At 26.8% G+C, this 48023-nt stretch carries 45 protein-coding genes and 1 pseudogene (1 of these 46 cut by a window edge); 20 read left to right on the forward strand and 26 right to left on the reverse strand.

Annotated elements, in window-relative coordinates; genetic code table 11:
• Together ACNSOS_RS11450 and ACNSOS_RS11455 are read right to left on the reverse strand one after the other, a co-directional pair.
• A protein-coding gene (locus ACNSOS_RS11450; protein WP_418185402.1) for a tetratricopeptide repeat protein crosses the window boundary here: on the reverse strand, positions 1 to 501 show its 5' end (the start). The gene continues 813 nt to the left of window position 1, outside the view; only the first 501 of its 1314 coding nucleotides appear in the window; its start codon is at positions 499 to 501; its stop codon lies off the left edge, out of view.
• Between the two features lie 8 nt (positions 502 to 509).
• Complete coding sequence (locus ACNSOS_RS11455; protein ID WP_418185403.1) at positions 510 to 1745, reverse strand: FecR domain-containing protein; 1236 nt, start codon at positions 1743 to 1745, stop codon at positions 510 to 512.
• Positions 1746 to 1896: 151 nt separating this feature from the next.
• Between ACNSOS_RS11455 and ACNSOS_RS11460 the strand changes: the two genes are divergently transcribed.
• Positions 1897 to 3066 carry an acyltransferase family protein gene (locus ACNSOS_RS11460; RefSeq protein ID WP_418185404.1) on the forward strand — a complete coding sequence of 390 codons (1170 nt, stop codon included), beginning with the start codon at positions 1897 to 1899 and terminating at the stop codon, positions 3064 to 3066.
• A 20-nt stretch (positions 3067 to 3086) separates the two neighbouring features.
• Here ACNSOS_RS11460 and ACNSOS_RS11465 read toward each other — a convergent pair whose 3' ends face one another.
• Complete coding sequence (locus tag ACNSOS_RS11465; RefSeq protein ID WP_418185405.1) at positions 3087 to 4073, reverse strand: hypothetical protein; 987 nt, start codon at positions 4071 to 4073, stop codon at positions 3087 to 3089.
• 8 nt (positions 4074 to 4081) lie between these two features.
• A complete protein-coding gene (locus ACNSOS_RS11470; RefSeq protein ID WP_418185406.1) occupies positions 4082 to 5464 on the reverse strand; it encodes an MBOAT family O-acyltransferase in 1383 nt (460 codons plus the stop codon).
• Between the two features lie 90 nt (positions 5465 to 5554).
• Here ACNSOS_RS11470 and ACNSOS_RS11475 point away from each other — a divergent pair, with 90 nt between their 5' ends.
• Positions 5555 to 6463, forward strand: a complete 909-nt coding sequence (locus ACNSOS_RS11475) for a class I SAM-dependent methyltransferase (RefSeq protein ID WP_113894067.1) — start codon at positions 5555 to 5557, stop codon at positions 6461 to 6463.
• Positions 6464 to 6495: 32 nt separating this feature from the next.
• Positions 6496 to 8121, forward strand: a complete 1626-nt coding sequence (locus tag ACNSOS_RS11480; RefSeq protein ID WP_113894065.1) for a cation:proton antiporter — start codon at positions 6496 to 6498, stop codon at positions 8119 to 8121.
• Between the two features lie 44 nt (positions 8122 to 8165).
• Here the strand turns inward: ACNSOS_RS11480 and ACNSOS_RS11485 are convergent, their stop codons facing one another.
• Complete coding sequence (locus ACNSOS_RS11485; protein ID WP_113909835.1) at positions 8166 to 9608, reverse strand: sensor domain-containing diguanylate cyclase; 1443 nt, start codon at positions 9606 to 9608, stop codon at positions 8166 to 8168.
• Positions 9609 to 9825: 217 nt separating this feature from the next.
• Here ACNSOS_RS11485 and ACNSOS_RS11490 point away from each other — a divergent pair, with 217 nt between their 5' ends.
• Positions 9826 to 11811, forward strand: coding sequence for a BCCT family transporter (locus ACNSOS_RS11490; RefSeq protein ID WP_418185407.1), 1986 nt, complete (start codon positions 9826 to 9828; stop codon positions 11809 to 11811).
• A gap of 31 nt (positions 11812 to 11842) precedes the next feature.
• Here ACNSOS_RS11490 and ACNSOS_RS11495 read toward each other — a convergent pair whose 3' ends face one another.
• The 14 genes from ACNSOS_RS11495 to ACNSOS_RS11560 form a co-directional block, all read right to left on the reverse strand.
• Positions 11843 to 12724 (reverse strand): VIT1/CCC1 transporter family protein, encoded by an 882-nt coding sequence (locus tag ACNSOS_RS11495; RefSeq protein WP_418185408.1) that lies wholly within the window; start codon positions 12722 to 12724, stop codon positions 11843 to 11845.
• A gap of 51 nt (positions 12725 to 12775) precedes the next feature.
• Positions 12776 to 14134 (reverse strand): efflux transporter outer membrane subunit, encoded by a 1359-nt coding sequence (locus tag ACNSOS_RS11500; RefSeq protein WP_418185409.1) that lies wholly within the window; start codon positions 14132 to 14134, stop codon positions 12776 to 12778.
• 4 nt (positions 14135 to 14138) lie between these two features.
• The gene (locus ACNSOS_RS11505) at positions 14139 to 16109 is read right to left on the reverse strand and encodes an ABC transporter permease (protein WP_418185410.1); all 1971 of its coding nucleotides are present in this window, start codon (positions 16107 to 16109) and stop codon (positions 14139 to 14141) included.
• A complete protein-coding gene (locus ACNSOS_RS11510; protein ID WP_418185411.1) occupies positions 16103 to 17266 on the reverse strand; it encodes an efflux RND transporter periplasmic adaptor subunit in 1164 nt (387 codons plus the stop codon). Before ACNSOS_RS11510 ends, ACNSOS_RS11505 begins: the two co-directional genes overlap by 7 nt.
• A gap of 160 nt (positions 17267 to 17426) precedes the next feature.
• Positions 17427 to 18308: an ORF6N domain-containing protein gene (locus ACNSOS_RS11515; protein WP_418185412.1), complete on the reverse strand. Its 882-nt coding sequence runs from the start codon at positions 18306 to 18308 to the stop codon at positions 17427 to 17429.
• Positions 18309 to 18531: 223 nt separating this feature from the next.
• A complete protein-coding gene (locus tag ACNSOS_RS11520; protein WP_418185413.1) occupies positions 18532 to 20157 on the reverse strand; it encodes a PepSY domain-containing protein in 1626 nt (541 codons plus the stop codon).
• A 72-nt stretch (positions 20158 to 20229) separates the two neighbouring features.
• On the reverse strand, positions 20230 to 20595 hold the full coding sequence (locus ACNSOS_RS11525) for a type II toxin-antitoxin system PemK/MazF family toxin (RefSeq protein WP_113910258.1): 366 nt from the start codon (positions 20593 to 20595) through the stop codon (positions 20230 to 20232).
• A complete protein-coding gene (locus ACNSOS_RS11530) occupies positions 20585 to 20830 on the reverse strand; it encodes a hypothetical protein (RefSeq protein WP_113910259.1) in 246 nt (81 codons plus the stop codon). Before ACNSOS_RS11530 ends, ACNSOS_RS11525 begins: the two co-directional genes overlap by 11 nt.
• Positions 20831 to 20882: 52 nt before the next feature.
• Positions 20883 to 23282 (reverse strand): TonB-dependent siderophore receptor, encoded by a 2400-nt coding sequence (locus ACNSOS_RS11535; protein ID WP_418185414.1) that lies wholly within the window; start codon positions 23280 to 23282, stop codon positions 20883 to 20885.
• A 103-nt stretch (positions 23283 to 23385) separates the two neighbouring features.
• Positions 23386 to 23667, reverse strand: coding sequence for a type II toxin-antitoxin system RelE/ParE family toxin (locus tag ACNSOS_RS11540; RefSeq protein ID WP_418185415.1), 282 nt, complete (start codon positions 23665 to 23667; stop codon positions 23386 to 23388).
• Positions 23664 to 23915 carry a hypothetical protein gene (locus tag ACNSOS_RS11545; RefSeq protein WP_418185416.1) on the reverse strand — a complete coding sequence of 84 codons (252 nt, stop codon included), beginning with the start codon at positions 23913 to 23915 and terminating at the stop codon, positions 23664 to 23666. The genes ACNSOS_RS11540 and ACNSOS_RS11545 overlap by 4 nt, the downstream gene beginning before the upstream one ends.
• Positions 23916 to 24021: 106 nt before the next feature.
• Entirely contained in the window at positions 24022 to 24858 is an 837-nt protein-coding gene (locus tag ACNSOS_RS11550; RefSeq protein ID WP_418185417.1) for a FecR family protein, read from the reverse strand.
• Positions 24858 to 25331, reverse strand: a complete 474-nt coding sequence (locus tag ACNSOS_RS11555; RefSeq protein WP_113894020.1) for an RNA polymerase sigma factor — start codon at positions 25329 to 25331, stop codon at positions 24858 to 24860. The genes ACNSOS_RS11550 and ACNSOS_RS11555 overlap by 1 nt, the downstream gene beginning before the upstream one ends.
• A gap of 89 nt (positions 25332 to 25420) precedes the next feature.
• Positions 25421 to 27946 carry a glycosyltransferase family 2 protein gene (locus ACNSOS_RS11560; RefSeq protein ID WP_113894018.1) on the reverse strand — a complete coding sequence of 842 codons (2526 nt, stop codon included), beginning with the start codon at positions 27944 to 27946 and terminating at the stop codon, positions 25421 to 25423.
• Between the two features lie 85 nt (positions 27947 to 28031).
• Here ACNSOS_RS11560 and ACNSOS_RS11565 point away from each other — a divergent pair, with 85 nt between their 5' ends.
• From ACNSOS_RS11565 to ACNSOS_RS11585, 5 genes are all read left to right on the forward strand, one after another.
• A complete protein-coding gene (locus ACNSOS_RS11565; protein WP_113894016.1) occupies positions 28032 to 28433 on the forward strand; it encodes a disulfide oxidoreductase in 402 nt (133 codons plus the stop codon).
• 56 nt (positions 28434 to 28489) lie between these two features.
• Positions 28490 to 29143 carry a DsbA family protein gene (locus ACNSOS_RS11570; RefSeq protein ID WP_113894014.1) on the forward strand — a complete coding sequence of 218 codons (654 nt, stop codon included), beginning with the start codon at positions 28490 to 28492 and terminating at the stop codon, positions 29141 to 29143.
• The gene (locus ACNSOS_RS11575; protein ID WP_113894013.1) at positions 29143 to 29433 is read left to right on the forward strand and encodes a hypothetical protein; all 291 of its coding nucleotides are present in this window, start codon (positions 29143 to 29145) and stop codon (positions 29431 to 29433) included. The genes ACNSOS_RS11570 and ACNSOS_RS11575 overlap by 1 nt, the downstream gene beginning before the upstream one ends.
• Positions 29430 to 29999 (forward strand): TlpA family protein disulfide reductase, encoded by a 570-nt coding sequence (locus ACNSOS_RS11580; protein ID WP_418185418.1) that lies wholly within the window; start codon positions 29430 to 29432, stop codon positions 29997 to 29999. The genes ACNSOS_RS11575 and ACNSOS_RS11580 overlap by 4 nt, the downstream gene beginning before the upstream one ends.
• A 143-nt stretch (positions 30000 to 30142) precedes the next feature.
• Positions 30143 to 30718, forward strand: coding sequence for an NUDIX domain-containing protein (locus ACNSOS_RS11585; RefSeq protein WP_418185419.1), 576 nt, complete (start codon positions 30143 to 30145; stop codon positions 30716 to 30718).
• Positions 30719 to 30722: 4 nt separating this feature from the next.
• On the opposite strand, the gene ACNSOS_RS11590 is transcribed toward ACNSOS_RS11585, so the two are convergent.
• From ACNSOS_RS11590 to ACNSOS_RS11610, 5 genes are all read right to left on the reverse strand, one after another.
• Entirely contained in the window at positions 30723 to 31352 is a 630-nt protein-coding gene (locus tag ACNSOS_RS11590; RefSeq protein WP_418185420.1) for an HAD family hydrolase, read from the reverse strand.
• 175 nt (positions 31353 to 31527) lie between these two features.
• Positions 31528 to 32091, reverse strand: coding sequence for a TIGR00730 family Rossman fold protein (locus ACNSOS_RS11595; protein WP_418185421.1), 564 nt, complete (start codon positions 32089 to 32091; stop codon positions 31528 to 31530).
• Positions 32091 to 34571 carry an efflux RND transporter permease subunit gene (locus ACNSOS_RS11600; protein WP_418185422.1) on the reverse strand — a complete coding sequence of 827 codons (2481 nt, stop codon included), beginning with the start codon at positions 34569 to 34571 and terminating at the stop codon, positions 32091 to 32093. Before ACNSOS_RS11600 ends, ACNSOS_RS11595 begins: the two co-directional genes overlap by 1 nt.
• Positions 34572 to 34576: 5 nt before the next feature.
• On the reverse strand, positions 34577 to 35155 hold the full coding sequence (locus tag ACNSOS_RS11605) for an ABC transporter substrate-binding protein (protein WP_418185423.1): 579 nt from the start codon (positions 35153 to 35155) through the stop codon (positions 34577 to 34579).
• A gap of 4 nt (positions 35156 to 35159) precedes the next feature.
• Positions 35160 to 35903 (reverse strand): VacJ family lipoprotein, encoded by a 744-nt coding sequence (locus tag ACNSOS_RS11610; protein WP_418185424.1) that lies wholly within the window; start codon positions 35901 to 35903, stop codon positions 35160 to 35162.
• Between the two features lie 148 nt (positions 35904 to 36051).
• Between ACNSOS_RS11610 and ACNSOS_RS11615 the strand changes: the two genes are divergently transcribed.
• The 5 genes from ACNSOS_RS11615 to ACNSOS_RS11635 are packed head-to-tail and all read left to right on the forward strand — an operon-like array spanning position 36052 to position 40718.
• Positions 36052 to 36762: a YebC/PmpR family DNA-binding transcriptional regulator gene (locus tag ACNSOS_RS11615; protein WP_113893997.1), complete on the forward strand. Its 711-nt coding sequence runs from the start codon at positions 36052 to 36054 to the stop codon at positions 36760 to 36762.
• Positions 36763 to 36781: 19 nt separating this feature from the next.
• Complete coding sequence (locus ACNSOS_RS11620; RefSeq protein WP_113893995.1) at positions 36782 to 37357, forward strand: hypothetical protein; 576 nt, start codon at positions 36782 to 36784, stop codon at positions 37355 to 37357.
• Between the two features lie 8 nt (positions 37358 to 37365).
• Positions 37366 to 38991: an OmpA family protein gene (locus ACNSOS_RS11625; protein WP_418185425.1), complete on the forward strand. Its 1626-nt coding sequence runs from the start codon at positions 37366 to 37368 to the stop codon at positions 38989 to 38991.
• Between the two features lie 9 nt (positions 38992 to 39000).
• Complete coding sequence (locus ACNSOS_RS11630; RefSeq protein WP_113910272.1) at positions 39001 to 39516, forward strand: Rab family GTPase; 516 nt, start codon at positions 39001 to 39003, stop codon at positions 39514 to 39516.
• Complete coding sequence (locus ACNSOS_RS11635; RefSeq protein WP_418185426.1) at positions 39513 to 40718, forward strand: diguanylate cyclase domain-containing protein; 1206 nt, start codon at positions 39513 to 39515, stop codon at positions 40716 to 40718. The genes ACNSOS_RS11630 and ACNSOS_RS11635 overlap by 4 nt, the downstream gene beginning before the upstream one ends.
• Before the next feature lie 37 nt (positions 40719 to 40755).
• On the opposite strand, the gene ACNSOS_RS11640 is transcribed toward ACNSOS_RS11635, so the two are convergent.
• On the reverse strand, positions 40756 to 41517 hold the full coding sequence (locus ACNSOS_RS11640; protein ID WP_418185427.1) for a M48 family metallopeptidase: 762 nt from the start codon (positions 41515 to 41517) through the stop codon (positions 40756 to 40758).
• Between the two features lie 306 nt (positions 41518 to 41823).
• Between ACNSOS_RS11640 and ACNSOS_RS11645 the strand changes: the two genes are divergently transcribed.
• From ACNSOS_RS11645 to ACNSOS_RS11670, 6 genes are all read left to right on the forward strand, one after another.
• A complete protein-coding gene (locus tag ACNSOS_RS11645; RefSeq protein ID WP_418185428.1) occupies positions 41824 to 44400 on the forward strand; it encodes a bifunctional aconitate hydratase 2/2-methylisocitrate dehydratase in 2577 nt (858 codons plus the stop codon).
• A gap of 102 nt (positions 44401 to 44502) precedes the next feature.
• Positions 44503 to 44949: a phosphoribosyltransferase gene (locus tag ACNSOS_RS11650; protein ID WP_418185429.1), complete on the forward strand. Its 447-nt coding sequence runs from the start codon at positions 44503 to 44505 to the stop codon at positions 44947 to 44949.
• 12 nt (positions 44950 to 44961) lie between these two features.
• Positions 44962 to 45351: a DUF423 domain-containing protein gene (locus tag ACNSOS_RS11655; protein WP_418185430.1), complete on the forward strand. Its 390-nt coding sequence runs from the start codon at positions 44962 to 44964 to the stop codon at positions 45349 to 45351.
• Between the two features lie 29 nt (positions 45352 to 45380).
• Complete coding sequence (locus ACNSOS_RS11660; RefSeq protein ID WP_113893979.1) at positions 45381 to 45881, forward strand: YajQ family cyclic di-GMP-binding protein; 501 nt, start codon at positions 45381 to 45383, stop codon at positions 45879 to 45881.
• Between the two features lie 7 nt (positions 45882 to 45888).
• Positions 45889 to 46470: an NUDIX domain-containing protein gene (locus ACNSOS_RS11665; RefSeq protein WP_418185431.1), complete on the forward strand. Its 582-nt coding sequence runs from the start codon at positions 45889 to 45891 to the stop codon at positions 46468 to 46470.
• A complete protein-coding gene (locus ACNSOS_RS11670; protein ID WP_113893975.1) occupies positions 46471 to 46896 on the forward strand; it encodes a c-type cytochrome in 426 nt (141 codons plus the stop codon).
• Positions 46897 to 46901: 5 nt separating this feature from the next.
• Here the strand turns inward: ACNSOS_RS11670 and ACNSOS_RS11675 are convergent.
• Positions 46902 to 47597, reverse strand: a pseudogene (locus tag ACNSOS_RS11675) (methyl-accepting chemotaxis protein); the annotation flags it as partial.
• Positions 47598 to 48023 lie beyond the last annotated feature (426 nt).

Genomic DNA, 48023 nt, shown 5'->3' on the forward strand with positions numbered 1-48023 from the left:
ATTATTATCTACATTTGAGTCAAATCCATATCCAAAACCTAAAGTTGTTTTTATAAAATTTTTTTGAGATTTTTTATCAAGTGAATTTAAAGTAAATTCGATATTTTTTCTAACATTTTCGGGTAAATCAGGCTCTTTTAAAACCTCTTCATATAAAGCTTTTGCTTCATCGTATTGTTTTAGTTGAAAATATGTTTGAGCAAGTTCTAGTTTTACTCTATTGTTATTTGGATTCTCTTTTAACATACTTTTGTATAAATTTAAAGCTTCCGAAAATTTACCTATTTCATAAGCGCTTCTTGCAAGTATAAAAGTAGTATCAGATGATAGTTTGTTCTCTTTTGTATATTGTTGAAGTAAGATATAACTATCTTGAAATAGCCTATTTTGATAACTTTCAATAGCTTTTTGAAAATGCTCATTTGAGTAGTTTTCATTTGCTAAAAGTGAAGTTAAATAAATAGTACTTAAAAATAAGGGTGATAATAATTTTTTATTCATAGTTTTATTTACCTTGTTGCTGAGAATGTAGTAGGAATTATCGTACCCATATCTTCTATGTTTATATCCCCTACCACTTTATTTAATTCAGCTCCATAAAAGCTTCCATTTATATTAGCACTAATATCACCATTTTGACCAATTCCCCAAGCCGATATATTGTTAAAACCATTTGTTGTTATTTCATCTTCAAACATAGCTTCATATCCTAAAAAATTAAAATTTCCATTCACAGAAGCACTTCCTCCACCAAAATATAAATTAAAATTTATATTTCCCGAATCATTTAACCCAATTATTGTTCCACTGAAAGATAATATAGGATCATTAATATCATCCATTAACCCTTGAACATAAGTTGAGTCAGTTAAAATAGAATTTGGATCAATTGGATTTGGATCAATTGGATTTGGATCAATTGGATTTGGATCAATTGGATTTGGATCAATTTCAGTATGATTAATTTTATTTTGTATTATTTCTTCCATTTTTGCATTACTTTTTTCATTGTTTAATGCTAATATATTTGTATTCCAATCCCCCCAAGAATTTTGATTATCTATATTCTCTTGATTATTTGATTGAGTTCCATCTAAAGCTAAAGGTGAGCTTGGATTGTTATTAAAACTATCTAGATTATTACCATTATTGCCTTGATTATTAGTATTTAATCTTTCTTCAATATCTTCTAAAGTGTTATTTTCAAGTGGTAAAACTTCTGATGGTCTTTGGTTTGAGAAAATATTTAGATAGTTTCCAGAAGGTACATCTACTGAAACTCCATTTGACAATACAATAATTCTTCCTTGTGTACAAACTATTCTATTATCATCACCATAAAATTCAGTTCCTCTAATACCAATAGTTGCATTTTTTGTTTTTAATTTAAACTTATCTGGATTTACTTTCCCTATTTGCCCTGTTATGGCATGAAAAGCACCTTTTGGGATACTAAGTTCTGTTTTTACATTATCTTTGTCATTTTGTGTATAATAGTAATCGTCTACCTTTAAAGTAGATTCTTTTCCAATAGTTACAATAGTATTATCTATAAAAGTAATTTTTACTTTTGAATTTACTTTTGTTTCGATAATATCTTTATTTTCTATTTCGTCACCTAAATTTAGTTTTACAGTATTACTATTTTTTATTACAACTGCCTCTCCTTCAAGTAAAGTTATAGTTCCTATATTTGCGAAAAGCATTGTTGAAAACATAAACAAAATAATAAATAATTTTTTCATTATATATTCCTAAGATAAAATTTCAAAAAAATAACATAAAAAATCTTTGTGTTAGATAAAATTATTAAATATTATTAACTTTTTATTAATTAATTTTTAGATAAAATCGCCCAAACTTAAAGAGTTTAATTTAAATTTTAGGGGTATTTGCTTGAGTATAGGTCCTATTACACTTACAAATGATATTGTTACTTTTACAAGTCTTCAACTATCTACTTTTGTTGTTATTGCTTTTGCGATATTAGTTTTATTTACAACTTTAAAAGATTCAAATCACACAGATGTTTTTCCAATACCTGTTACAAATGAGCTAAAAGGTTTAGGTATTTTAACTGTTGTTTTTGCTCACTTTGCATATATGAAAGTTACAAATAGTGAATTTTTATTTCCACTTTCTATAATTGCTGGAGTTGGGGTTGATCTGTTTTTATTTATGTCAGGATTTGGTTTAACTGTTGGAATGCTAAAAAAACCGATGAAAGTTGCTGATTTCTATAAAAAAAGAGTTATAAAAATATTTATTCCATTTTGGATAGCTTTGATTATAATGTTTATAGCCGATGCTGTATTTATGGATAAAACTTACTCTATTGGATATATGATAAAATCGATGTTAGGTTTTTTCCCAACAGCAGATGGATTTGGTGATGTAAACTCTCCATTTTGGTATATTACTTGGATGATAATGTTTTATCTGTTATTTCCTTTAGTATTTTTCAAAAATAAACCTTGGCTAACTGCAATTATATTAGCTGTTATTGCTACAATTATTGGAACATTTAATATTTTCGATTTAGGAAGTAACTGGCTTCATAGACTTCACACAGTAGCATTTTCTTTAGGGATTATTGCAGCTTGGTTGGTTCAAATAAAAGATGGTCAAGAAAACAAATTTGTTAGTTATGTAAAAAACTTTAGAGATAATTCAAAAGATATGAAATACATTATTATGGCTATTATGTTTGTTGTAGTTTTTTATGTATCTCAAAGAACTGGAGCAAACTCTTGGCCAACTTTAAAAGATATTTTAGGGCAAGGTTTCTTTGTAGAGCAAATTATGTCAATTGTTATAATGTTGGCATTTATTGTGATATTTGTACTTAAAAAAGTTGAAAGTAAATTTTTAACTATTTATGGAGTTTACTCTTACGAAGTTTACTTAATCCACTGGCCACTTATGGCAAAATATGATATTTTCTTTGTTTATTTACCTGCTTGGGCTGCTGTTATTGCATGGCTTGTAGCATTTATTTTAGTAAGTATGTTGTTACAAAGACTTGTAACTCCTGTTAGTAAATTTGTAGATAAACTTGCAAAATAATATTAGGGCTTTTGCCCTAATTATTCTATAAAAATTCCAAAATCTTCTGGAATATCTATATCAAAATCTTCAAATATTTTTGCAAAGTACAAATAACCAAACTCTTGTTTGATATGTGAAGAGTCTATAAAATTTTCTTCATCTTCAGTTATGCTATTTTCATTCATAAAATCCCAATAAGGAAATATTTGAGCTATTTCATTTTTCCATCTATCAAAAATATCTAGTTTATTTTCTTCTTCTATAAGTTTTAATTGAGAAGTGTGAATTGCTGTTGTAAATACTTTTAATTTAACATTATGTTGTTTACATAAATCTACCATCTTTTTGTAATAATCAAAGTTTTTTTCTCCTAAAATATGAAAATCTTTATATACTTTTTGATAGTAGTTTAGTGTTCCTTGCCACATATGTTCTTTATTGTTATTTTTTATAACTTTTTCTTGATGATATAGAGTTATTGCACCATTTTCATAAAAAAGATTTCTATCATTGTTTGGAATAACATATTTTAAATATTTAAATATAGGTACTTCCAAATAGTGTTTTACTTGGTAAAATAGATTAAATCCATAATCAAAAATATTTTTATTAAAATCACTGCTATTCTCTTTTAAATCGTCATTAAATGTATAGAAATTAAGCCCTATAATAACAGTATTTATTTTTAAATTTTCTAGTGAGTGTTTTAAAAAATAGTATTGCTCTTCCAAAGTTGCAAATTGAAGACCAAGATTATAAACCTTGTCATTTGTATATTTTTCTATGTCTTTTGGGTTTAAATAGTGAACTCTACTTCCACCTAAAAGAATTGTATTTGGTTGTAGTTCATTTAATTCTACATATTTTTGTGTTCTATATGCTAAAGCTGTATCTTTTCTAAGTCCTATATCAAATTTGTTATTTATTCCAACTGGGTCTATAATATATCTTATAAATACTCCAATAGAGAAAAAAATAAAAATAAAAAGTAGAGTTAAAAGTATAAATTTTTTTTGTTTTTTCATTTTTTACCTTAAAATTGGAAATATAAAAACTCTTTTGCACTTGAAAAAGTGAATAAAGAAGCTGATATTAAAATAGCCGTATATAAAGAATATTTTAAATTTGGTTTGAAATTAAGAGCTATTTCACCACTATTTTTAAATCCAAGAGCTAAAACAAGAGCTAAAACTATGTAAAAGCTTTGGAAAACTGCATCTATATGATATAACTCTTGAAATTTTAGATTTGTAATATCAAATAAAGTATAAGTTACATACCAAGCATCACTAAAATCGTTTGCTACAAATAGTGTTCTAGTGATGATTAATCCAATAAACATTAAAAACCAAGCTAGATAAAAATTCATTTCTAAATTTGCTTTTTTCATCATATGTGCAAAAACTACAAAAAGTCCATTTAAAAGTCCCCAAACTATAAAAGTCCATCCTGCACCATGCCAAAATCCAGATACAAAAAAAGTAATCATAATATTTAGATAAATAATCCAAACTACATTTTTATTTCCACCTAAACTTTTATATATATAATCACCTAAAAATCTACTCAAAGTTATATGCCATCTTCTCCAATAATCAGCGAAATTTCTAGCTTTATATGGACTATTAAAATTTTTTGGTAAATCGATATTAAACATTTTTGCTATTCCAATAGCCATATCAGCATATCCTGATAGGTCAAAATAGTATGATAAAACATAAGAAGTTGAAGCATACCAAGCTTCTATCATTGTGAGTTTTTGAGCATTATCAAAGCCATATTGGGCATAATCTGTGAGAGGGTCACCTATTAAACACTTCTTTGCAAGTCCTATTGCAAATATAAAAAGTCCTAAAGATATATTTTCCCATCTTATATAACTTCTCCATTTTAGAGCAAATTGTGGCATCATCTCTTTGTGATGAACAATTGGACCCATTAAAAGTTGTGGAAAAAATGTGATAAAAAGTGAGTAATTTAAAAAGCTAAACTCTTTTACTTCACCTTTATAATTATCAACTAAAAATGCAATTTGTTGAAAAGTAAAATAGCTGATTGCTAAAGGTAGAGCTAAATGAAGTAGGGGAGTTTGAGAGTTAAATGCCCAGTTAAAATTTTCAATGAAAAAATCAGCATATTTAAAATATCCTAAAAGTGCAACATTTCCTACAATTCCAAAAGTTAGCATAGATTTGTTTGCTTTTTTTCCTAAAGATTTCCCTATGTAAAAATTGAAAATCATACTTCCTAAAATCAAAGGAAGATATATGATATTCCACCAAGAGTAGAAAAATAAACTAGCAAATACAAGCATTGTTTTACTCAAAGTGATCAATTTTAATGAATTTAAATAAAAATATAAAATTAAAGTTAATGGTAAAAATATAAATAAAAATTCATATGAATTAAAAAGCACTGTGAAAACCTTTTTTAAATGTGAAAAAATCGTGGAAATTTATATAATAATCGTGTAATGATTGTAAAAAAATTGTGTATAATTCGCCTTATGAATGAAAATGATTTAAAAAATATAATATTAGACAATTTAAAAGATAAAAATGAAGAGATAAAAAGAGTTTTTCATGGTCGTGGGAATTTTTATGAAGATTTTTCTCATTTGACAGTTGATAGCATAAATGATACATTATTTGCTAGTTTTTATGAAAGTAACCAAAAAGAGAAAAATATTATTTTAATTTTAGAGGATACTGCAAAAAACAATAATTTTTCAAATTTTATAGTACAAAGAAAATATAAATCAGATGATTTTTATGAGGTAATATTTGGTGGAATTTTAGATGATTTTACAGCTATTGAAAATGGTTTAAAATATAAAATCAACTTTAAAAATAGAAATATTGGACTATTTTTTGATATGAAAAAAGGAAGAGAATATATAAAATCTATATCAAAAGATAAAAGTGTATTGAATCTATTTTCATATACTTGTGCTTTTAGTGTATCTGCAATAGCTGGAGGAGCTTCAACGGTTATAAATGTAGATATGTCAAAACCAAGTTTGAGTATGGGAAGAGAAAATCATAGAATAAATAATCTTGATACAAAAAAGGTAAAATTTCTACCATATAACATATTAAAATCTATCTCTACAATTAGAAAAGATTCACCATTTGATATAGTTATTATTGATCCACCTTCTTTTCAAAAAAACTCATTTGTAGCTTCAAAAGATTATGAGAAAATCATAAAAAAGTTAGACTTACTTACAAAAAAAGGCTCTATTGTACTTGCTTGTTTAAATGATCCATTTTTAAGTAGTGATTTTTTGATTGAGCTATTTAAAATCAATGCAAAAGATTTTCAGTTTGTAGAAAAGTTGGAAAATTCTTTTGAATTTATAACAAATAATGAAGAAAATTCTTTAAAAAGTTTAGTTTTTTTAAAAAAATATTGATATAATCCCGCATTTTACAAAAAAGAATTATCATGGAACACTTCTTAACAACGCTATTTTTAGCTATTTTTCTAGCAACAGTTTTAAATATAATTTTAAAAAAATTTGGTATATCTCAAATTATAGGTTATATTTTAACTGGTATTATCATATCTTATGGTTTTCATTTCAAGGGTGCAAATATGGACTCTCTTGATGCTATAGCTGAATTTGGTATTGTATTTTTAATGTTTACTATTGGACTTGAAATAAGTATTGAAAAAATAAAAAAGATGAAAGAAATTTTACTTTTAAATGGTTTTTTACAAGTTGCAATAAGTGCTATTTTAATATTTTTTGTGGCATATCTTATTTTTCATTTGAGTATTGAAATATCTTTAATAGTTGCATTAGCTTTTTCATTGTCTTCAACAGCTATTGTTCTACCATATTTAAAACAATCAAGAGATATTTATACACCTTATGGCGAAAGAAGTACAGCTATATTGATTTTTCAAGATTTAGCTGTAATTCCTATTTTACTTTTAATATCTTTTTTGACAAATGATACTTTGTCAATTTCAGAAGTTCTTATAAAAACTGCTATTAGTGCAGCTATAATTTTATTTTTTATGTTTATTTTTGGTAAAAAAATAATCACTTGGTTGCTTAGATTTTCAGCAGATACTAGAATGGAAGAACTTTTTATAGGTGCAGTTTTATCGATAGTTATAGGTGCATCTCTTTTAGCTGAATATTTGGGATTTACTTACTCTTTGGGGGCTTTTTTAGCTGGAATGATAATAGCTGATACAAAATTTAGAATTAAAGTTGAATCAGATATCGTAAATTTGAAAGATTTACTTTTAGGTACATTCTTTTTTACTGTTGGAGTAAAAATAGATATTGTATATTTTTTACAAAATATACATATTGTAATTGGTCTGTTTTTACTTGTAATGTTATTAAAAGCAATAGCTGTATATATGATAATTAGAAGAAAATCAGATAAAAATACAGCTATAAAAACAGCGATTGCTCTTTGTCAAGTAGGGGAGTTCTCTTTTGCTATATTTACTTTGGCTTCAAATCAAGGTGTAATACCACAAGAAACGGCTAATTTCTTAGTTTTAATATCTGTAATGTCTATGATTTTAACTCCATTTTTCTTGAACAATATATATAAAATATCAGGAGCTTTGGCAAAAGATTTATATGAAAGTGATAAAATTGAAACAATCAATGATAAAAACCATATTATTGTTTGTGGATTTTCAATTTTAGGTAGAGTTGTAGCAAAAGATTTGGAAGATAGAAAACTTACTTTTGTTATTGTTTCAAATGACTTAAGACAAGTTCAACTAGCTACAAAACTAGGATATAAAGCATTTTTTGGGAATTTAGAAAAAGAGTCAGTTTTAGAAGCTTTAAAAGTTGAAAAATCTTCAAGTATTATTATGACTATAAATGAAACTCAAGATAAAATACTTATTTGTGATGCAATAATGAAATATTGTCCAACTGCAAATATTATTTTAAAATATGAATCTTTGGACGAAAAACAACTTTTAAGTGATCTAAAAATAAAAAAATTTATACATGCTTATGCTCAAATAGGAAAATCACTTGTTGAAGAAGCAACAAATAGTTGTGATATTAAATCATATAAATATGATTAATTTATTATCTATTTCCAACTTTAGTTTGGAAATAGAATAGGTTTTTAAAGAATAGTTATTCTGTTTTTCCCACTATTTTTTGATAGATACATTGCTTCATCAACTCTTAATAAAGCACTTTCTTTAGTCTCTAATTCTTGTATCATAGTCAAACCAAAACTAGCTGTAACATTATATGAACAAATTTCTTCTAATTGTATATCTTGTTCAATACTCTTTCTTAAGTTTTCACAAATTATTTTAGAATTTTCCAAAGAAGAATCTATTAAAGCTATGATAAACTCTTCTCCTCCCCATCTTGCAATTAAATCAGTTTGCCTAATCCCAGATTCTAAGATACTAGCAACTCTTTTTAAAACTAAATCTCCTTTTTGATGACCTAATTTGTCATTTATACTTTTAAAGTCATCTACATCTAAGAATATAAGACTTAGTTGAATATCTTTTCTTCTTTTTAATAATATATGATTTTTTAATTTTTCTTCAAAATCTCTTCTATTTGGTATATCTGTTAAAGCATCAAAAACTAGAAGATATTCCAATTTTTTACTATAATTTTTTATTATTAGAAATACCAAAATTGAGATAATAAAAGTAACAAAAATTGAAACAATCAAGTTGAGATAAAATATATTATGTACATCTTTTGTAAAATCGTTTAAATTTGCTTCAATCGTTAAGTATAAGTCAAGTTCAGGAATATATTTTGTGTTTAATATATGTTTATCCCCATTCTTTGAATTATATTCGATTGTATTTGTTTTTTTTGATAAAATCAAATCCTTATAATTTTTCAAAATTTGATATTCATCTAAATTTGTTTTTGAGTTTATTTGCCTTTCTGATAGGACAACTTTCCCATCTTTATTGAAAAAAGTAACAATAAATTTGTGTTTTAATCTAAAAGATTGTAATAAATCACCAATATATGAAATTTTTATAGCAACTCCAGTAGCTCCTAAAAAATGGTAATCTTTGTCAAAAATTTTGTAGTTTATAAACATAATCATATTATTTGATAAATGTTCATTAAAATCTAAATTTATTTCATGTTTATTTTGGATATTCTTAAAATTAAAATACCACTTATTTTCTTCATTATTTTCATCTATTTTCTCTATAAATCCATTTTGTGTATAGTAATTCTTTGTTGTATCAGATACTAAAAAAGTGTTGAACATATCATATCTATTTTTAATTGCTTCAAGATATCTTATTATTTTTTTATCATTTATTTCTTCATTCACAAGCCAATCTTGTACAAAAGTATCATTTGCCATCATTGAAGATACTAAATAAGGTTCAATAATACCTTTTTGAATATCCGTATAAATATTATCCAAAGAGAGTGGTAACGCTTGTTCTTTTAACTGATTTTGTGCAGTATTTAAAGATACAACATAGTTGATAATAGAAAGAACGATAGAAAAAAATATTAGTAAAACAGTGATTAGTATTACAACATTATATTTTGATTTTAGTAGCATATATTTTCTTTATTAATTAGATTCATTAGAATATCCTTTTATTCTAAAAATGTAAATAGTAAATATATTTCATCTTATAATTAAATTCTTAAATTTGCAAAAGCATTATGAAGTAAGTGTTTTGAACGTATTAAAGACTATATTTGTACTCTTTCATAACTCATTATTAAGAAAAGCTTTGTTATTTTAGTACACATCTTATACAAAAAGGAGAACTATGAAATCAACAGTTCTAAAGCCTGTTTTTATACCTGCGGTCGTCTTTATTACCTTATTGGTGATATTTACTTTTATTAATCCTGCTCTATCCAAGGATATTTTCACTACCACCAAAAATTTTATAGCTGATAAATTTGGTTGGCTTTATATGTTAAGTGTTTCTATTTTTACTATCTTTGCTCTTTTTTTAGCTTTCTCTCCTTATGGTAAATTCAAATTAGGTCCAGATCAATCAAAACCTGACTATTCAAATTTTTCTTGGTTTTCTATGCTATTTTCTGCTGGAATGGGTATAGGAATAATGTTCTGGGGAGTTGCTGAACCTATTGTTCATTATGCAAATCCACCTATTGGAGAACAAAGTATTCAATCTGCAAAAGATGCTATGGGAATAGTCTTTTTTCACTGGGGATTAAATGCTTGGTCAATATATGCAATAGTTGGATTGGTTTTAGCATATTTTTCATTTAGACATGGCTTACCTTTGACTATTCGATCAGCACTTTATCCATTAATTGGAGATAAAATATATGGAAACATAGGTCATAGTGTTGATACTATTGCAGTTTTAGGAACAATTTTTGGTGTTGCTACAACTTTAGGATTTGGAGTTTTACAAATAAACTCTGGATTAAACTATGTTTTTGATGTAGAAGTTGGAATAAATACACAAATTATTTTAATTGTTCTTATTTGTGCAATAGCTTTAGCTTCAGTTATATCGGGGCTTGATAGTGGAATAAAAAAACTATCTATTTTAAATGTATATTTAGCTTCTTTTTTACTTTTATTTGTATTTGTTGCTGGTCCTACATTTTATCTTTTTGATGCTTTTATTCAAAATATTGGAACATACTTATCAAGTATTGTTGAAAAAACTTTCAATTTATATACTTATGAAGAAAAATCATCTTGGATGAGTTCTTGGACACTATTTTATTGGGCTTGGTGGATATCTTGGGCACCATTTGTAGGAATGTTTATAGCTAGAGTTTCAAGAGGAAGGACTATAAGGGAGTTTATCATTGGAGTTTTATTTTTACCTGCTGGATTTACTTTTTTATGGATGACTGTTTTTGGAAATAGTGCTTTATATTCTATTTTAAATGAAGGATATACTATTTTGGCAACAGCTGTTTCAAATGATGTTTCTATTGCACTTTTTAAGTTTTTAGAACTATATCCTTTTTCTACAATAACATCTATTTTTGCAATAGTTTTAGTTGCTGTATTTTTTATAACATCTTCAGATAGTGGTTCTTTAGTAGTTGATACAATTTCAAGTGGAGGAAAAATAAATAATCCAGTTTGGCAAAGAGTATTTTGGGCAATTTCACAAGGAGTTGTTGCAATTGCAATGCTTCTTGCTGGTGGATTGGAAGCTTTACAATCTGCTTCTATTATTATAGCTTTACCTTTTGCTCTTGTTATGCTTGTTTCTTGTTGGGGAGTTTTTAAAGCTTTGAATTTGGAACTTATTAGAAGTGAAAGCTTAAAGCACCATATGAATGCAGGAAGACATGGGAAAATAAGTGGAACTTGGAATTCAAGACTTAGTAGAATTATAGAGTTTCCAAAAGTTGCTGAAACAAAAAGGTTTATAAATGAAGACATAATAGAAGCTATGAATACAGTTGAAACAGAACTTGAAAAATATTCTTGGATAGTTGAAGTTTCAAATGATAAAGAAAAAGCTATATCAAAGCTAAGAGTTGAGCACTCAAATGACTTTGATTTTATATATGAAGTTCGTGCAAGAAATTATGACACACCACCTTATGCCTATCCAGATAGTGTAAATCCTACAAAAGAACAAAAAAAGTATGCTAGAGCTGAAGTGTTTTTACAAGATGGAAATAAAGCTTATGATATTTATGGATATGATGTAGATGCAATAATTACAGATATTATAGATCAATTTGAAAAACATAGACACTTTTTAAATAATACTTCTAGCTTAAATCCAGTTATACCTGTGGATTAAATATAAATCAGAGATCATTTAAGATTTCTGATTATATATCTATTCCAAAATAGTGTTTTACTAAATAGCCGATTAAAAAAGATATTATAGCAACTCCAAAAGTTATAGCTGACATTTGTAAAACTCTTTTTGTAAAACTTAAATCTTTTGCAACACTTATATAAAAATTATATGAAACAATAGCTATAAATGCACAAATAAACATCAAAATAATTGATTCTATAATAGAATCAAAAATAAAAAATGGTGATACTAAAATCGCAGTCGTAAGTATATAAGCAATACCAGTATAAGTAGAGTATGTCAAAGGTTTGATAAGTTCACTAGGATTTTCTTTAGCTTCAAGATATGCTGAACCAGCCATTGATAGTGATGCTGCAATACCCATAATAAGCCCAGTGATTCCAACAACTATACTTTTATCAAAAGCAAATGCAAGACCACTTAAAGTTCCAGTTAGTTCTACTAAAGCATCATTCATACCTAAAACTATTGCTCCTGCATAAATAAGTTTTTTATCGTGTAACATATCAATCAAAATAAATTCATGTTCTGTTTCTTGCTTATAAATATTTTTTGATTCTGGATAAATGTCAAAAAGTTCTTTATAAAACTCTTCTGCTCCAGCTTCTCTTTTTTCTAGGGTTTTTAAAGCAAAAGAAGTTCCAAATATTTTTACAAGAAATATATAAAAAAGCACAATAAACTTTTGTGCTTTTAATTGTCGATTTGTGATTTTTACCCAAAAATCATAATGATTTTTCTCTTCATTGGCAATCTTTTCAAATATTTTTTTGTTATTCTCATCTTTTTGATGAAATGCTAAAGATTTATAAATAGTATAATCATTTATCTCATTTTGTTGTTGCTTTAAAGCTTTCTTTAAATTTGATTTATTTGATAAAATATCCATAAAAATCCTTTTATACTTTTGATTTATGATTGTACTATAAATAATCTTCTATTATATTTTCCAACCTCCACCTAAAGCTTTATAAAGTTCAATACTCAAAAGTAATCTTGCATATTTGAATTGAATAGATATATCTTTTGCACTATATAAATCTCTTTGCGTATCAAGTAAATCAGATAGTGTCTTTGCACCAGCTTCATATTGAGATTTTGCTAGATTAAATGCTAGTTGAGATTGTTCTAATTCTTTATTTTGTAAGCTTATTTGTTTGTCAATATTTTCTATATTATTTAAAGCTATTTGTACTTCCCAAAAAGCATTTATGATTGTTTGATGATAGTTTATCAACATCTCTTCATATCTAGCTTTTGTCAAATCATAGTTTGCATCAAGTTTACCACCATAAAAAATAGGGATACTTAAAGCTGATAGCAAGGTATATATTGGTTTATCAAATATATTTGAAAATTTTTCTGTACTTGTACCTAAACTAGCTCCTAAATTAAAACTAGGTAAAAAATTAGCTCTTGCAACTTGTATATTTGCATTTGCACTTTTCATTAAAGCTTCAGCTTGTGCAATATCTGGACGCCTTAATAACAATTCAGATGGAATTACTAAAGATATTTTAGGAATCTCTATATCATTTAAAGATATTTGTTTAAAATCTAAATTGTCAGTTTTTGCTAAAAGGATACTTAGTGTTTTGTTTTCTTGTTTCAAATCTTTTTCTAACTCTATTAAAACTCTTTCTTGTTGTAAAAGTATTATCTCTTGCTGAGTTAATTCTAGTTTTGTTGTTGCTCCAAGATTGTATTTTGTATTTATAAGTTCAAATAACTCTTTTGCAATTTTTAAATTTTGTTTTGCTATTTCTATTTTATCATTTAGTGATAAGATATTTAAATATACTTTTGCAACATTTGAAACAATAGTTAATTCTACTGCATCTTTTTGAAATATTGTAGCTTTTAGATTTTCTTTAGCACTTTCATAAAAAGCTCTGTTTTTACCCCAAAAATCTATCTCATAGCTTATATTTAAAGCTGAACTATAACTATTTGTATTTCCATTGTGATTTAATATACCATCTCTTGAAGAATTTAATCCTGCACTTATTTGTGGATATAAATCTGCTCCAGATATTTTTGCATTTGCTTTTGCTTGAAGTACTTTATTTATTGCTACTTTTAAATCTAAACTATCATTTTTTGCCTGTGTTATTAAGCTATTTAATTCATGGCTTCCAAAACTTTCCCACCAATTTTGATTAATCTCTTCTTTATTGTGTTCAAAGTTATTATCCCAATTTTGTGGTAATTCAATATCTTTTTTTACTATTAAATCATCTTTAGAACTACAACCAAAAATTAAAAAAGGCAAAATTGTTATATAAAAATATTTTTTCATTTTATTACTCTCCATTTAGTGCTACAACAGGATCTAGTTTTGAAGCTTTACTTGCAGGAATATATCCAAAAATAAGCCCAGTAATAACAGCACTAGAAAATGCTATAAGAATAGCTTTGATTGAAAAAATCAACTCTATATTGAAATATATTAAAATAGAACCTATCAATATTGCAACTATTACTCCTGCAATCCCACCTATAAAAGAAACCAAGATAGCTTCTGTTAAAAACTGTCTTTTTATATCACTTTGTCTAGCTCCAGTTGCCATACGAATACCTATCTCTTTTGTTCTTTCTTTTACAGCCATAAGCATTATATTCATAATACCTATACCACCAACTACTAAAGAAATACCACCAATCAAAGCTATCATTATACTTTGGTCTTGATTTGCTTGTTTTTGTGCTTGAATCCTTGAAGGATTATTATATATACGAAAATCATCAGTATCTCTACTGTTTTTTAGAGTATTTGTCATATTTTCTACAGTTTCTTCTGCAATATTATAATCTTGTAGATATGTTTGAATAGCTTCAGAATCTAAAGTATTTAGTAGTTGTGTAGCTCCAACAGTAAAAGGTAAAACTACCATTTGATCATCATCTTTATCTCCACTATAAACTGACATATCAGACAACTCACCAATAACCCTAAATGGTATGTTTTCTATTAAAATATATTTACCTATTGAAGATTCATTTTCAAAAAGCTTATCTTTTATAACTTTTCCTAAAACAGCTACTCTTTCCAAATTTTCTTCATCTTCTTTAGTGAAAAATTCTCCATTTTCTATTTCCCAGTTAAAAATCTTTAAACCAAGTTCATTAGTCATTAAAATAAAAGCACCTATACTTTGATTGCCATATTTTACAGCTACATCAGTTCCTTGTGTAGGAGTTATAAGTTCGATATTATCCAATTGTTCTATTATTTCAATATCTTTAGAATTAAGGGTTCCCATATATTTAGTAATCTCATCATGCTTTGGCCAAATAGAAACACGATTGACCCCACCAAAAACTTCCATTTGTTTTAAAGCTTTTTCACTTGTAGCAAGTCCTACTCCCATAAGAACAATTACAGCAGAAACTCCTATAATAATTCCTAAAAGTGTAAGTAAAGTTCTAAATCTATTTACCCAAAGTGTTTTCCAAGCAGTAGAAAATGCCTCGCTTATATCTTCAATTATTGAACTATCTTGTTTTATTCCTATTTTCATTTGACCTATAAAGTCTATATTTTCAAAAGAGTTTCTAGAATTTATTTCCTTATAAGTGCTATTTGTGCTATCTTCTATTATAAGCCCATCACTAATACGAACTACTCTTTGTGCTTGAGAAGCTACTTGCAAATCATGAGTAATTAATATTATAGTGTGACCAATTGTTGCTAACTCTTTTAGTAGTTTCATAACTTCAATACCACTTTTACTATCTAAAGCCCCAGTTGGTTCATCAGCTAATATAATATATCCACCATTCATCAAAGCTCTTGCAATAGAAACTCTTTGTTGTTGTCCACCTGAAAGTTGGTTTGGATAATAATCTTTTTTTGTTTCTAAACCTAAACGATTTAATAACTCATTCGTTCTATTTTCTCTATCTTCAAAATCAGTTCCTTTATAAATAGAAGGAACTTGAATATTGTGATTCGTATCTAAAGTAGGGATGAGGTGATACCCTTGAAATACAAATCCAAAAGCTTCTCTTCTTAAATATGCTAACTCATCTGCATTAAAATTTGATATATCTTTCCCAGCAAAAAGGTATTCTCCACTACTTGATTTATCTAAACAACCCAAGATATTCATTAAAGTAGATTTTCCAGAACCAGAAGCTCCAACTATTGCTACAAATTCACCAGTATAAATAGATAAATCAATACCATGTAAAACTGTATGAATCGGTGCTCCATCTTTCCCACCATAAGATTTATAAATATTTTTAAGTTCAATTAGTGGAGTTTCTACCATTGTAATCTCTTAGAATCTTTATTGTTTTCAATCTTTGTTATGATTTGTTCACCTTGCTTTAACCCATCTATTACTTCACCAAAAATCCTATCTTTCATTCCTATTTTTACAACTCTATCTTCAATTTTATCATCAACTAAAACTTTTGCTAAATAAGTTCCATTTTCTTGCATATATAATGTATAAAGTGGTACAACAACTACATTTTTTGCAAAAGATTCTATAAAAAATACCTGTGCAGACATTTGACTCATTAAAACATTGTCGTTATTTTCTATATCAAAAAGTGCTGTATAAGCTACTGCTTTTGTACTAGATGCTTTTACTTCATCCTCTTGATTTACAGGAGCAGGCAAAATTTGTTGTAGTTTTGCTTCCCACTTACGAAGTTCTCCATTTGTATCTCTTAGTCCTAAAGTTGTAAAATATAAATCCATTCCAACTTTAAGTTTTCCAACATCAGCTTCAGAAACTTCAGTCCAAACAGTCATTTTTGATAGGTCAGCTATTCTTAAAAGTTTTGGCGTTTCATAAGTGGCATTTAAAGTTTGTCCCTCTTTTGCATTTAGTGATACAACAGTTCCATCCATAGAAGCATATATTTTTGTATATCCTAAAAGTGCTTCATTCCCTTGTAGATTTGATTTTGCACCTTTTATTTGTGCTTTTAAACTTTTTATCTTTGCTTTTGCCATTTTGAAATTTGCTTGAGCTATTTGTACATCTTCAAGTTTTGTAGCATTATTTTTAAAAAGTTGTTCTTGTCTTAAAGCTTGAAAATTAGATAGTTCTAAAGACGCTTCTTGTTCTATTAGCTGTGCATTTAAGTTTTCTAAAGTTGCTCGGTTTTCTTCTACTGTTGCACTTTGTAAGCTTGGGTCTATTTCAACCAACAAATCACCTTTTTTTACAATATCTCCAGCTTTTACATAAATCTTTTCGATTTGCCCTGAAACTTGTGCTCCAATATCAACATAATTATGTGGTTGTAAAACTCCCAAAGAAGATACAACATTTTGTATATCACCTTTTTTTATCTCTTCACTTTTAATTTCTTCAACTGCACGAAAAAAATTAAACCAAATTAAAAAAGATATAAAAATCAAGCCAATTAAAAACCCAAATTTCTTTTTATTTTTTAAATATTTTTTTGCCATATTACTCTTAATCCTTTGTTTTAAAAATTACCCTCTATATATAAGACGGAAAAATATAAAAAAACTGACAATAAATATCAAAAAATTTAGAAATTTTCAATTGAGAGTGTATATTTGTAACATATTTAGCTTATTTTTATTTTATTTTAAATTTTTAACACTATTCTAATTTTTCTAAAATCTCATTTATATTCAAGTTTATTTTAGAAAAAACAAACCATTTTTTACCCAAATCCTTCAAACTAGCTCCCAAATAATATATCTCTTTTTTATCAAGTATTAAAAATCTATCGTGTGAATTTTTAAAAGTTTTTAGTGTTATATTTTTATATTGAGCTTGATATTTTTCAAAATCTAAATTTAGTTGTTTTGAGATGTTATTTGTGTAAATAGTAAAGTTTATATTTTGATATTTTGAAAACAGAGTAAATACTGTATCATCTATATAGTTATCTATTAAAATAACTTCTTTTTGTGCTAGTTTTAATAAATCATTTATAAAACTGTATGAATCATATATTTGTCCATCATAAAATATACCTTCTGATGGTTTCGAGTTTTTATCTTCTAAAGCATTTAAGATAAAATCTACTTTTGAATCATTTTTTAGTTCATAAGAAATTTGTCTTTTTTCTATGGTTTCTATTCTTGAAAATATAGAAGCATTATTTTGCAAAAAATTTCTCATATCAATAAAACTTTTAATGATTTTTATACTAACTTCAACTGCAATTTGACTTCTTATAACAGCACTTAGCATAGAAACACCTTGTTCTGTAAAAACAAAAGGAAGTTTTCTTAATCCCATAAGCTCTTTATTGGAAGTCGCAAATTGCGACATCCAAATTTCTAATTCATCTTTGGTAAGTTGAAACATAAATTCTTTAGGAAATCTTTCTATATTTCTTTTGACTTGCTCATTTAATCTTTTTGTTTCAACGCCATAAAGTTCTGCTAAGTCCCTATCTAGCATAACTTGAAAACCTCTGATATTATAAATCTGATTTTTTATACTATTTTCAGTGATTATTAATTCTTCCATTTAATATCCTTATGATAACAATTCTAAAATTCTATCATAAAAAGAAAAATTCACTAAAAAATATTACAAATTGTAAGATTTTATTTATACCCTTAAGTATGAGTTCCAAAGTATACAAGGAAAGGAGAAAGTATATTTTTTATCGAAATTTTAATCTCAAAATTAAATAAATACTTTGAAACCCATACTTAAAGATATTAGGAAGTTTTAACTCTTCCTAATATCACAATCTCTTACTCCAAAACTCTTGTATCTTAGTTCTATCTACTGGAAGTTTATAAGCAACATAAAGTAAGATTAATCCAAAAACAAACAATCCTACATCAACAGCTAAAACTGTATATATTTCTTCTTCCCAAAGTCTTATTGGAGAAAATCCACTAAATATAAAGTGAACAAAAGGACTTAAAGCAAACAATACTCCACCAATATATAAAAACTCTTTAGCTGTTTTATAAGAGTTTAATCTATAAAACGAATAAGTTAAAGTTCCTATCCAAAAAGTTGCAAAAAGTCCATGTTGAATAGCTACTCTATCTTCCATATCAAAAGGTAATAACCATTGTAAAAAGAATAGTAAACCAGTTGCAGGAATAACTCCAACCATTCCAGCTAAGCAAAACTTTGAAACCCAGTTATATACAGGAGTTGTAGTTGGAAATTTTCTTGCTTGTTTTTCTAAATATAACAATACTCCAAATCCAACAGCTAAAGTACACAAAAGCATAGTTATAAATACAAACAATCTCAACCAAATTCCATGATTAACAAGTATATGTAAATAATGTACACTATCAGATATTATAAAACTATAATGTCTATTTTCAAATAACTTCTCTTCTATCAAACTTCCATCAACAGCACTTAGTGTTATACTTGGAAAAGTTTGTTCATCTTTTAAAAATGGTACATATTGATTATGTCCTCTAAATGTTATTTTTGCATCTTTATCTTCCCAATTTGCCAATCTTATCCATTTAAAATCTATATCTTTATTTATTTGTAAAGCTTTATTTGTAAGTTCATTTAAACTTAGCATTGAAGCTTCTATTCCACTTATTTCTACTTCTTCTTTTTTTGGGTTTTCTAACTCATTGAGATGCTCTTTATATTCCCAATAGTCACTAAATTCTCCTTTTGAAACTACATAAGTCATAAAGGAAGATTGTTTAACATAATGCATAGGAACATTTAAGTTTGCTCCACTCCAAACAATAAGTAAAAAAGGCAAAAATAACCAAATAAATATTTTTCTATGCCAATTTGAAAACTTACTTGATACACTTTTCCCACCATTTTGATATTTTATAATACTTACTTGTATCAATCCACCAATAATTAAAAATATTCCTGCAAGTGCAACAAAGCCAAAAACTTGTGTCATATATATTTTATATAAAGGTGCTCCATAGTGCATACCATTTAAGAACCAAGCTAGATTTGATTCTTCTTTTACTTTTTCTACTTCTTCATTTGTATTTGGATTAAAAACTTTTCTTTCCATAAATTGAGTAGATATAGTTAAATTTGGAGATTTATTTGGTAAGTTTACAAAAATAGTATTATATTTAGGATACTCCTTATCATCTAAAACTTTTTGTATAGTTTTATCAAAATCTATATTTTCTATTTTTACTATTTTTTTATGATTAGATGGTCTTTCCCAATTTGCTATATATGGTAAGAATATTGCAAATATTCCAAAAAACAAAGCTATATACATAAATACTGAAAACCATATTCCTATTACTACATGTACTCTTTGTAATCTTTGTTTTAAAAGTTTACTATTCTCTTTATTTTCTTCTTCTTTTAATTTCTCTTCATTACATGATGTTTTTATATTCATATTTATTTTATTCCTTTGACTTTGTTCTCAAGCTTTGAAGCTTGAGAACGATTTTTTAAAAAGTAAATAAAATTAGTTTAAAGAGAGTGAATATCGAGAATTTAAAGTTTTTGTTATAGTTTGATGTATTTTAAAAATCAAATCAGATGAAACAGTCCCAATTTGTTTTTTAAAACGAACAGTTGAGTAGTTTTTTACTTGAAAACAATCTATTGCAGATGTCTTTGTTAGATTATTTATCTCATCTGGATTTATTTCTATCATCCAAGGAAAATATCTATAATTATCTTTCCAATCTGTAATAGGAACTATTGTTCTAAGATTTAGTTTTCCTGCTTTATCATCATTTACAACTACAGCAGGTCTTGTTTTAGATATTTCTTGTCCAACATTTGGAAAAAACTCAACAAGCCAAATCTCGCCTTGATTAATACTCATAAAGCCCACCATCATCACTATTACCAAACTCTTCACAAAGCTTTTGGTACTGTGCATCTTTACTTGCTAACTCAAAACCTTTTATCCACTTTTTCTCTTCTTGTTTTTTTACATATTCACTTATAGCTTCTATATATATAGAAGATAAAGAAGTTTGTAAATCCTCTTTTAATTCATTTACTTTAGCTTTAAGCTCAATAGGTAAATTAAAAGTAACTTTTTCTGTATTTATCATACTGTATCCTTTACCATATAATTTCACCATATTGTAGCTAAATTTTTATATCTTAAAACTTATATTTTAAAGTAGCCATCCAATTTCTCTCTTCTCCATAAGAGTAAGTATTAAAACTAGTTTTATACTCTTTATTTAAAGCATTATTAAGATTTACAAGCAAGCTTAAGTTTTTATTAAATTCATAATTTGCCATCAAATCAACTACATAATAATCTTTTTGTGTAGCTTCACTAACCATTTCAGGATAACCAGCTTGTATATAATAACCTTTTACTGTATTATCAAAAATTTCACTTTGCCATCTTACACCACCACCTAAAGTTAATTTAGATATAGGTTTATAAGTAGTAAATAGGTTTGCTGTTCTAATAGGTATAGCATCACTTGTTAATCTTTTTCCATTTTTATCTTTAAGAATTGATGAAGAAAAACCAGCTTGTACTTGCCAATATGGAGTAATCTCTCCTGCAATTTCAAACTCCCAACCTTTGTTTTTTGTATCATCTTCTGCTTTCATTGCACAACCCCATTGTCCACCACCTGGATATTTGTAGCATTCTCCTGTTTGTTCATTCATATCAGTGACTGCAAGACCATCTTTACCTGATTGGAAAAGTGCAATACTAGAGTTTAATCTTCCATCAAACCATTCACCTTTTAGACCAACTTCATAGTTAAATCCAGTTTCAGGATCAAGATAGTCACCATTTCTATCTTTTGAACTTTGTGGATTAAAAATCTCTGTATAACTTACATAAGTTGTAAGATTATCTGTAATATCATAACTCAAAGCTAAATATGGTAAAAAATTATCTGCTTTTCTTTTAGTAGTAGTTCCAGTTTCCCATTCACTGTATCTTCCACCTAAAATTGCTGATAAATCATCTGTAAAATTAAGTTTAGTTGAAATAAATGTACCATATTGATTTGTTTCACTTTTTCCTTTATTCCTCGTATAATTACCCCAATTTGGTTCAACAACACTTAACTTATTATTAATAATACTAAAGCCTTGTCCTTGCCCCCATTCATCAATAGTTGAATTAGTGCCTTTTTCTCTCTTCCCATTTGCTCCAATTACTAAATCATGAGTTTGTCCAAATAAATCAAAAGTTCCATTTAGTTTTGCATCGAAAGTATGAATTTTTTGATCGTTTTCATGATTTAAAAATCTACTTTCTCGACAAGTATCATTATTGACCCAACCATCACATCCACCATCTTTTATTTTACGATTATCATTAATATAGTTATACGTAGCATCTATTTTCCAAGAATCATTAATATGATGATTTAAGGCTAAAGTATAATTATCTCTTATTTGCTCTCTTTTTTTCCAATCTGCTTGAAACCATGTATATTTATCAAAATTTGAGAATCCAACTCTTCTCCAAATATAAGTTCCATCACTTCCATCATTTACAAAAAATCTACTTGCACCTTCACTAGCATTATTTTGTGAATCTATTCTCTCCCAAGAGGCTGATATTGTAGTGGAATCACCTAAATCTGCTTCTACTACTCCATATAAAGTCATACTTGTTTTATCTAATAATGAATTGAAATAACCTCCTTGGTCATGAACAGCTATAAATCTTCCTCTTATACTTCCATCTTCATTAAATCCTCCACCAATATCGGCAACACCTCTATATTTATCCCATCTTCCAGTTTGTGCTTCAAGTGAAGCTTGAAAATCTTTTGTTGGTTTTTTTCGTACTAAATTTATACTTCCACTAGGATCTCCTTGACCAGTCAAAAATCCAGTTGCACCTCGAACTACAGAAACAGAATCATAAATAGCACTATCAATATTTTCGTTCCCAGTAAAGTAATATCCTGTATTAAAAGCACTAGGAGCTCCATCTACTTGATACTTCGTTATTTTATATCCACGAGAATAAAATGAAGCTTCAGCTGTATTTCCTGGTGTTGATTGTGTATAAACCCCGGTTGTATTTTTCATAACATCAACTAAGTTATTTAGTTGTTGATCTTCCATTCTTTTTTTAGTGATGATAGATACTGATTGTGGTGTTTCTTTAAGCGATAAGTTCATACCAGTTGCAGAATTGTCTTGAGTTCTTGTATAACTATTTTCTTTATTATCTTTTACTGAAATTTCGTCTAAGATATAAGTTCCATTTATAACTTTTACAGAAGATAACTTTTTTATGATAATAGTGTCGTGTTCAATAGTTGCTTCAATTCCTGTTCCTTCAAACATCTGTTTTAAAGCTTCATCTATATTTTCCACATCTTCTATTTTGTTTGTTTTGATATTGTTTAATATACTTGTATCCCCTATAAAAGGTATGTTTGAAAGCTTTGATATTTTTTCGATAGCTTTTATAGCATTTGTATCTTCAACTGTATATGAAGCAGCATAAAGATTTGTAGCCAAAAGTAGGGCTAAACTAGGTGCGATTATTGTTTTTTTGTAAAACATCTTTTTCTCCATTTTCTTAAGTTTAATTTTGAGAATTACATTCCCTATATAAGAAGACGAAAAAGTTTGACATTCCTGACATCAAATTTTGAAATTTGTTAAATTAGTGATTTCTTTGTCTAAAAATTGTTAAGATATAAATTGTTGAAGTGGTTATTTTAAAAACTATTGTATATCCTTTAAAAATCAAATCTCTTGTTTCTTCATCGTCATAATAAAAGCTTTTTCTATGTTTATAAGGCATAAATTCTAAGATTTTAATTTGTTTTTTGATTTTATTTAAGAAATTTGTAGCTTTTACTTGGGAGTCATTTTTTGTGATAAAGTTTTTTATTATTGTTAAATCTTCTATTGCTTGTGGTTCTAAAATAATTTTATATGTCATTTAGATAAAAAAACTTTCTCAAATGCATTATCTAAATCTAAGCCATTATTTTTTGATATATTATTTATAGCTGTTTCTACTTTTTGCTTGGCTTCTTCTTTTGTTAAAGTAAGTTGTTCTGGAAAGTTGTTTGGTTTTAAATCTTCAAGAACCAATTTATAAAGATACTCTTTTATATTTTCTGTTGATTTGAATTCTTTATATAAAAGGTTTTCTATTTGTTTATCTTCTATCTGAATTGAAATCATTTGAACTCCTATTTTTTGGATAAATTTTATAGATATTTGGAAATTATAACATATTATTCAAAATATGATAGAACTATTGATAGTATATAAATATCTAAGAATTATACTATTTTATAACAATCATATTATCTTGTTTTATAACTTTAACTCTATGGATTTTAGGTAAAACTTTTAAAAAATTATCAAAATGTTTTACATCAAAACTACCACTTATTGGATAATATTTTGCTTTTTGTGATTCAAATACTATATTTATATCCAGATGTTTTGAGAATTCATCAAAAACTTTATCTAATCTAGTTTGATTAAAGTTATATTTACCTTGTATCCATAGTAGTTTATCATTTATATTTTCATCTTTTAGGCTTATTTTATTTGCATTTTTGTCAAGATTTAAAGACTGATTTGTTGTAACAATAGATATTTCTTTACCATCTTTTGCTGATACTTTTACTCTACCTTCCAAAACATTTACTGCTATTTGTTCATCAAAATTTATAACTTCAAATTTTGTACCTAAAACTTCGATATTTATTTTATTTGCATTTATTATAAAGGGTTGTTCTTTATTTGAAGTTATATCAAATATTGCTTTTCCTGTCGATAATTCTACTACTCTCTTAGTTTTGTAATACTTTACATCTATTGAAGTATTTGCATCTAAAGATATTTTAGAGTTATCAGGAAGTAAAATGTTGTTTTGGATTTTATTTGATGCTTGATAAAATTTTGAATAATTTGCAAATTCAATAAAAAATGATACATAAAATATAGCCACGATACAGGCAGCAGCAAGTGGAGTAACTATTTTAAAAAATCTTTTTCTTTTATTTATTTGTTCTCTATTTTGTTTTACTTCATTTCTTAATTCATCTAAAAAATCTTTAGGTAGAGATTTTACTTGTCTTATTAGTTCTTTATCTTCAATACTTTCATTTGGCATTAGTATTCTTCTTTTCTTCTTAATTTTTCTTTTAATTCAAATTTTGCTCTTGATAAATGTTTTTCTACTGCTACAAAAGAGATATTCATAATTTCTGCAATTTCTTGTTTTGTATAATCTTCTAAAACATAAAGCACAAAAGCCTCTTTCATTTTTGGTGGAAGTTTTCTTAACTCTTTCATTAGAACTTCTTGATTGTTTTGTTCAATCAATATATCTTCTGGTGTTTCTTGTTCTAAGACAATAAACTCTTCATCAAACTCTATTTCTTGAAAATCTTTATTTTTTCTTACTGCATCAACAATAATATTTTTACATACTCTATATAATAAAGCTCTTGGATTATCTACTTTTTGGCTATTTTGTATAATGAGTGCTTTTTCAAAAGTCTCTTGGACTATATCTTGTGCTAGGTCTTTGTCTGAAACCTTATTTCTAACATATAACAAAAGTTCTTTATAATAATTTAACATTTGATTAATCTATCTTTATCTTAGTTTTAAAATCTATAATTGTAATCATAAAATGATTAGTAAAAACTTAAGGTTAAATCAGAAATCTATTAAGATTTCTGACTTTTTAGAGAGTAAAGTTCCAATATTCTCATAATAATAGCAGAGATATAAGGAATAGTTTGAATAAAAATAGTTGCTGCAAATACATAAATTTCTATAATTCCAGTATCATTTGTATATATTAAAGAGATAAATGCAGTTGTAAGTAAAATTGCTAAAATCATCTCATATTTGATAGGGCTTGAACCTTTTTTAGCTTTTCCACCTTTTTGAGTTCTTTTAAATGGTAAACCATCTTTTATAAATCCATCAAATACAGCTTTAAATATTATTAGTTGTAAACTCATAGAAGCAATAGAACTTAAGAAAATTTCTTTAAAAGTTGCTTTTACTTTTGTTCTATACAATATAAATGTATGTAAAATATTTACTATAAATGCTGTAATAATAGGAATAGTTAAAGGAATAGTCGGAATAGTAACTCCAACAAATATAATAACTGGTACCCAAATAATATTCATAATAGCCATTATTGGACCCATAGCATCACTTAACCAGAAAAACCAACCAGTAACAAATTTATTTTTTTGTCTTGGAGACAATTTTTTTGAACTAGGTTTAAATTCTCTCCAGTGTTTTTTAAGAATTTGTATAGCTCCATAAGCCCATCTATGTCTTTGAGTTTTGAATGCTTCAACTGTATCAGGAAGAAGTCCATATCCATATCTTCTGTTTGTATAGTGAGCTGTGTATCCAGCTTCAAATAGTCTAAGTCCTAATTCACTATCTTCAACAATTGTATCAGTTCCCCAACCACCAACTTCCATCATAGAACTAAGTCTTACCATAACCATTGTTCCATGAACAACTATTGCATTTTCTTCATTTCTATCAACCATTCCAATATCAAAGAAACCTGCATATTCAGCATTCATAGCAGCTTTAATTATACTTTCATTTCCATCTCTATGGTCTTGAGGTGCTTGAACAATAGCAACTTTTGGATCATCAAAAAGTGGTACTAAATCAACAAGCCAAGGAGATTCAACTTTATAATCTGCATCAATAACAGCTACTATTTCAGCATTTTTATCTGTATATTCTAAAGCAGTGTTTAGTGCTCCTGCTTTGAAACCAGTACAAGTAATATCAAGATATTTAAATTTTTCTCCTAGTTTTTCACACAATTCTTTGATAGGTGCTTTGTAATAATCTTCTGGAGTATTGTTGATGATAACTAAAACTTCATAATTTGGATATGTAAGTTTTGATAAACTTGTTAATGTTTCAGCTAAAACATGAGGTTCTTCTTTGTATGCTGGAACATGAATAGATACTAAAGGTGCATTTTGTGATTTTAGGTCAAGTGGAACTAATCTTGATGGTGGAACACCAATAGAACTTCTAAATAGCTCATTTGCTTTTGCTAGAGTTATAATTACAAGTGGAATCATCAAAAATGTTCCCATTCCCCACATGACCCACATACCAAAATTCATATAGTTGATAAATGGATAAATAGCAGCCATTACAATACCAAATGCCATACCTTGAGCAGCAATAGCATAGGCAAAAGCATGACTAATATTTACTCTTTGGTTTTTAAGTCCAAAGATAGTTAATAAAGCTCCGATTATAATAGCAGCAATCATCTGATATAACCAATATTGATTTAATTCAACTTCTCCAGATAATTGGAATTTTAAAGCACGGTTTGTAGTAAAAATTCCCCAATATTGTCCAACATTTCCTTCATCATACCCTTTCCAAGGTTGATCAAATGCTTCGATAATATTGTAGTGCCAACCTTTTTCGTGTGCTAAGTTTACAAATCCACGAATTGCTTGTGCTTGGTTTTTAATATTTGGAACAGCACTATTGTTGTTGTAACCATGGCTTGGCCAACCAGTTTCCCCGATAACTATTTTTCTATTTGGGAATAGTTGTTCAACTACACTATATTTTTCAATTATAAATTCATTGTATCTATCTATTGGCACTTTTTCCCAATAAGGTAAAATGTGAATAGTTAAAAAATCAACATGACTTGCAAGTTCAGGATGTTTTTCCCATTGATCCCAAGTTTCGGCTGTTGTTACTGGTTTATCTGTAACATCTCTTAAAAAATCTATATAGGCGTATAGTTCTAAAGGTTCTATATCTTTTCTTAAAAGTACCTCATTCCCTACTATAACAGAGTCAATTCTATGTGGATACTCTTGTATTATTTTTATGGCTCGTTGTATTTCAAGATTATTGTCTTCTAAATCGCCTCCTATCCAAAGTCCTAAATCAATAGGTAATTTTGAATCTTTACTAGATTCTAAAATTTTATAAGCTTCTAATGTTCCATAAGTTCTTAATTTATTTGTAAAATTTTCTAGCATATTAACATCATAAGAAATTTGTTCACTAGATAATATTTTTTTATCATAACCTTCAAAAGGTGAGTATGATAAAGATTCAATCTTATCAAAAGAGCTTTCATTTAATGTTACTAAATTGTCTCTTGACAACCAAAAAAAGACTTGAAAAAGTCCAGCCATTATAAGACCTAAGATGATGTATCTCAAAAAAAATCCTTCTACGAAATATGATGGGAATATTAACATTATTTTGTTACAATGAAACTTATTAGAATTTTGTGAAGGAATTGTTTTGAATTTTATTTTTTTAGCTTTTTTAACTTCTTTAGTTGCAACTTTAGGAAGTTTGTTTTTTTCGGAAATTATGTATTTTGTTCCTTGTAGTTTGTGTTGGTATCAAAGAATATTTATGTATCCATTGGTTTTAATATTTTTATTAAATCTTTTATATCCAGACAATAATATATTTAAGTATAGTTTTCCTTTGGTTATAGTTGGTATGGGAATAGCTATTTATCATAATTTACTCATTGTAGGAATAATTCCTGAAACATTGTCTCCTTGTGTTAGTGGAGTTCCTTGTAGTGTTGATTATTTAAACTATTTTGGATTTATAACTATTCCATTATTATCTTTTGTTGCATTTTTCATAATCTTTATTCTTTTAGTTGCCTATAAAAAAAGGGTTTCTTAATTGTTTGTTATCTTTTTTTCGTTAGAGTTTTGAAAAAATTAGAAAAGGAAAATTTGATGCAAAATAAAAAATTGGTTTTTGGTTCTTTACTAGCGATTTTAGTGCTTTTTATTGGGTTTACATTTTTTTATCAAAATGAACAAAAAAGTGAGCAAACAGCAAAAGTAGAAGATGTGAATTCATTACTTGTAAGAGATTATTCTTTTAGAATGGGTGATAATACAAAAAATATTAGTGTTGTTGAATTTTTAGATCCAGAGTGTGAGTCGTGTGCTATTTATAGTCAAGTTGTAAAAAAGCTTTATAGGGAGTATTACAAAGATATTCAGATTGTTGTAAAGTATTTAGATAATCATAAAAATTCAAGACTAACTATACAAATGCTTGAAGCTGCAAGAGTTCAAGGAAAATATGAAGATGTTTTAAATATGATGTTTGAAAAACACCCACTATGGGCTTCTCATTATTCAAGTGTTGATAAACCAGAACTTTTATGGCAATTTTTAAAAGAGATTCCTTCTTTAGATATTGAAAAATTAAAAGAGGATATGAAAAATCCAAAAATTGATGAAATTATTGCTCAAGATAGAAAAGATGCAGAAACTTTAGGTGTAAGAGGAACACCAACACTTTATGTAAATGGAGTTTTATTGGAAAGATTATCGGATAAAGCACTTTTTGATTTAGTTGAAAAAGAGATTTATAAATAATGGAAATTTTAGCTACTTTTATTTTAACTGCTATTTTAGTTGTTTTGTTTATATATTTTAATAGTAAAAATGTAGTAAAAAAAGCACAAACAAAGTTAAATATAATAAATCAATATAAAAATGCTCTTTTAGAGATTTTAAAAGAACATAATGAAGATAAAGATTTACAAACAAGAAATAAAATAGAGTTTTTAAAGAAAGTGAATCAAGAGTTGTCTATGAATATCTTTTTTGAAAAATATGAAGTGAAAATTATTTTAGAAGAGTTATCAAAAATGGAGCAAGAATGAAAAATGTATTAGTTAGTTTATTTGCTGTTTTAGCATTTTTATTTATTGGTTGTGATGGTGGTTCAACAATTGATTCAAAATCATTAGCAAAGAAAAAAATTGAAGAGGATAATAAAGAGTTTATTTCTCAATCTTTTCTTTTATTAACAACTGATGAAAAAATTATTGGATTTAAAAGTACAGCAAATGGACTTGATTTCGATGAGTTTAAAGGTAAAAAAGCTGTTATTATAGATGTTTTTGCAACTTGGTGTCCTCCTTGTATTGAAGCTATACCAAAACTTAGAGAAATTAAAGAGAAGTATAAAGACGATTTAGAAATAGTTTCTGTTTTATTTCAAGATGAAAAAACAGTTGAAGAGATACAAGATTTTATAAAAGAGTATCAAATAAATTATCCAATTACAATGGGTGAAGAAAATGATAAATTAGCTCAAGAGTTAAATGTTAGAAAAATTCCTGAGATGTTTTTATTTTCAAAAGATGGTAAATTTGTGCATAAATTTATAGGAAATGCACCAAAAGAAGAGTTAGAAAAATATATAAAAATTGCAATTGAGAACTAAATTATAGTTCTCAATTCATAAAAAACTTCAAATAAAAAATCAATTATTAAACTACTATTCTTAATTATTTTAGTAATTCAAATATATTATGGCATAATCTAAAAAAATTATTTTATTGTAAAACAATAAGAAATGAATATAAAATGAGATATGTTGTAGGTATAATAACTGATGGTAAAAAAATTTTATTGTTAAAAAAGAATAACCCAGATTGGCAAAAAGGTTTATACAATGCAGTTGGTGGAAAAGTTGAATTAGAATCGACTCCATTACAAACTATAATAAAAGATTGCAAGGACAAAATCGGATTAGATATTATAAATTGGAAAGAAGTAGATAGTGTATTATTGCCTAATGGAATAGAGTTGACATATTTCTTTGCTATTTTAGAAGAAAATGATATAAATAAAGCACAGAGTTTAACAGATGAAAGAGTAGAACTTTTTGATATAAATAATTTACCAAAAAATATACTCAAAGATTTAAAAATTCAAATAGATAAAATATTTTTTAAAATTGAAAAAAAAGATAGTATAAGTAAAAAACTTTTTATATTTATTGTGACTATATTATTTGTTTTATTCTCTTCCTTGATGTTATTGGGAAAAGTTCAAAAAGGAAATTTTTTATATTATTTAACAGAAGAAAAAAAAGATGAAGATATAGATAAAAAAGTTCAGTTCAAAAAAGGTTTTAATGAACGAATATTTGGTAAATGATAACTTATAATATATTTTCTATTTCTTCTAAAGTATTTATAAAATATTTTGCTTGTGAAAAGTCCTGAGACGCTGTGAATTCATTTTTTACGACAATACAATCTATATTTGCTCTTACAGCAGATGTTAATCCTCTTTGCGAATCTTCAACAACAATTGCTTCATAATCTTTAGAAGCAAATTTTTCTAAACCTTTTAAATATGGTTCTGGATTTGGTTTTGCTTTTTTATAATCTTCTACACAAAGAACAAAATCCATAAAATCTACAATTCCACTATTTTTGTGAATTAGTTCGAAATCAACTCTTCTTGATGTTGTAATAATCGCCATTTTATATTTTTTTGATAGATCATTTAATATTTTTTTTACTTTTGGTATTTTAATATCTTTTGTTTGTAAAAATTCTTGATAGAATATATCTCTTATGTTTCTATGCTTTTTTATTGTATCTTTATCAATATTGTGAAGTTCTGCTAATTCAAAAGCACTTCCACCTTTTGTCATAATATCTTGATAAAAATCCATTTCAAGATTTAATCCTAAAATAGCAAGAGATTTTTTATTTGCTTCAAAATACCATTTTTCCGTTTCAACTAAAACACCATCGTTATCAAAAAGAATATATTTTTTCATCTAATTTCCATAAATTTGAGTATAAAAAAAGGAAGCTTTTAAAGCTTCCTTTTTCTGTTATAGGAGGAGAAAAAAGTTAAATTTATTAACTTATGAAAGAATTATAACCATTCACAATTAACTCTTCCTAAATAAACTATTAATAAAAAGTAAATAAGATAAGTTTTATCCTATTTTACTTTTCCCATTTTGCTTTTGGAGCTTTATAATCTAAAATTTGTTTTAATAAATCATCAATATTATCACTAAATATTAGCATATCAACATGTTCTTGTTTGATAAAACCTTCTTTTGTACAATTTTCTAAAAACTCTTTTAGTTTGTCATAATAACCATTTATATTTAAAAATGCACATGGTTTTTTATGATAACCAATTTGTGCAGAACTTATTACATCGAATATTTCATCAAAAGTTCCATATCCTCCTGGAAGTGCTATAAATCCATCGCTTAACTCTTCCATTTTTGCTTTTCTTTGATTTATTGTTTCAACTTTAAAAATAGTTGATAAATTTTCATTTTCTAACTCTTTTGATGCTAAATCAAAAGTTATAACACCAATAACATTATTGTTTAGTTTCAAAGATTCATTTGATATGATTCCCATAATTCCTTGTTTACTTCCACCATAAACAATATTAATATTATTTTTGGCTAATTTTTTTGCAAGAAGAATAGCTTGTTCTTCATAAATTTTGCTATTTCCAAATGCAGAACCACAATAAATTGCTAGATTCATTATTTTTTCTCCTTTTTATTATATGGTTTTAACATTAGTAACATTTTTGGTAATAACAATAAATCAGCAACTAAAACGCTAATCATTACAATTCCTGTTAGAAGACCAAAGTATATTGTAGGAATAAGATTTGAAAGTGTTAAAATAGAAAACCCTATTACTATAATAATAGTGGTATAGTACATTGCATGTCCAATCCCTTCATGGGCTCTTTTTATAGCGTTCATATAGTTATGGTCAAATTTGTACTCAACTTCAAATCTATGAATAAAGTGAATTGTATCATCAACTGCTATTCCCAAAGCAATAGCTGCTATTGTAATAGTCATAATATCAAGAGGAATTCCTAGCCATCCCATAATACCAAAAACCAATGAAATAGGTATAAGATTTGATACTATTGCTATAAAAACAACTTTTGATAATCTAAAAATCAAAAAGAACATAATTGATAAAACAAATAGTGAAGCACCAAAAGTTGAAGCTTGCGACTCAAAAAGTGATTGTAACATATTGTTATACAAAACCATAAGATTTGATAATCTATATGTCGTTTCTTTATTTGTGATTATATTTTCCAAATCTTTATTTATTTTATGTAGTAATTCATCTCTTCTTAGATCTGGATTTGAGTCTATAATTCTCATCGTAACTCTTGCTTCATTTGCATCTATATTTACATAAGGAGATAATATTAGTTGTTTATACTCTTCTGGAAGTTGATTGTAAATTAAAGCTAAAGTTATACCGTCTAAATCTTGACCATTATTTAGAGTTTTACCAATTTTTAGTAATGTTGCTAAAGATTGTACTTTGCCTATTTCAGGAATTGCTTCTAAATAGTCATGTACAGCCATAATAGTTTCCATTTTATCTTGAGTAAACCAGTATTGTTTATCATCTTTTGATAAGATAAATTCATTTTCAAAGTCATCAAAATCACTATTATTAACAATTATTTTTTCTTGTATTTCATCATTTCTAAATTTGATAATTATATCAAGTGGAGTAGTTCCACCTAAATTTTCATCTATAACTATCATTCCTTTATAAATTTCAGTTGATTTTTTAAAGTAGTTTATAAAACTATTTTCAACAAAAAGTTTTGAAGCCCCTATAATAGAGAAAACAACAGTTATAATACTTACAACTATGATAGCTTTTCCATTATTCTCAACTATTTTTGAACATTTATTTATAAAAGAGAATTTTCTATCAGATTTGTCAAATTCATCTTTTTTACCAATAAGAATTAAAATAATTGGAAAAACAATAAAAGATATAATCAATGATATAACTATTCCTAAACTCATCATAAGTCCAAGATTTATAACTGGTTCTATATTTGATAATACAAGAGAACCAAAACCTACAACAGTTGTAATAATAGCTAAAGAACAAGGAATTAATTTTGATAAAACGGTGTTCATCACAAGTTTATATTGATTTGCTTTTTTATATTTGAAAAATAACTCTCTATATCTTTCTATTAGATGAATAACTATTGACATAGTAATTATTAGCTGAAGTGCTACAAAGTTTGAAGATATTACTGTAACTTCCCAATCAAAAAATCCTAAAACCCCACCAGTTGAGATGATAGATATAAAACATATTAAAAGTGGTATGAAAACCCATCTTGCTCTTCTAAAAATATACCAAAGAATAAAAATAAATATTATGATAAGGCTCAAACCATAAATAAGTAAATCACTTTTAACAAATCCTATAACATCCGATGATATCATATTTACTCCACCAAGGAATATTTTTGCTTCGTTATCATAATTTTTAATAATTTCTCTTATTTTTTCGATATTTTTTTTGTCATTTTGTCTTAAAATATCTCTAAATTTTTTGAATTCAACAATAGTTGTTTCCAACTCTTTTTCTTCATTCTTTGTTATAGTTCCATTTTTTTGTTTCTCTAAAAGAGCATTTCTTTTATCTAAAAATTCAAAATATTTATTATCATCTTTTAGATTTAAAATAATTGCAGTTGTTTTAAAATCAGAACTTACAAGAGCATTTTTATATAAAGGTGAAGTTAAAAACTCATTTTTTACAAGATTTTTATCAAATTCTCCTGTTTGTAAGTTATCAACACCAGCAACTAAATCAGAAATAGGGCGAATTGGAGATTGTAAAAGTGGAACGGTTAATATTGAATCAACTTTTGTAATATTTTCAACTTGTTCAAAATCTGAAGATATTTTTTTAATAGTATCTAAAGATTTTTCACTTAAAAGGTCATCATTTGGAGAGAAAGTTACTATTAGAAAATTTGAATTTTCATATTTTTTATAAACTTCTCTAAAAAATCTTAAATCTTCATCATCTTCAAGCAAAAGTGTTTCCGCACTTGCATCTATTTGTACTTTACTAGAATAGTATCCTAACGTTGCAATAAAAGAAGCTACAAGAAGTAAAACTAAAAAAGGATACCTAAAAATAAAGGTATCGTAAAGCCTTTTTACCATAAGAATTATTGGTTTTTAAATTGTTCAAACATTTCATCAAAAGATTTCTCTTTTAACAATCCTGCAAACTGTTGTCTATAAGTTTGAATGATACTTACACCAACCAAATCAATGTCATAAATATACCACTCTTTATCTTTTTCATAAAAATTGTAATTTACATCATAATTTCCATCTTTACCAACAAGTTGAGTTTTTAATTGAAGTCTCGTTTTATTATATGGTTCTAAAGATATGATTTTTACTTTTTGGTCATTGTAAAGTTCAAGTTTTTCACTATAAGACTTTTTTAGCTTCTCTTCAAAAACTTTAACAAATGCATCTTGTTTTTGTTCATCTATACTTTCCCAAGCATCTTTGCCTAACGCAATTTTTGCCATAAGTTCAAAATCAAAAGCATCATCAACTATATTTATAATTTCTGTTTTTTTATCTTCAAAATTTAAATCTTTATTCTTTAATACTACTAAAACACTATCGATTTTTTTCGACATTTCTTCTTGTATATCATCTTTTTTTAATGCAAAAGCATTTGAAGATATAATTGTTATTATAAGTGCAATTTTCAAAAAATATTTTTTCATTATTCTATTCCTCTATCTCTTTAGTTCTTTTTTGCTTATAAACATCTCTTAAATATGGATATAAATCTAAAGCATCTTTTTTTATTACTTCATAAAAATTAGGGTTAAATGAATACTCATTTACTTTATAAACAGTATCTATACCTAACTCTTGAAGAGTGTTTTGTGGAATTTTATAATCTAAAGTATTATGACCTAGTTGACTTGTAGGTGACACTATAAAATCTCCTGTTAGTCCAACCATATCTCTTAGATTTGAAGGACCTATAAATGGTAAAACAACTGGAAAGCCATCTCCAATACCCCAATACCCAAGTGTTTGCCCAAAATCTTCTCTATGGATTTTCATACCTATTACATCTGTTGCTGGGTCCATAAATCCACCAATTCCCCAAATTGTATTTATAAAAAATCTTCCCATTTCTTCTGAAGCATTTTGAAATTTAAATTGTAAAAGGTTATTTACAAATCTTACTGGGAACATTAAATTTGTAAAAAAGTTGTTTATACCTGTTCTTGCAGGTTTTGGTACAACATATGCGTAACCTTTTGAAACAGGAGTTAAAACATAAGAGTAAAATCCATCGTTAAAAGAAGTCATAGTTCTATTATAACCACTTAATGGGTCAAAAATATCTTCAGTTTTTGAAGAAAATTCAGAATCAAATTCTTCTGGAAAATCATTGTTTATTGGCTCATTTGCAAAACTTAATAGTGTAAAAAACATTATAAGAATTAGTTTTTTCATACCATATCCTTTAAAATAAAGCGATATTATATAGAAATTTAATAGAAGATAACTTTAATGATGCTTTTTTTTCTTTGGTTTAGTATATAATAATTTTAAAAAAGATATAATAGAATTAAATTTTAAAAAATAGATTTTGGAGTAATTTATGGGTAGAGCCTTTGAGTATAGAAAAGCAGCTAAAATGAAAAGATGGGGAAATATGTCAAGAGTTTTCCCAAAATTGGCAAGAGCAATAGAAGTAGCAGCAAAAACAGGAGTTCCAGATCCAGAGATGAATTCAGCTTTAAGAACAGCGATTTTAAATGCTAAAGCTGAAAATATGCCAAAAGCTAATATTGATGCAGCTATAAAAAGAGCAACTGGAAAAGATGCAGCAAATTTTAGTGAAGTAAACTTTGAAGGAAAAGGTCCTCATGGAGTTTTGATTTTTGTTGAAACAGCAACAGATAATAATACTAGAACAGTAGCAAATGTAAAAATGTATTTTAACAAAACACAAGGACAAGTTGTACCTACTGGTTCTTTAGAGTTTTTCTTTGATAGAAAAGCTATTTTTGAGTTTAATAAACCAGAAAATTATGAGCTTGAAGATTTAGAAATGGAATTAATAGATGCTGGACTTGAAGAGCTTGAAGAAGAAGATGGTTTATGTTTGGCTTATGCAAACTATACAGACTTTGGAAATATGAATAATAAGTTTGAAGAACTTGGTATTGCTTTAACAAAAGCTGAATTAAAAAGAATTCCAAATAATCCTCAAGAGTTTAGTGAAGAACAACAAGAAGATATAGGAAAACTAATAGAAAAACTTGAAGATGACGATGATGTTCAAGCTGTTTATACAAATATTGCGTAAGCTATTTTAGGAGATGAAAATGAATGAAAATCAAAAAAACATAGGTGAAACTACTGGTGAATTAGGAAATGTTGACCAAATAAGAGAAATTTTATTTGGTTCTCAATCAAGAGAACTAAATAAAAGATTTGAAAAGCTTGAAGTTGATATTAAAAGATCTTTTGATGATTTAAAATCAAAAATTGAGTTTAGCCAAAAAGAGTTTAATCAAAAACTTGAAAATGAAGTTGAATTAATATCAAAAAGAATTAAAAACCTAACAACAACTCAGCAAGATGAGTTTGCAGATATAAAAGATGGTAATTTAAAACAAGAAAAAAGAATTCAACATAATATAGATCTATTAAATGAAGAAATAGGTGTAAAAATAGAACAACTTACAAAAGACCAAAGCGATAGTAAAAAATCTTTAAGTGAAGAGTTAAACTTTTTGAAACTTGAAGTTTTTGAATTTATTGAAGATAAATTGGCTCAAATGAATAATATTAAACTTTCAAGAGATGATGCTGCTGAAATTATGATGGAAGCAGCTTTAAGAATAAAAGGAAATAACATTCAAAGCCAGTTAAACTTAATAGAAGAACCAAAAGAATAAGTTAAGATATGAATGAACTACAACGATTGAAAGAGCTTTTATTAAAAAAAGAGCTTGAAGATTTTGATGAACTTAAAAAACAGATTGAAAAGCTTGAATTTGAATCAAATAGTAGTGAACATATCAAACAAAAAATATCTCCTGTTGTAACAACAGCCATAAAAGACAATATTAAATCTTCAAGAGATGATGTTGTCGATAGTTTATATCCAATTATAGGAAATATGCTTACTAAATATGTAACTAGAACTTTTGAAGATATGATAAATTCTATTAATAATCAAATCAGAAATAGATTTTCTTTTAAAGCAATAAGTAGAAAGATACGAGCAAAAGCAAAAGGTGTTAGTGAAACTGAGCTTTTGATAAAAGAGAGTACAAAAGCTTATATAAAAACACTTTTTTTAATAGACAAAAATAGTGGAGTTGTTTTGACAACTTTAGAAAACAAAAATAGCAATATAACTGAACCAGAAATGGTTGCTTCTATGCTTACAGCTATCAGAAGTTTTGTGAATGATTGGGTTGAAAAAAATGATGAAAATAAAGAGTTAAATACTATTGATTACGGTGGAAGTAAAATTGTAATAGAAAGTAGTACGAGTTGCTATTTAGCAGCTATTGTTGATGGTGTTGTAACAAAAGATGTATATAGAAAACTTGATGAATCTTTAGCTTTAGTTGTATCAAAATATGGTTCAAAAATAAGAGAATTTGATGGAAATTTAGCCAATCTATCAATAGATAAAATAAATGAAATTTTATTACCATTAATGAATTATGAAGAGTATATAGAAGAACACAAAAGTATTCATCCTATAATTTATATTGTTCCATTATCTATACTATCAGCTATTGGATATTTTATATATTTATACATTATTGATACTAATTTAGAGAAAAAAGCAAATGAGATTTTGTATAAAAATCCAGAACTTACTATTTATAGATTAGAAGTTAGTGTAAAAAATAGAGATATTTTTATAAATGGCGTTGTTCCAAATACTTTTTATAAAGATATTGCTTTTAACTCTTTAAAAGAGTTACCAAATGTAAATAAATTAGAAAATAATATTCAAGTTATTGAATATATAAACAATCCAAAAGATATTTATGACAAAATAACATATTTAAGAATGGCATTAAATCAAAAAGATGGTAATAAGATAGGCTATATTTATGATTATCCAAATCTTAAAGTTACAGGTTCTGTTATTAGTAAAAACGAGAAAAAATATGTTGAAAGTCAATTCTCTTTGGTTGAAGGCTTAGAAAAGTTGGAATTTGATATAAAAATAGTCCCACCACAAATAAGTGATGTTATCCATTTTGATTTAAACTCTTCTGAAATTTTACCAAATCAAGAGTATAAACTTATAAACATTATTAGTTTACTACATAAATTAGATGATGATTTGGTTTTAGAAGTTTATGGATTTAGAGATCATACAGGTTCAATAGAAAGAAATGAAATTTTAGTAAATCAAAGAGCTTTAAATGTTATGAGATATTTGAAGCTAAAAGGAAATGTATCTCAAAAACTTGTTAATTTAGGTCGTAATGAAATTCCAGAAGGAATAGAAGAAGATTATCAAGAGCAGGGTAGAAGAGTTATTTTCAAATGGAAAGAGTAGAGGTTTTTTATGTTTAGTTATAAAATAGTTTTAGTTGGAGATTATGGTACAGGTAAAACAAGTCTTATAAGAAGATTTGTGGACAATAGCTTTAGTGAAGAGTACAAAAGTAGTATTGGTGTTGCTATATCGAAAAAAGAGCTAATTTCTAATATTAATAGTATAGAACATAAATCAATTATGATGATTTGGGATATTGAAGGAAAAACTGATTTTCAACCAATTTTTGCTCATCATCTTATGGGTTCAAAAGCTTTTATTATAGTTGCTGATGTAACAAGAAAAGAGAGTCTTGATTCAATAAATGAACATATTTTACTTTGCCAAAAAAGTGTTGGAACAGCTCCTATTTTTATTGCTTTAAATAAAAGTGATTTGCAACATGAAGAGATAGATTTAAATAGTATAAAATCTTTATCTTCAAATGTTATTGAAGTTTTTAAAACATCAGCAAAAGATGAAACTTGTGTAAATGATATATTTGAAATTTTGAATTTTACTGTTGTTGGAAATTTGATTAAATGAAAACTGATTTAATTTTACCAATAGTTTGTAGTAAATATAAGATAGCTTATGTTCTTTTTGATAAAGATTTAGCCATTATTGATTTTGTTGAAAATATGAGTGATTTTATTGAATATGATTTAAAAATATGCGAGAAATCAGATTTAAGAGAAGTTTTTTGGGAGTTTGTAGGACTAGAAGATAGTTTAAATGACTTATATGAAGATAAAAAAGAGTATTTACATCTTCCAATGATATTTAGAAATAATATATATTATGACATTAATGTTGAAATTTGTTTTATAGAAAATAAAAAATATTTTATAGCAATGTTTACGAAACAGCAGAATAATCTTATGGAATATTTCAAAAATATTCAAAAAATGAATGAAACAAATCTTCACAATTACAATACTAAAAAAACTTTCAATAAAATCAATGAAAAACTTATAAGCTTTCAAATAGATAATGATGGATTTATAAAAAATGCAAATAGTGCTTGTACTTCATTTCTAGGATTAGAAGAGAAAGAGTTAATAAATAAACATCTCTCAGAATACTTTTTTTCAAGAAATAAAAAAATTGATTTAAATAGTCATAGTAGCATCTTAAGAGCAGAAAATAAAGATAATATAGAGATATTTTTTCATGCTGAGATTATAAAGATTAATAATGATATATCATCTGACAAAATTATAGTTTGTCAAGATATTACATATCTAAAAAAGATAGAAAGCGAACTTGAATATGCAGTTAATCATGACAGTTTAACTGGACTTCCAAATAGATTGTATTTGACTAAAAAAATAGATGAAAATATAGAAAAATCTATAGAGAATAATTTATTCTTTGCTTTATGTTTTATTGATTTAAATAAATTTAAAGCAGTAAATGATACTTATGGACATCATGTTGGTGATATGTTATTAAAACATATTGGAGAAGTTTTAAAACATACTGTAAGAGAAGAAGATACAGTTGCAAGGCTTGGTGGAGATGAATTTGTTGTTTTATTGGAAAGCTTAGAATCAATAGAATATTTAGAAAAAACTATTTCTAGGATACAAGAAGTTTCTGGAAAAATGCCATTTCACTATAATAAAGATTTAATTATTGAATTATCATTTAGTTTCGGAACAAGTATATATCCAAAGGATGGAGAAGATGCTAAGACTCTACTTGAAACAGCTGATAAAGAGATGTATTTAAAAAAAAATAGATAGATTTTAAGTCTAATAAACTTATAATCTACCTAGTAAACTATTTTTTAGAATCTAATTTTCCAATAGTTTTTCTTATATCTTCCACTCTTTTAGATGAACTTGGATGTGTTGAAAAAAAATCATTCCCACCTTCTTTACCTTCGCTCATATTTTGCCAAAAGTTTATAGCTTCATATACATTATATCCAGCTTTGTGCATTAAATAAATTCCTATTTCATCAGCTTCACTCTCTTGCATTCTTCCATAAGGAAGCATAACTCCCAAGTTAGTACCAAGACCATAAGCTTGATTAAATGCATTTTGATATTGTGGAGCCGATGCTCCTAAAACAACATTTCCAACTATTCCAACACCTTGTTGAATCATATTATGGCTAACTCTTTCTGCTCCATGACGTGCGAGTGCATGAGCAATTTCATGAGATATTACAGTTGCAAGTTGATCATCATTTTTAGCATATTTTAAAATTCCAGTATAAACTACAACTTTACCTCCAGGTAAACAAAAAGCATTAGCTTGTTTATCATCTACTAAATTAAATTCCCATTTAAAATCACTTCTTTGTGCAACTTGTGCAATTTTTTGACCTATATTTTTAACTCTTTGAGAATCTTTTGTATTGTTTATAACTTTGACATCAGTTAAGGCTTCTTTATATGATTTTTCTCCTAAAGCCATCTCTTCTGAAGATGACATAAATATCATTTGTGAACGATTTGTATATGGAGCTTTATGTGTACAAGCTGAAAATAGAAAAGCTGTTAAAATTATCAAAATAATACTTTTTGTTTTCTTCATCTTTTTCCTTTTTAATTTTTTATGTAAATTCTAACAAAAACTATATATAAAAAACGATAAAATAAAGCTGTTTTGTACAAAAATTGTACAATGTATATATTGCCTTTTAATTTTAATTTAAAATCTCATTTGTAAACTAACTTATGATTTATATGTTGCTTAAATAATAAATTTCAAATTTAAAAAATAGTGTAACTTTTATTTACAAAAAATAAATTTGTACAACTATAAACAATAATTGTACATATTTATTTAAAGCTTTGTGATATAATTTAGCCAAATTCTTAAAATTTAATAGGAGATAATATGAGTTTATTACAAGACTATAAAGCACACGAGAGTGAAAGAGCTTCGCAAGGTGGATTACCACCATTAGCTTTGACAGCTCAACAAACTGCTGATTTAGTAGAGTTATTAAAGGCTAGTAAAGTTGAAGATGCTGATTATGCATTGAATCTATTTAAAAATAAAATTAATCCAGGTGTTGATGATGCTGCTTATGTTAAAGCTGCATTTTTAAATGATGTTGTTCAAGGTAAAGTAGCATGTTCTGTGATTTCAAAAGTTGAAGCTATTGAAATTTTAGGAACTATGATGGGAGGATACAATGTACCACCATTAGTTGAAGCTTTAAAAATTGCTGAAGTTGCTGATGCGGCTGCAGAACAATTAAAAAATACAATCTTAGTTTATAACTCATTTAATGATGTAAAAGCATTGATGGATTCTGGAAATGCTAAAGCTAAAGAAGTTATTGAGTCTTGGGCAAATGCTGAATGGTTTACAAATAAACCTGCACTTGAAGAAGAAATTACATTAACTGTATATAAAATTCCGGGTGAAACAAATACAGATGATTTATCTCCTGCAACTGTTGCATTTACAAGAGCTGATATCCCATTACATGCAACTGCAATGTTACAATCAAGAATGGAAAAACCATTAGAAAAAATGATTGAATTAAAACAAAAAGGTCATCCATTAGCTTACATTGGTGATGTTGTTGGAACTGGAAGTTCTAGAAAATCTGGAATTAACTCTGTTCAATGGCATATGGGAAGAGATATTCCTGGTGTTCCAAATAAAAGAACAGGTGGTGTTGTAATAGGTTCAATAATTGCTCCAATTTTCTTTAACACAGCAGAAGATTCAGGATGTTTACCAATCCAAGCAAATGTTGATGCTATTGATACTGGTGATGTAATTGTGTTAAAACCTTATGCTGGTGTTATTGAAAAAGATGGAAAAGTTGTTTCTGAATTTAAACTTGCACCAAATACTTTAACAGATGAAATGAGAGCAGGTGGAAGAATTCCACTTATCATTGGAAAAGGTTTAACAGCTAAAGCTAGAGAAGCTTTAAAACTGTCTGCTAGTGATAAATTTATTGCTCCAGAACAACCAGCTAATAATGGAAAAGGTTATACTCAAGCACAAAAAATGGTTGGAAAAGCTTGTGGTGTTGAAGGTATAAAACCTGGTATGTATGTTGAACCAATCGCAACTACTGTTGGATCACAAGATACAACTGGACCTATGACAAGAGATGAGATTAAAGAACTTGCTGCTTTATCTTTTGGTGCTGATATGGTTATGCAATCGTTTTGTCATACAGCTGCTTACCCAAAACCAGCAGATATTAAGTTAAGACATACTTTACCAGATTTCATTAATTCAAGAGGTGGAGTTACACTTAAGCCAGGTGATGGTGTTATTCACTCATGGTTAAATAGATTATGTTTACCTGATACTGTAGGAACTGGTGGAGATTCTCATACAAGATTCCCAATTGGTATTTCATTCCCAGCTGGATCAGGATTAATCGCATTCGCAGGTGTTACAGGTATGATGCCTTTAACTATGCCAGAATCAGTTTTAGTTAAATTCTCTGGAAATATGCAACCAGGAATTACTTTAAGAGATTTAGTAAATGCTATTCCATATTATGCAATTAAACAAGGATTATTAACAGTTCCTAAGAAAAATAAAAAGAATATTTTTGCTGGAACAATTGTTGAAATTCAAGGTTTACCAGACTTAAAAGTTGAACAAGCATTTGAATTATCTGATGCAAGTGCAGAAAGAAGTGCTGCAGCTTGTTCTGTTCAATTAAATAAAGAACCAATTATTGAATATTTATCTTCAAATATTGCTTTAATTGAAAAAATGATTGAAGAAGGTTACGAAGACGCTAAAACTTTACAAAGAAGAGCTGATAAAATGAAAGAGTGGATTAAAAACCCTCAATTATTAGAGCCAGATGCTGATGCTGAATATTTAGCAACAATTGAAATTAACCTTGATGATATTAAAGAACCAATTTTAGCTTGTCCAAATGATCCAGATGATGTTGCTACATTAAGTGAAATCTTAGCTGATGACAATAGACCAAAAAATATTGATGAAGTATTCGTAGGTTCTTGTATGACAAATATAGGATTATTCAGAGCTTTAGGAGAAGTATTAAAAGGTGAGGGTGTTGCTAAAGCAAAACTATGGATTGCTCCTCCAACAAAAATGGATGAAGCTCAATTAACACAAGAGGGATACTATGCAGCATTTGCAGCAGCAGGTGCTAGAATAGAGATTCCAGGTTGTTCATTATGTATGGGTAACCAAGCACAAGTTAGTGAAGGCTCAACAGTATTTAGTACAAGTACAAGAAACTTTGATAATAGACTTGGTAAAAATTCTAAAGTTTATTTAGGTTCTGCTGAAGTTGCCGCTGTTGCTGCACTTTTAGGAAGATTACCATCTGTTCAAGAATATTTAGACATAGTTGCTAAAAAAATCAATGAAAGCAATAAAGATGGAGTTTATAAATATCTAAACTTCCACCAAGTAAGTGCTGAAGATTTATCTATTCTTTTAACTTCAAGATAATTAAATAGTTTGTAAGAAGTATTAACTTCTTACAAATTTTTCTATTAAAAAACAAAATAAGCTATAACTTGATAATATATCTTTTTTAAATTAAGGATATTTTTGAATAAATTATATTATAGCTATGAAATTTTTAAAGAAGATACACAAAATCTAGTAAATTTATGTAGGAATTTTGAAGCCGATACTTTTTTAAGTATTGCAAGAGGTGGATTAACTCTTTCTCATCTAATGGCTCAAGCACTAAATCAAAGAAACTTATTTATAATAAACTCAATCTCTTATGATAGAAAGACTCAAAAAAATAGTCATGATGTTTTTAATATTCCAGATTTAAGTAATTCAAAAAAAGTATTAATAATAGATGATATTATAGATAGTGGCAATACAATGAAACTAATTTTAGAGATTTTAAAGAATAAATACCCAAATATTGAGTTTAAATTAGCAACTTTGTTTTATAAAAAAAGTGCTTTAATAAAGCCAGATTTTTATATAAAAGAAGCTAATTGTTGGATTGAATTTTTTTGGGAAGTTGATATAAAATAAAAGGAGTTTAAAATGGTTATGGATATAAAAGCAAAAAGATTTTTAGCATTTGCTAGTTTTTTATTAGCTAGTGCAGTAGCTTTGGGAGCTTTTGGTGCTCATGGATTAAAATCTATTTTAGATGAAAACATGCTAAAGGTTTATAATACAGGAGTTACCTATCAGTTTTACAATACATTTGGATTATTTATAGCGACATTTTTGTATATGTTGCGTCCTTATGCAAGAAAAATTTTATTATCAATTTATTTAATTACTATTGGAACATTGATTTTTAGTATATCTTTATATCTTTTAACAATTTTAAATATTCCAGTTCTTGGAGCGATTACTCCTATTGGTGGAACATTGCTTATAATTGGATATTTAACTTTAGCTTATGGTATATTAAAATCAGAATAAGTAATTAAAATAAATAAAAAGGATAAAAAATGGCAGTAAAAGAACATTCACTAGATATTTCAGCAAAACTTGATATGCAAGAGATGAAGAATGCTGTAATTCAAGCACAAAAAGAGATAGATAATAGATATGATTTTAAAGGTATTAGTAAAGAAATAGATTTAAATATTGGTGCAAAAACTATTACTTTAGTATCTTCAAGTGATAATAAAATAGATGCAATGTTAGATATTATGATTTCAAAGATGAATAAAAGAGGAATATCTATAAATTCACTTGAAGAAGTAAAAAAAGAAGATAGTAGTGGTGGAAATAGAAAATATATATATAAAATCATTGATAGTATAGAAAAAGATGAAGCAAAAAGAATTCAAACAGAGATTAAAAATCTAAAACTAAAAGTAACTGCTGTGAATCAAGGTGATACTATAAGATTGACTAGTAAAAATATTGATGATTTGCAAATAGTTATGAAGCATTTAAGAGGTCTTGATTTAAAAGCTCCATTGGTATTTGATAATTTCAAATAGGAAGTTTATGAAAAACAATATTGAAGATTTAAAAATTGAAGAGCTAAAAGAGACGAGATACATAAAACCAATTAGTGTAAGGTTTACTTTAAATGGGATTAAAAAAAGTTGGGAAGCAGTAAGAAGTCATGATAGTGTATCTATTTTGTTATATCATGAAGAAAAAAAATCTTTTTTACTTGTAAAACAGTTTAGAATGCCTGTTTATTTAAATGACAATAGTATTAAATATACTTATGAACTTTGTGCAGGACTTGTCGATAAAGATAAAACTATTGAAGAGATTGCAATTGAAGAAATAGATGAAGAGTGTGGATATAAAGTTGATATAAATTCTTTACAAAAAATTACATCTTTTTTTACAAATGTAGGTATAAGTGGAGCAAAACAGCACTTATTTTTTGCAAATATAAATGAAAATCAAAAAATTCATAGTGGTGGAGGAGTAAATGATGAACAAATAGAACTATTTTTTCTTCCGATTGAAAAATGTGATGAGTTTATTTTTGATGAGAATAAAGCAAAAACGCCAGGACTTATTTTTAGTCTTTATTGGTTTTTAAAAAATCAAAATAATTTTGGGTTTTAAATGAGATTTTTTATTATATTTATTGCTTTAGGTTTATTTGCTGATGAGAATATTACAAAAGATGATTTAGATATAAATAACTCTTTTATTACCAAATATGAGTATGGAAAAATGTTATACAATAATCCAAGAGGAATAGGCTGTAACAACTGTCATGGAGATGATGCTAGAGGGGCAAAAATTGTAGATTTTAAGCATACTCAAAATGATGAAGAGTATATTTGTTCAATCATTGCACCTGATATTAAATATATAGAATATAACAATTTTTCAAAAAAAGTTAATTCTAAGAAAAATGAGAATTTAAAATTTGAAAAACATCAAGTTTGCGATAAATTAATATATAAAGCAAATGTTATGCCAACATATTTTATGGTTGAAGAAGAAATAGAGGCTATTTATTACTATATTCAGAATATGAAGTGAGAAAGCTAAAAGCTTTCCCACTCATCAGTTTTACTTCCTTTTACAACTTCTACTTTTGATTTTGTATTTGAAGTAGTTTTTATAGCTTTTATTCTTGAAGTTTCTTCTATTTTATTATTTCGTTTGTTACTCTCTATTGTTTTACTCTTAACTTCATTTTTCCCCATAAACTCTTTCTCGTTTGCATCACTTACTATTAATTTTGCAATTTCATCTGTTACTATTGCAATATCATGTGTTTGACTTGCTACCATTGCATTTTGTTGTGTCTGTTGGTCTAGCTGATTTACTGCATCATTTATTTGCTCAATGCCAAGTAGTTGTTCATTTGAAGCATTTTGTATATCTGAAATAAGATTCATAGTTTGTGATATATTTGAATTTAAATCTTTATATCCTTCTATCATATTATTTGCTATATCTTTACCTTCATTTGCTTTTAATGTTGCTAATTCAACTATATCTTTTATCTCTTTTGCCGCTTCTGCACTTCTTGAAGCTAAATTTCTTACTTCTTGTGCAACTACAGCGAACCCTTTTCCAGCTTCTCCTGCTGTTGCTGCTTCAACTGCTGCATTTAATGAAAGAATATTTGTCTGGAATGCTATTTGATCTATTACACTAATTGCTTCATTTATTGCTGTAACTTGAGCATTTATTTCATCCATTGATACATTTGTTTGATTTGCTAGATTTTCACCTTGTGAAGCTGATTGTGTTACATTCTTTGAAAAACTTGCCATTTGAGCTATACTATTTGTATTATTTCTTATATTTGAAGTTATCTCTTCAAGTGCTGCTGCTGTCTCTTCCAAAGAAGCTGCTGCTTCATTTGAACTTAGGTTTAATTTATCTACATTTCCTAATAGTACATTTGAACTTTTATCTAATGTTAATCCATTTGATTTATTTTCAACTAACATTTGAGTTATTGAATCTCCAAGATGATTCACTCCACTTGCAAGTTTTAATAAATGTTCTTTTAAACCTTTTTCATTAATTTTATTTAAATAATTATAGTTTGAATATTGTTCTAATACTTTTAATACATTATCTATATTATTCTCTAAATTATAAGCCATATTATTCAAAACTTCTTTTAATTGCATCAAAGCTGGATTTGAAAC

This window comes from Aliarcobacter vitoriensis, from assembly GCF_048320235.1.
Taxonomy (GTDB): domain Bacteria; phylum Campylobacterota; class Campylobacteria; order Campylobacterales; family Arcobacteraceae; genus Aliarcobacter; species Aliarcobacter vitoriensis.

Coding starts and splice junctions, on each gene's coding strand:
- ACNSOS_RS11660 (WP_113893979.1), top strand. CDS start 45,381: ATGGCAGTAAAAGAACATTCACTAGATATTTCAGCAAAACTTGATATG.
- ACNSOS_RS11495 (WP_418185408.1), bottom strand. CDS start 12,724: ATGGATATTTTATCAAATAAATCAAATTTAAAGAAAGCTTTAAAGCAA.
- ACNSOS_RS11540 (WP_418185415.1), bottom strand. CDS start 23,667: ATGACATATAAAATTATTTTAGAACCACAAGCAATAGAAGATTTAACA.
- ACNSOS_RS11570 (WP_113894014.1), top strand. CDS start 28,490: ATGCAAAATAAAAAATTGGTTTTTGGTTCTTTACTAGCGATTTTAGTG.
- ACNSOS_RS11635 (WP_418185426.1), top strand. CDS start 39,513: ATGAAAACTGATTTAATTTTACCAATAGTTTGTAGTAAATATAAGATA.
- ACNSOS_RS11475 (WP_113894067.1), top strand. CDS start 5,555: ATGAATGAAAATGATTTAAAAAATATAATATTAGACAATTTAAAAGAT.
- ACNSOS_RS11490 (WP_418185407.1), top strand. CDS start 9,826: ATGAAATCAACAGTTCTAAAGCCTGTTTTTATACCTGCGGTCGTCTTT.
- ACNSOS_RS11520 (WP_418185413.1), bottom strand. CDS start 20,157: ATGAATATAAAAACATCATGTAATGAAGAGAAATTAAAAGAAGAAGAA.
- ACNSOS_RS11615 (WP_113893997.1), top strand. CDS start 36,052: ATGGGTAGAGCCTTTGAGTATAGAAAAGCAGCTAAAATGAAAAGATGG.
- ACNSOS_RS11485 (WP_113909835.1), bottom strand. CDS start 9,608: ATGCTACTAAAATCAAAATATAATGTTGTAATACTAATCACTGTTTTA.
- ACNSOS_RS11500 (WP_418185409.1), bottom strand. CDS start 14,134: ATGAAAAAATATTTTTATATAACAATTTTGCCTTTTTTAATTTTTGGT.
- ACNSOS_RS11505 (WP_418185410.1), bottom strand. CDS start 16,109: ATGGTAGAAACTCCACTAATTGAACTTAAAAATATTTATAAATCTTAT.
- ACNSOS_RS11610 (WP_418185424.1), bottom strand. CDS start 35,903: ATGAAAAAACTAATTCTTATAATGTTTTTTACACTATTAAGTTTTGCA.
- ACNSOS_RS11530 (WP_113910259.1), bottom strand. CDS start 20,830: ATGATAAATACAGAAAAAGTTACTTTTAATTTACCTATTGAGCTTAAA.
- ACNSOS_RS11550 (WP_418185417.1), bottom strand. CDS start 24,858: ATGCCAAATGAAAGTATTGAAGATAAAGAACTAATAAGACAAGTAAAA.
- ACNSOS_RS11625 (WP_418185425.1), top strand. CDS start 37,366: ATGAATGAACTACAACGATTGAAAGAGCTTTTATTAAAAAAAGAGCTT.
- ACNSOS_RS11605 (WP_418185423.1), bottom strand. CDS start 35,155: ATGAAAAAATATTTTTTGAAAATTGCACTTATAATAACAATTATATCT.
- ACNSOS_RS11515 (WP_418185412.1), bottom strand. CDS start 18,308: ATGGAAGAATTAATAATCACTGAAAATAGTATAAAAAATCAGATTTAT.
- ACNSOS_RS11525 (WP_113910258.1), bottom strand. CDS start 20,595: ATGAGTATTAATCAAGGCGAGATTTGGCTTGTTGAGTTTTTTCCAAAT.
- ACNSOS_RS11590 (WP_418185420.1), bottom strand. CDS start 31,352: ATGAAAAAATATATTCTTTTTGATAACGATGGTGTTTTAGTTGAAACG.
- ACNSOS_RS11645 (WP_418185428.1), top strand. CDS start 41,824: ATGAGTTTATTACAAGACTATAAAGCACACGAGAGTGAAAGAGCTTCG.
- ACNSOS_RS11455 (WP_418185403.1), bottom strand. CDS start 1,745: ATGAAAAAATTATTTATTATTTTGTTTATGTTTTCAACAATGCTTTTC.
- ACNSOS_RS11555 (WP_113894020.1), bottom strand. CDS start 25,331: ATGTTAAATTATTATAAAGAACTTTTGTTATATGTTAGAAATAAGGTT.
- ACNSOS_RS11665 (WP_418185431.1), top strand. CDS start 45,889: ATGAAAAACAATATTGAAGATTTAAAAATTGAAGAGCTAAAAGAGACG.
- ACNSOS_RS11655 (WP_418185430.1), top strand. CDS start 44,962: ATGGTTATGGATATAAAAGCAAAAAGATTTTTAGCATTTGCTAGTTTT.
- ACNSOS_RS11480 (WP_113894065.1), top strand. CDS start 6,496: ATGGAACACTTCTTAACAACGCTATTTTTAGCTATTTTTCTAGCAACA.
- ACNSOS_RS11580 (WP_418185418.1), top strand. CDS start 29,430: ATGAAAAATGTATTAGTTAGTTTATTTGCTGTTTTAGCATTTTTATTT.
- ACNSOS_RS11595 (WP_418185421.1), bottom strand. CDS start 32,091: ATGAATCTAGCAATTTATTGTGGTTCTGCATTTGGAAATAGCAAAATT.
- ACNSOS_RS11620 (WP_113893995.1), top strand. CDS start 36,782: ATGAATGAAAATCAAAAAAACATAGGTGAAACTACTGGTGAATTAGGA.
- ACNSOS_RS11510 (WP_418185411.1), bottom strand. CDS start 17,266: ATGGCAAAAAAATATTTAAAAAATAAAAAGAAATTTGGGTTTTTAATT.
- ACNSOS_RS11585 (WP_418185419.1), top strand. CDS start 30,143: ATGAGATATGTTGTAGGTATAATAACTGATGGTAAAAAAATTTTATTG.
- ACNSOS_RS11600 (WP_418185422.1), bottom strand. CDS start 34,571: ATGGTAAAAAGGCTTTACGATACCTTTATTTTTAGGTATCCTTTTTTA.
- ACNSOS_RS11640 (WP_418185427.1), bottom strand. CDS start 41,517: ATGAAGAAAACAAAAAGTATTATTTTGATAATTTTAACAGCTTTTCTA.
- ACNSOS_RS11535 (WP_418185414.1), bottom strand. CDS start 23,282: ATGTTTTACAAAAAAACAATAATCGCACCTAGTTTAGCCCTACTTTTG.
- ACNSOS_RS11545 (WP_418185416.1), bottom strand. CDS start 23,915: ATGATTTCAATTCAGATAGAAGATAAACAAATAGAAAACCTTTTATAT.
- ACNSOS_RS11670 (WP_113893975.1), top strand. CDS start 46,471: ATGAGATTTTTTATTATATTTATTGCTTTAGGTTTATTTGCTGATGAG.
- ACNSOS_RS11465 (WP_418185405.1), bottom strand. CDS start 4,073: ATGAAAAAACAAAAAAAATTTATACTTTTAACTCTACTTTTTATTTTT.
- ACNSOS_RS11630 (WP_113910272.1), top strand. CDS start 39,001: ATGTTTAGTTATAAAATAGTTTTAGTTGGAGATTATGGTACAGGTAAA.
- ACNSOS_RS11575 (WP_113894013.1), top strand. CDS start 29,143: ATGGAAATTTTAGCTACTTTTATTTTAACTGCTATTTTAGTTGTTTTG.